The following is a 57671-nucleotide window of genomic DNA, read 5'->3' as shown; positions in this document are numbered from 1 at the left end:
GTAGGGCCGCCAGATGTAGCCGATCGGGGCGGAGAACACGTGCACCAGTCTGGTGAACGGCCAGAGCAGGAACAACGCGGTGGCGGTGAGCACGTGCAGTTGGAAGAAGAACGGCACGTCGCTCATCAGCGACGGGTCGGGCTGCAGGCCCCACAGGCTGCGGATCCACGGCGAGATCGAGCCGCGGTAGTCGTAGCCAGCACCGAGCACCTGGTGCAGCACGGTGGCGACGGTGCCGAACACGATGGTGCCGCCGAGGAAGATGTACATCACCTTGTCCATCACCGTGGTGGCCAGGTGCACCCGGGTGACCAGGCGCCGGCGGATGATCAGGATGATCAGCCCGGCGATGGTCAGCACCGCCGCGACGCTGCCCATCCAGGTGGCCCCGAGGTGGTAGATGTGCTCGGTGACGCCGAAGAACTCCAGCCATGGCTTGGGGATGAACAGGCCCACCACGTGGCCACCGATCACCATGATCATGCCGTAGTGGAACATCGGCGAACCCCAGCGCAGCAGCCGGTTCTCGTAGGTCTGGCTGGAGCGGGAGGTCCAGCCGAACTGGTCGAACCGGTAGCGCAGGATGTGGCCGACCACGAAGGTGGCGGCGGCGATGTAGGGGAACGCCACCCACAACAGGTAATCGAGCGGGGTCATCGGCGTACTTCCTCACTGGACGCGCCATGCGCGGAAAACGGTTTGAGATTGCCGAGGTAGGTCATGCCGACGGTCTCGGTGGGCGGGCCCTCGTTGACGAGGTCCAGGTAACGCTTGCGAGTCTCATCGTCGATGGGCGGCAGCGACAGACAGACCGCTTCGACGAGGTGCGCGTAGGGACTGTTGACTTTCTCGAGCGCCGCACGCAGCACCTCGATACCGTCCCGGTGCGAGGAAAGCAGCTGACCGGCGATCGGCGAATCGGAGAGCGCGGAGAATTCGAGCACCATCGGCAGGTAATCGGGCAGCTCGTCGGCGTCGACCTCCCAGCCGGCGGCCCGGTATGCCTCGACGAACCGCACCAGCGCCATGCCGCGCCGGCGGGTGTCGCCGGCGGCGTAGTAGCTCAGGTATGGGCAACACTTGCGCTTGAGGTCGAAGGTGGCCGTGAAGTGCACCTCGAGCTGCTGCTGGCTCAGCTCGGCGGCGGCGGCGAGGAACGCGGCGAACGCGGCGCGCAACGCATCCGGCAGGTCGCCCAGCGACGCGGCGACGACCGCGAATTTGGCGCGGCGCTCCTCGTCCGGGTAGTCCAGCAACAGGGACGCCGCCATGTGCGCGATGCGCCGGTCCTGATCGTCGAGCGCGAGAGCGGCCACCCGCCGGGGGGCGAGCTTGGGCATTCTCATGCGGTGGCCTCCGGGCTCGGCTTGGGCGGGAACATGCCCGGCGGCACCGTGCCGCCGGTCCAGTTGAGCAGGTTGACCCGGCCCGGGGTGGTGGGCTTGGTCTTCTCGCCGCCCTTGCCGGTCATCTCGTTGTAGTTGGATACGGTGCCGGCCAGCGGCATGCCGGGCTCCTGGCCGAACGGTCCGGCGTTCTGGCCCGGTCCACCCATGCCGGGTCCGCCGTCGGTGTCGAGCGAGCAGGCCAGCTCGTCGAGTTCGCGGGCGGTCTCCACGTGAGCTTTGGGGATCACGTAACGGTCCTCGTACTTGGCGATGGCGAGCAGCCGGTACATGGCCCGCATGGTCTCGCCGGTCATGTTGACGGCGCGGGCGATGCGCTCGTCCGCCGGCCGGCCCAGGTTGATGTCGCGCATGTAGGAGCGCATGGCGGCGAGCTTCTTCAGCGACGCCTCCACGGGCCGCACGTCACCGGCCGAGAACAGGCCGGCCAGGTACTGCACCGGGATGCGCAACCGGTCGATCGCGGCGAACAGGGTGCGGGCATCCTCACTGTCGGCTTGTGTGGTGGAGACCACGTCGACCACCGGGGACAGCGGCGGGATGTACCAGACCATGGGCATGGTGCGGTACTCGGGGTGCAGCGGCAGCGCGATCTTGTACTCGGCGATGAGCTTGTAGATCGGGCTGTTCTGCGCGGCGAGGATCCAGTCGTCTTCCATGCCCTCGGCCTTGGCCGCGGCGATGACCTCGGGGTCGAACGGGTCGAGGAAGACCCCGCGCTGGGCATCCAGCAGATCCTGGTCGTTCTCGATCGACGCGGCGGCGAGCACAGCGTCGGCGTCGTAGAGCATCAGGCCGAGGTAGCGCAGCCGCCCCACGCAGGTCTCCGAGCAGATGGTGGGCTTGCCCTGTTCGATCAACGGGTAACAGAGCGTGCACTTCTCGGCTTTACCGGTCTTGTGATTGAAGTACACCTTCTTGTAGGGGCAGGCGGAGACGCACATGCGCCAACCACGGCAGCCGTCCTCGTCGACAAGCACGATGCCGTCTTCCTCGCGCTTGTACATGGCGCCGGAGGGGCACGCCGCGACGCAGGCGGGGTTGAGGCAGTGCTCGCAGATACGCGGCAGGTAGAACATGAAGGTGTTCTCGAACTCCATCTTCACGTGCTCGCTCATGGTGGCGAGGATGGGATCGTCGGCGGCGGTCTCCTGCGAGCCGCCGAGGTTGTCGTCCCAGTTGCCCGACCACTTGATGTCCATGTTCTTACCGGTCAGCAGCGACTTCGGCCGCGCGACCGGGCTCTGGGTGCCGGCCGGCGCGGTGGTAAGCATGTCGTAGTCGTAGGTCCACGGCTCGTAATAGTCGTCGATCACGGGCAGGTCGGGGTTGTCGAAGATGTGCAGCAGCTTGCTCAGCCGACCGCCGGCGCGGAGCTTCAGCCGGCCGCGCTTGGTGCGCACCCAGCCGCCCTTCCACTTCTCCTGGTCTTCGTACTGGCGCGGGTAGCCCACGCCGGGTTTGGTCTCCACGTTGTTGAACCAGGCGTACTCCACGCCGGTGCGGTTGGTCCAGACCTGCTTGCAGGTCACCGAGCAGGTGTGACAGCCGATGCATTTGTCGAGATTCATGATCATCGACATTTGAGCCATAACGCGCATTTAGTACTCAACCTCCTGGCTGCGTCGACGGATCACGGTGACCTCGTCGCGTTGGTTCCCGGTCGGGCCGAGGTAGTTGAAAGCGAATGAAAGTTGGGCGTAGCCGCCGATCAGGTGCGAGGGCTTGAGCAGGATGCGGGTGAGCGAGTTGTTGGTGCCACCGCGCAGTCCGCTGGTCTCGGCGACGGGCACGTTGATGGTGCGGTCTTTGGCGTGGTACATGTACACGGTGCCCTCCGGCATCCGGTGCGAGACGATCGCCCGGGCCACGACAACGCCGTTGCGGTTGTACGACTCGATCCACTCGTTGTCGCGCACGCCGATCTTGTCGGCGTCCTGCGGCGACATCCAGATGGTCGGTCCGCCCCGGGAGAGCGAGAGCATCAGCAGGTTGTCCTGGTACTCGGAGTGGATCGACCACTTGGAGTGCGGGGTGAGGTAGCGCACGGCCACCTCGGCGCGACCCTTCGAGCCGGGTGCGCCCGTGGACTTCGTTGAGCCGACGACCGAGTCGTCGAACAGTCTGTGCATGTCCAACGGCGGCCGGTAGATCGGCAGCTGCTCGCCGAGCTCGATCATCCAGTCATGATCGAGGTAGAAATGTTGCCGCCCGGTGAGGGTGTGCCACGGTTTGAGGTGTTCGACATTGATAGTGAAGGCGCTGTAGCGGCGTCCGCCGTGCTCGCTGCCCGACCATTCCGGCGAGGTGAGCACGGGAACCGGAGCGCCCTGCACATCCTTGAAGGTGAACCGGCGCCCCTCGTTGTCGCTGGCCAGGTGGGCGAGCTTCTGCCCGGTGCGCTCCTCGAGCTGCCGGAAACCCTGGGTGCCGAGGCGCCCGTTGGTGGTTCCGGAGAAGGCGAGCACCATCTCGCAGGCGTGGATGTCGGTGGCCAGCTTCGGCCGGCCGGCCGCCGGTCCGGACTCGACGAGACCGTTCTTGGTGCCGAGGTACTCGATTTCCTTGTCGGGGTCGTATTTGACGCCCTTGATGGTCATGCCGAGCTTGGCGGTGAGCGGGCCGAGGGAGCCGAGCTGCGCGGCGAAGGCCGGGTAGTCACGTTCCACCACGACCAGCCGCGGCATGGTGATGCCGGGAATCAGGTCGGGGTTCTCCACCACGATGCCGTGCGGGGTGGCCATGGCGTCGGGGGTGTCGTGCATCAGCGGCGTGGCAACGAGGTCGCGGCGCACACCGAGGTGTTTCTCGGAGAACTCGGACACTTTCTGGGCCAGCAGGTGGAAGATGTCGAAGTCGGTCTTGGACTGGAACGGCGGGTCGATAGCCGGGTTGAACGAGTGGATGAACGGGTGCATGTCGGTGGTGGACAGGTCGTGCTTCTCGTACCAGGTGGCCGGCGGCAACACCACGTCGCTGTAGATGGTTGTGGACGTCATCCGGAAGTCGCTGGTGACCATCAGGTCGAGCTTGCCCTCCGGGGCCGACTCATGCCACTTCATGGTGTGCGGGCGCTTCTCCTCCGGGGATTCCGGGGCGCGCACCGCGCTCTGGGCGCCGAGCAGGTGCTTGAGGAAGTACTCGTTGCCCTTGCCGGAGGAGCCGAGGATGTTGGCCCGCCAGACGACGAGCACCCGGGGGAAGTTCTCCGGCGCATCCGGGTCTTCGCAGGCGTAGCCGAGGCTGCCGTCCTTGAGTGAATCGACCACGTACTGGGCCGGGGCGACCCCGGCCGCATCGGCGTCGTCGACGATGTCGAGCGAGTTGCGGTTGAAGGTGGGGTAGCTGGGCATCCAGCCGCGTTTGGCCGATTCGACCAGGCAGTCCGCCGTGGTGCGTCCGGTGAAGGTGCCGGTGGCCAACGGGCTGGCGAGGGTGTCGGCGCTGAGGCCGTCGTAACGCCACTGGTCGGTGGCGAGATACCAGAATGCGGTGCCGATCATGGCGCGCGGCGGGCGTACCCAGTCCAGGCCGAAGGCGTACTGCGCCTGGCCGGTGACCGGGCGCACCTTCTCCTGACCCACATAGTGCGCCCACCCGCCACCGTTCACGCCCTGGCAGCCGGTCATGGTGGTCAGCGCGAGGAAGGCGCGGTAAATGGTGTCGGAGTGGAACCAGTGGTTGGTGCCTGCGCCCATCAGGATCATCGAGCGGCCGCCGGAGTCTTCGGCGTTCTGCGCGAACTCCCGGCCGATCCGGGCCGCGGCCTGCGCCGGCACGGAGGTGATCTCCTCCTGCCAGGCGGGGGTGCCGGGCGAGGAGGCGTCGTCGTAGCCGGTGGGCCAGACGCCGGGCAGGTTCAGTTCGTCGCGGCTGACGCCGTACTGGGCCAGCAGCAGGTCGAAGACCGTGGTGACCAGCTGGCCGGCCACCATTCGCACGGGCACGCCGCGGCGGATGACGCCGGCGCCGCCGGTGTGCTCCTCGCCCTCTTCGCCGGTGAGGGCGGAGACGTCGAAGCGGGGCATGTCGATGGCGGCGCTCCGGCCGTCGTGGTCGGGGCTGTCGGCGATGGAGAGCAGCGGGTCGACGCCCTCCAGGTCGAGGTTCCACTTGCCGGCGTCGGTTTCGCTGAACCGGTGGCCGAGTGAGCCGTTGGGCACGACCGCGTGGCCGACCTGGTCGAGCAGCACGGGCTTGAAGGTGGCGCTGGCGACGGTGGAGGCCGTGTCGGGCAGGGCATCCGCGGTGAGGAACTTACCGGGCACGTAGGCGTCGCCGCGCGGAGTGAGGGTGATCAGGTAGGCGGAGTCGCTGAACTTCTTCATGTAGTCCACGAACTGCGGGGTGCGCCGGTCGACGAGGAATTCCTTGAGCACGACGTGGCCCATGGCCAGGGCCAGGGCGCCGTCGGTGCCGGGGTGCACGGCCAGCCACTCGTCGGCGAACTTGGAGTTGTCGGCGTAGTCAGGCGAGACGGTGATAACTTTCTGACCGCGGTAGCGGGCTTCGACCATGAAGTGCGCGTCGGGGGTGCGGGTCACCGGGACGTTCGAGCCCCACATGATCAGATAGCTGGAGTTCCACCAGTCGGCGGATTCGGGCACATCCGTCTGGTCGCCGAACACCTGCGGGGAGGCGACGGGCAGGTCGGCGTACCAGTCGTAGAACGAGAGCATGGTGCCGCCGAGCAGGGTGATGAACCGGTTGCCCACTCCATGGGAGACGATCGACATGGCGGGGATCGGCGAGAAGCCGGCGATCCGGTCGGGTCCGTAGTTCTTGATGGTGTGCACCTGGGCGGCGGCGACGATCTCGGCGGCCTCGTCCCAGCTGGCGCGCACCAGGCCACCCTGCCCGCGGGCACTCTTGTACGCCGTGGCGCTCTCCGGGTTGCCGGTGACCTCGGCCCAGGCGAGCACCGGGTCGCCGGTGCGGGCCTTGGCCGCGCGGTACAGCTCGAGCAGTACACCGCGCACGTAGGGGTAGCGCACCCGGTTGGGCGAGTAGGTGTACCAGCTGAACGCGGCGCCGCGGGGGCAGCCGCGGGGTTCGTACTCTGGCGAGTCCGGACCCACGGAGGGGTAGTCGGTCTGCTGGGTCTCCCAGGTGATGATGCCGTCTTTGACGTACACCTTCCAGGAACAGGAGCCTGTGCAGTTCACGCCGTGGGTGGACCGCACCTCCTTGTCGTGGGTCCAGCGGTCACGGTAGAACGAGTCGGCGTCGCGGCCGCCCTCGAGGAACAACGAACGCAGGTCTGGGGAGGTTTCACCGCGGCGCAGGAACCGGCCGAGGTTGAGGATTGAGTCGGTGATGGGGCCGTCGCTGCCGGGTTTGGCGGATGTGGCCCCGGCTCGGCCATTTCGTGAAAAGACAGAATTCTTGACTGATTTCACGGGGATCTCCTAGCGCTGCCGGCGTCGCCACGGTCAGCGATGCCCTCTGCGCAAGTCTCCCGAGTGCGGAAGACCGCTACAACCGGGAAACGCCGTTAATAATCAGCGGGAGCGTAAATGACCACAGGCGGCACCGCCGCGGCCGGCTCCAGGACCCGCTCGAGCAGGTCGAGGGTGCAGATGTCCGGCCCGACCAACGGATGCAGCCGGTCGGCCCGCAGCGGGCCATCCGTCTGTTCGAGCAGCGTCTTGATCAGGCCGAAGTGCACAGTGCACACCTCGGGGTGCAGCTTCACCATCTCGCTGTACGGACAATCGTGCAGGTGCACGTGGGTGCCGTCAGAGTCGTGGTCGGAATCGAAGCCGCTGGCGTCGAGGTGGTCGTCGAGCGCGTCCATCTGGCACTGGCGCGGGGAGGTGTCGACGGTTTCGAGGGGCAGGAGCCTCCGCACGAGGTCACCGCGGCGCTGTGCGGCTTCGGCCTTGGCCGCGCGCACCGAACCGGGCTCGGCGGAACCGGCCGCCGCGCTGTAGAGCATGCGGGGGCGACCCTTGGTCTCGCGGGTCTCCGGCTGGCAGGTGATGAAACCATCGTCGACCAGGCGCTGCAGATGTTCTCTGGCGGTGTTGGGATGCAGCCCGGCCGCCTCGGCGAGGTCGCCGACGGTCATGGTTCCGCGACGCTGCAGGTGCAGGAGCAAAGTGATCCTGCTGATCGAGGCGAGCGTGCGATAACTCGGGGCGGAGCGGGGAACCATGGAGCCCAGTATGGGCCACCGTCCAATCTGGCGGTACCCCCTGCCCCTGATCGGGCGCCAGCTTCTGCTCGCCAGATGCCGTGAGTCGCCATCAGGAGAGGCGAGCCTGGTCCCGCCGGCAGGGTGGTCGCGGCGACGGAGGAGCGCTAGGGTCTGCGCGTGACGACGGATGAGCACGGGTGCTGCGCGCCCGCACACGAGGTGATACGCCAGGCCCGGCTGGCCGTGGGCGTAGACGATGCGGAGGCACCCCCGGGCACAGCCATGTCCCAGCTCCCCCCGGCACCGGCCGCTCCCGGCTCACTCGTCCGGCATCACCTCGACCAGGCGCTGGTGCCGGCGCAGGTCTTCGCCATGGGCGACGCCGACGGCGCGGGCAATCCCGGCGACGGCGAGACCCCCGTGCACGAAGTGCGGCTGGATGCCTTCTCCATTGACACGACGACGGTCACCAACGCCGCCTTCGCCCGGTTCGTGGCCGATACCGGGTATCGCACCGAGTCGGAGTTGTTCGGCTACTCCGCGGTGTTCCACCTCGCGTTGCAGGCCGACATCGATGACGTGGTCGGCCAACCCCCGCAGACACCCTGGTGGCTGGGGGTGCGCGGCGCGGACTGGGCGCATCCGGCCGGCCCCCGTTCGTCGCTCGACGGGCTGGCCGAGCATTCGGTGGTGCAGGTGAGCTGGAACGACGCGCTGGCCTACTGCGCCTGGGCGGGGCGACGGCTGCCGACCGAGGCCGAGTGGGAGTGCGCGTCGCGCGGCGGGCTGGCCGGCCGGCGCTACCCGTGGGGCGACGAGTGGGAGGAAGGGCAGCGCTGCAACATCTGGCAGGGCCGGTTTCCCGCGGTGAACACCCTGGCCGATGGCTGGCTCAGCACCGCCCCGGTGCGGGAGTTCGCGCCGAACGGCTACGGCCTCTGGCAGAGCGTGGGCAACGTCTGGGAGTGGTGCGCCGACTGGTGGGCGGAGGGCTATTACGCGCACTCCCCCGCCGAGAATCCGGCCGGCCCGGCGACGGGCGAGCAGCGTTCGATGCGCGGCGGCTCGTACCTCTGCCACGACTCCTATTGCAACCGGTATCGCAACTCCGCTCGGGCCTCCAACACCGCGGATTCCGCGGCCGGCAACGTGGGCTTCCGCACCGTGGCGCTGACCTGATCCGGCGCCGCCGAGGCACAACTCGTGCTCGATTCCGCCGGCGTGGCCGACCGCCTCGTCATTCCGGGGCGATCGCCGGTCGGCGGCTGGGAATCGCAGGAGTCATGCATCCGCGGGTGCGGATGGTTGTGGTCTGCTACCCCGGCGCGTGCAGCTGGGGCGCGTCGAAGAAGAGCAACTCGAGGGCCGCCGACCGCGCGAACACGGCGCGCATGAGCGCCCGGTCGACGGCCGTCGCGGTGGCCGCCGCGGTGTCGGTGAGCAGGATTGCCTGCCGGGTCGCGGCCGCGAACCCCTCGTCGGCGTAGGTCTCCAGCCAGTCGGCGTACGGATGCGCCGCATCGCGCCGGCTCGCCGTGAAGCCGGCGTGCAGGCGCTCGCCGACATCCGCGTAGAGCCAGTAGCAGGGCAGGACCGCGGCCAGCAGCACCGCATAGTTGCCTGCCGCGCTGACCGCGACCAGGTGGTCGACGTAGGACCGGGTCACCGGGCCGGGCGCCGGGCGCGTGTCATGGCCGGTCAGCCAGGTGCGGTGCAGCTCGAGTTCCACCTCGATGCAGTTGGCGGCGCCGGTAGCCCAGAATTCCCGTTCGGCGGGGGTGGGCGCCAGGACGCTCGCCTGCGCCAGCACCCGGGAGTACGCGGCGAGGTAGAGGGCATCCTGGGCCAGGTAGTAGGCGAAGTGGCCGGCGGACAGGCTGCCGTCGCCGAGTTCCGCGATGAAGGGCAACGCATCGATGGCGGTGCGGGTTTCGGCGATGTCGGCCCAGAGCAGCCTGCTGAACGGTTCGGTGCGGCCCGGCTCCGGCCGCAGATCCGGGTCGGCATCCCCGCGTGATTCGGCGGCGTGAACGTTCATGGCGACATCCCTTCGCTAGTGCTAACTAGTCAGGTTCGACGGGTTTGGATCTCAGCGTCCGCATCCGGCGGAGGCACCCCGTGTCGCGTCCCACCCTAGCGGCCGGCAGGGCCGAAAGACTCTCGAATGCACCGGGCGCCGAACTGTACGCTGGACAGGCTGCTGCATTCTTCACCGGGTGAGCACGCGCTCCATGGCCGACGGGCCACCGGTCGTCGGCGTCGTCCTGGAAGGACACCGCACCATGCCTGACACCCCGACCGACACCACCATCGCGCCGCCCACGGTGTTGATCCTGGCGATCACGGCCTGCCCAACGGGCATCGCCCACACCTACATGGCTGCCGAGAAACTCGACGCGGCCGCCACCGAACTCGGCTACGAGATCCGGGTCGAGACGCACGGGTCCGTCGGAGTCGAAGGCACCTTCAGTCAGGCCGACATCGACCGCGCCGACGCTGTCGTCGTCGCCGCCGACACCCAGATCGACCTGTCCCGCTTCGGGGGCAAGCGCATCGTCTCCACCCGCGTCTCCGACGGCATCCACCGCCCGGCCGCGCTGATCGCCGAGGCGCTGGCCGCCGCCCCCACCGGCCGCGCCGCCGTGACCACGGATGCCCCGGCGAGCGCCGGGAAACGCGACATCGGCGGTTTCATCTACCGCGCGCTGATGAACGGCGTGTCGTACATGATCCCGTTCGTCGTCGTCGGCGGGCTTCTCATCGCGATCTCGCTGTCGATCGGCGGCGAGGCCACCCCGCAGGGACTCGTGATCCCCGAGGACAGCTTCTGGTTCACCATCAACCAGATCGGCGTGCTCGGCTTCACCCTGATGGTGCCGATCCTCTCCGGCTTCATCGCCTACGCGATCGCCGACCGGCCCGGGCTCGCACCCGGCATGATCTGCGGTTGGATCGCCACGACCGGCTCCTTCTACAACTCCGAATCGGGTGCCGGTTTCATCGGCGGCATCGTCACCGGTTTCCTGGTGGGCTTCGTGGCGCTGGGCATCAAGAAGATCCCCGTGCACCGCTTCATCAAGCCGATCATGCCGATCCTGGTCATCCCCGTGATCACCACCCTCGTCGTCGGCGGACTGTTCGTGCTCGCCCTCGGCCAGCCGATCGCCTGGGTGTTCTCCTCGATGACCGACTTCCTCTCCAGCCTCGACGGCGGCAGCGTCGTCGTGCTCGGCCTGATCCTGGGCGCGATGGTCGCGTTCGACATGGGCGGCCCGATCAACAAGACAGCGTTCCTGTTCGGTTCCGCGCTGATCGCCTCCGGCAACCCGGGCCCGATGGGCATGGTCGCCGCGGCCATCGCCGTGCCGCCGCTGGGCATGGGGCTGGCCACGGTCATCCGTCGCCGGTTCTTCACCCCGGTGGAACGCGAGGCCGGCATCGCCGCGCTGTTCATGGGCTTCTTCGGCATCACCGAGGGCGCCATCCCGCTCGCGGCGGCCCGCCCGCTGCAGGTCATCCCCGCGAACGTGCTCGGTGGCGCCGTCGCCGGTGCCATCGCCGCGATCGCCGGGGTCACCAACGCCGTGCCGCACGGCGGCCCGATCGTGGCCGTCTTCGGTGCCGTGAGCGGCGTGCCGATGTACTTCGTCGCGATTCTCTCCGGTGTGGCCGTCACCGCTCTGGTGTCGGTGCTGCTGATCGGCATCTCGGTGCGCAAGGTCGTGCCGGCGGATGCTGCCGCGGTTGCGGTCGCCGGTGCCGCTGCGGATGCCGCTGTGCCGGTTGCCGCGCCGGGTGCGGTGCCGCCCGTGGCTGCGGCGCCGGTTCGTGCCGCGCCTGCTACCGCCGAGCCGGTGGCCCCCGCCCCGAAGACCGTGCTCGACTACATCGACGAACGCACCATCGTGCTCGACATCGACGAGACCGACCGGGACGCGGTCATCCGTCGTCTGGCCGGTCTGATGCAGACCACCGGGCGGGTGCTCGACGTCGACGCCGTCGTGCAGGCGGCCAGGGACCGTGAGCTGATCAGCACGACCGGCATCGGCGAGGGCATCGCGATTCCGCACGCCAAGTCCGACGGCGCCACCTCCCCGGTGCTCGCGTTCGCGCGCAGCCGGGACGGCGTTGACTGGAACTCGCTGGACGAGGCCCCCGCGCACCTGATCTTCATGATCGCCGTGCCCGAGGCCGCCGCCGGCACCGAGCACCTCAAGGTGCTCGCCCAGCTGTCCCGCAGCCTGATGAAGCCCTCGTTCCGCTCCTCGATCGAGATGGCGGCCACCCCGGCCGACGTGCTCGCGGCACTGGCGTCCTCGGTGCGGCCGGCGACTCCCGCCGCGCACTGACCCCCCTCCTGGACCGCAGGTCGGGGCGGACTTTTTCGGGAAACGCCGCCGCGCGAGCCTGCGCAACCCGGCGTTTCTCGAATTTCTCCGCCCTTACGTACCGAGTTCGGCCGAGGTCGGCTCGGCCGGCGCATCCGTCTGACCCGCCCGGGTTGTTCGCAGGGCGATGCCCGCCGCGGCGAGCCCGAGCGAAGCCAGGACGAGCACCGTGTGACTCCAGCCCGAGGTGGCGAGGACCGTGCCTCCGCCGGCCGCGGCCCAGGTGCAGCTCCGGCCGAGCGGCCACCAGGAGAAGCTGCCGGTGACGACGCCGGCGCGCTCCGACAGCTCGGCGAGGGGAGAGAACGGCCCCTCCACGGCGCAGGCATAGTCCAGGCCGCCGTGCACCGCAACGAGGTACGCGCCGGAGGTGGCGATAGCGGCCAGACAGAGGCCGGCCGCGATGAGGACGGCACCGAATCGTGAACGCTCCGAAGCGGACAGTCGCTGCGTCCCGATGCCCCGAGGGAGGAGCGCCGTACGCCCGAGGAGCACCGCGATGAGGCCGATCCAGAGCGGGCCACCGGCCAGGGTGAAGCCGAGGATCGCGGCGGCGAGGACCGCGGGACCGCCGGCAGCGCCCGGTTCACCGGGAATCCACTCGGCCACGAGCAGCAGTGACAGCGCCGCTGAGGCCACTCCTGCGTATCCGGCGAGCACGCTGCGCCCGCCCAGGCCCCAGCGACCGGTCGTCGGCGAGAACACCAGAAGCAGGGTGAGTGTGACGGTGCCGGCGAGAACGGCGATCGCTGCCTGGCTGGGATAGGCACCGGCGACCGCCGCCCAGGCCTCCCCCATCGCCGCGTCCCTGCTGAGGGCGATCATCAGGACGGCCGTCGCGGCGACCGCGACCGCCGCGAGCATAACCGTCAGGGCAAACCGCGCGGCGATTAGCGGGCTGATCAGGTGCGCGGTGGTCCCCATGTCTGCACGTTAGCGCAACGGCGACGACCTCCGGGCTGCGGCTGCCCCGGCGTTCAGCCCACAGCCGGCGCCGCGTTCCGGTGCGCCGTGCTGCTAGCCGGACTCCTGCTGCGAGCGGGCGATGAGGGCGCTGGTGTGCGCACCGACACCGCGGCGCAGCACCTCGGCAAGGTTGTCGACGGTGTCGACGTCGCGGCGGATCGACGCCGTGGCGGGCAGCTCGAGCGGCACGTGGCCGGCCGCCTCGTGCGCGGCACGGGAGCCGGGCCCGAACCGGGGCGTGAGCGTGATGCCGGCGCGGGCGAGCAACGTGGTGGTGCCGGTGCCCTCCTCGTCGGCGACCATGGCCAGGTCATGGGCGGCTGCGGCGGTGAGGGTCGACTCGACGTCAGCGACGGTGAGCGCGGGCAGGTCTCCGGTGAGCACCGCGACGCTGCAGAGCGGGTATTGCTCGTGCGCCACCCGGATGCCCTCGCCGATGGCCGCGTTGAGCGGGTCGCGAGGTGCCGCACAGTTCCCCTTCGCGGGTCCCGAGGGGCTGTTCTGCGGCAACTCGGCAGCGCCGGTCTTGCGAGTTGCCGCACAAGCGCCCGTCCCGGCATCCGAGGCGGATGGGTGCGGCAGCTCGGGAACGATCTGGGCGCCCAGCGCCTCGAGCGGCGCGGCGGCAGCGGGGTCGGCGGTCACCACGAGAACCTTCTGCACCATCTCGGCGGCCAACAGTGCGGCCACGGTGTCCAGCGCGAATGCTTCGGCGAGCTCCCCGCGGGCCGGGAAGGTCTCCGGTAGCGCGCTCAGGCGGCTCTTGGCGCTCGCATTGCCCTTGACGGGCACCACGCACACCCACCTCACGCGGATGCGGTTCCGCGAGCAGCCACGTGAGGCCCACTGCTGCGCTCCGAGGGGGCCTCAACCGGCAACTCACCAGAGCGGTCGTCGGCGGCAGCATCCGGCACCTCATGATCGCTCGCGAGCTCACCATCCCCACCCGGGTCGGTCGGCGTAACGGATACACCGACCCCAACGGACGCACCGGCCCCAGCAGCAGCAGCCAGCCCGGCCGTATAACCCTCCGCGTACGCCTCGGCGCTGCCGACGCGGAACATGTCGCTCGCCCCGTCGCGCACCAGCCGGCGCGCGCCGCGATCCCCCGCGTCGATCGCGCCCACCAGGTGGCCGAGGCCGCGGAGCACGGCGACGGGGTTGCCGCTGGTCTTGCCCTTGATCAGGTCGGCGGCGCCGGCGATCTCGTCCGCGACCGCGGCGACGGTGACGTCGAGGCGGCGACCGTGCGCATCCATGCTGCCACGTAGGTCGTCGAGCACGGCCACGCCGGCAGCGCCGATGGCGATGTCGGTCTGGCCGTCCCGCCACGGGCGGCCAACGGTGTCGGTGATCAGCACCCCGAGATGCAGCCCGGTGGCGGCGCGGAGGGCTGCGCAGAGGCCGCGCGCGGAGGCATCCGGGTCGACGGGCAGTAGCAATACAGTGCCGTGCTCGACGTTGCTGGCGTCGACACCGGCGGCGGCCATCACCAGGCCCTGCCGGTTTTCGACGATGCGGGTGACCCCGCCCGGATGCGCACGGGTCGCGACGACCCGTACGGTCTCGTCGGCGATGGCCTGCTCCCGGTCGGTCGCGGCCACCTGCCTGCCCTCGGCCTTGGACACGATCTTGCTGGTCACGGCCAGGATGTCACCGTCGGCCAGACGGGACGCGGCGGGACCGGCGACGGCCAGGATGGTCGCGGCCAGGTCGTCGCCGGCCCGGACCTCGCCGATTCCGGGCAGCACGAACACCTCGAGCCGGTGGCGCGCACCGTCGGCCGCGGAATGCATGGCTACCGGGCGAGCTTCGGCAGCACGTCGCGGCCGAAGACGTCGATCCACTGGCGCTGGTTGCGCCCCACGTTGTGCAGGTAGATCTTGTCGAAGCCGAGGTCGACGAACTTCTGGATGTAGGCACGGTGGTCGTCGGGGTCGGCGGAGATGATCATCCGGCCCTCGAAGTCCTCCGGACGCACCAGTTTTGCCATCTGCTCGAATTCGAACGGCGAACGGATGTCGCCCTTGGGGAACTTCATGCCGCCGTTGGGCCACTCGTGCAACGCGTTGGCCATGGCCTCCTCGTCGGTCTCGGCCCAGCTCATGTGCAGCTGCAGCACCTTGGGCATGGTCGACGGGTCCTTGCCGGCCTCGCGGGCGCCGTCGTCGAACTTGCCGAACAGCATCGAGATCTTCTCGAGCGGGGCGCCGACGGTGATGAGGCCGTCGGCGTGCCGGCCGGCGCGCTTGGCGGTGACCGGGCCGGCGGTGGCGACGAGGATCTCGGGCGCGACCTCAGGCATGGTCCATAGCCGGGTGGACTCGAGCTTGAAGAACTGGCCGGAGTGCTTGACGTCCTTGCCGGCGATGCTGGCGGTGAACAGCTTCGAGATGATCTCGATGGCCTCGAACATACGGTTGATGCGCTCGGGCGCCTCGGGCCAGTAGCCGCCGACGATGTGCTCGTTGAGCGCCTCACCGGAGCCCAGGCCCAGCCAGTGCCGGCCGGGGTACATCGAGGCGAGTGTGGCGGAGGCCTGCGCCACCATGGCCGGGTGCCAGCGGAAGGTTGGCGCGGTGACGCCGGGACCCATGTCGCCCTTGGTGCGCTCACCGATCGCGGCGAGAACGCTCCACACGAAGGAGGATTCGCCCTGGGCTGGCACCCACGGTTGGAAGTGATCGGCCGCCATAACCCCGGAGAAGCCGTGCTCCTCCGCATAGGCCGAGAGCGCCACCGCCTCGGCGGGGGCGAACTGCTCCAACATGGCCGCGTAACCGATCTGCAATTCCGACATACTGCCATCCTGCCACTCGCGTGTGTCGGCGAGGTTTCTGGAGCGCCCGCGCCAAATAGGCTTAGAGCCATGCGCATCGCCACCTGGAACGTCAACTCCATCCGTGCCCGCGTCGACCGAGTGGTCGACTGGATGGTGCGAGAGGACATCGACGTGCTCGCCATGCAGGAGATCAAGTGCAAGCCCGAGCAGTTCCCCGCGCAGGCCTTCGAGGACGCCGGCTACGAACTGGCCATCCACGGCCTCAGCCAGTGGAACGGCGTCGCGTTCGCCAGCCGCCACGAGATGACGGATGTGGTCACCGCCTTCCCCGAGATGCCCGGCTTCCTCAAGGGTGAAGAGGGTCCCGGCCTGCCGCTGGAAGCCCGCGCGCTGGGCGTGACCGTGAACGAGATGCGCCTGTGGAGCCTGTACGTGCCCAACGGCCGCTCGCTGGATGACCCTCACTACGTCTACAAGCTGGACTGGCTGACCCGGCTGAAGACCCACGCCGCCGACGAGCTGGCCAAGAACCCCCGGCTGGCGATGGCACTGATGGGCGACTGGAACGTGGCCCCGCTGGACTCCGACGTGGGTGACCCCACCCTGGTACCCGGCGTGTCCACCCACATCTCGCCGGCAGAGCGCAGCGCGTTCGAAGCGTTCGAGGCGGCCGGTTTCACCGACGTGGTGCGCCCGATCGTGCCGGAGGGCTTCACCTACTGGGACTACAAGCAGCTGCGCTTCCCGCGCAACGAGGGCCTGCGCATCGACTTCATCCTCGGCTCACCGGCCTTCGGTGAGCTCGTGACGGATGCGAGCATCCACCGCAACGAGCGCAAGGGCGACGCCCCGAGCGACCACGTTCCGGTGCTGGTGGACATCGAGACCGAGGGCGAGGACGACGACCGCCCGATGATCTTCTAGGCCCCGCTGGTTGAGCTCACCGTCTCCATCCGCCGTAAGGTCGACCCCGCCCGGTTCGACGAGGCCACCCACTGGGTGCAGACCGGGATGGACCTCGCCAACGAATACCCGGGCTTCCTCGGCTCCGGCTGGGTGCGTGCGCACGCCGGTTCCGCGCACTGGCACATGCTCTACAAATTCAAGGATGCGGCCTCGCTGGGGGCCTGGGAGCACTCGATCGCCCGCACCAGCTGGCTGCTTGAGGGTGAGGGCCTGGTGCTCGAGTCCCACGTGGTGCGGCGCACCGGCATCGAGGGCTGGTTCGACGACTCCCAGGTCAACGCCGGTCCGTCCGCGCCGGTCCAGCCGCCGCGCTGGAAGCAGGCCGTGGCCATCGGGCTGGGCTTCTTTCCGCTGAACGTGATCTTCACCTACCTCGTCACCGGGGTGGACCCGCACTGGAACGACATCCCGACCGTGCTCCGGATCCTGCTGACCACCTTCGTGATGGCGCCCATGATGACCTACGTGGTGATGCCGTTCATCACCCGCCGGCTGCGGCCATGGCTGCAGAAAGCGCCCAAAAAGAAGGCCTGATCGGCCCGACGCTCAGGCGAGCAGCGCCGCGACGATCACCAGCGCCGGGATCGCGCCGATCGTGGTGACCAGCACGGTGTCCCGGGCCACGACCACGCCCCGGTCGTAGCGGGACGCGAAGTTGAAGATGTTCTGCGCGGTCGGCAACGCGCTCACGGTCACCACGGCGAACAGCTCGGGGCCCTCGAGAGCGAACACGAACCTGCCGAACAGGTATGCGATCACGGGCATCAGCGCCACCTTGATCACCGACGCCGCGACCACCTGCTTGCGTCCGGTGCCGGCCTGCAGCAGTCGCTGGCCGTGCAGCGACATGCCGAACGACATCAACACCAGCGGGATCGCGGCACCGCCGATGATGTCCAGGGGCGCGATCACGGCGTCGGGTACCGGGACGCCGAAGGCGGCGACGAGCACGCCGAGAACCGAGGCGATGATCATCGGGTTCCGCAGCGGCTGGGTGAGGATGCTGCGCACCGACACCCGTCCGCGGGTGGACGCGTCGAGGATGCTCAGGGTGATCGGCGCGAGCACGAGCAGCTGCAGCAGCAACACCGGCGCCACATACTGGGCGCTGCCGAGCACGTAGATGGCCACCGGCAAACCGATGTTGTTGGCGTTGACGTAGGTGGCGCTGGTGGCGCCGAGCACCGTCTCCGGCAGCGGGTTTCGAAAGAAAATCCTGGCCAGCACGACATACAGCAGCATGCCGACGATCACGCTGCACAGCACCGTGGCAAGGAACGCGGAGAACAGCACCCGCACGTCCGCCTGCGCGAGCACGGTGAACAGCAGCGCCGGGGTGGCCACGAAGAACGCGACGCGGTTGAGCACCCGGCCGGCGTCCTCGCCGGCCACGCCGGTGCGCTCGACGACGTAGCCCACCAGGATCACAAACCCGATGATCGAGAACCCGACCAGTACACCGCCCACTCTTCGACCCTAGGGCCACCGCCGGTGCCGGGTTCGCACGCGGCTGCGGCGGTGGCCCTGACCGGAACCGGGCCGGTTAGCGCAGCAGCGCGTCCGCCGAGGATCCCGAGGTTCCGGACTCGGTCTCAAGCAAGACCTCTTCCACAGTGTGGTGCGCCTTCGGGTTCCGCACGAAGACCGCAGCGGCAATGGCGATCACTATGGCCACACATCCGGCCACGACGAACGCGCTCGACAGGCCGCCGGTGAAGGCGTCCCTGGCCAGTATCGTTGTCGCGGCGTCCAGACCGGTGGGGATGATTCCCTGGGCCACGGCCTCCGCACCGGCGAAGGTGGTGGAGCCGAGTCCCGCGGCCGTTCCGGCTGAGACCACGGCGGCGAGCACCGCGGTGCCCAGCGCGCCGCCGAGCTGCAGGGAGGTGGCCTGCAGTCCCCCGGCGACTCCGGCGAGCTGCACGGGTGCGCCGCCGACGATGGCCTCGGCACCCGAGGTCATCACCAGGCCCACCCCGAGCGCGAGAACGACGAACGGCACCGCCATGGCCACGTACGGCGAGTCGATACTGATCGGGGTGAGCCCGAACAATGCGCCGCCCACAAGGACCAGACCCAGCGACATGGTGAGACGGATGCCGAATTTGCTCACCAGGGCGGCGCCGATGGGCGAGGCGATGATCGACACTGCGCTCAGCGGCAGCAACATCAGGCCGGCCGCGATGCCCTCCTCACCGCGGAAGTTGAGCAGGAACAGCGCCAGAAAGAAGGTCACCCCGAAGAGGGCGAAAAAGTTCGCGGCTACGGCCAGGGCGCCCACGGTGATGGTGGGGTTCCTGAACAGGCCCATCGGCAGCAGCGGCGCCGCCACGCGGTTTTCCACGACCACGAAGACCGCGACGAGCACCAGTCCGCCGGCCAGAACGCCGAGGGTGAGCGGGCTGGTCCAGCCCCAGGACTCGGATTGGACGACGGCCAGCACAATGCCGAACAGCCCCAGGGCAAGCAGAACGACGCCCGCGATGTCGAACCGTGCGCGGCTGGTCGCGGAACTTTCCTTGAGCACCAGGCCACCCAGGATCAAGCCGATCACGGCGATGGGGGCGTTGATGTAAAACACCGATTCCCAGCCGAGGGTGCCCACCAGCGCGCCGCCCACGATGGGCCCGGCGGCGATGGCAACGGATGACGCGCCACCCCAGATGCCGATGGCCATGCCGAACTTTTCCCGCGGGAAGGTGGCTCGCAGCAGGGCAAGGGTTTGCGGCATCAGCAGTGCGGCACTCAGCCCCTGCAGTGCCCGGAAGGCGATGACGCCCTCGGTCGTGCCGGCCAGGCCGATCGCCACCGAGGTGACCGCGAAGGCCGCGACGCCGATGAGGTACATCTTCTTGCGCCCGAACCTGTCGCCGAGCTTGCCGCCGAGGATGAGGAAGACCGCCAGGGCCAGCAGGTAGGAGTTGGTGATCCACTGCAGTTCGGTGAACGAGGTGCCGAGGGCGTCGGAGATGGCGGGGTTCGCGACCGAGACGACGGTGCCGTCCAGCCCGACCATGAACAGGCCGAAGCAGACCGCGGCCAGGGACAGGCCCGGGTTGCCCCGGAGTGATCGGCGGCCGGTGGCCGGCCGAGTGGGGGTGGATGTGGACATGGTGGTACTCCAAACGGTGGTGCGGGAGGTGGGATGGTGTGCGTGCGCGCACGACGGACAACGCTCCGACGCGGGATGCCGAAGCGTGCGGGGTGGGACCGGCGGCGGCTAGCCGGGACCGGCGGTCGGGCCGGGGGTGCGAGTGCCGCGGCGCTGCGGAGACAGCACCGGAAGCAGCCACTCACGGACGATGCTCGCCAGTTCGTCTGCCGAGACCACATCATTGCGGGCGAGTGCTCGATCCACGATCGCGGAGAGGATCATGCGGGCGGCGAGAAAGGTGTCAGCCTGGTCGTCGATCCGGCCGGTCTGCTTGAGCAGGTCGAGGGCTGCGCTGACGGCCAGGTGCAGCGGTTCCGCGAGGTGCTCGGCCACCGCCGTCATGACAGCGGGGTCGGACCGGCCGGCGGCATCCAGAGCGAGCACGAGCTGACCGAAGCGCCCCACGGTGATGCTCCGCACAGCGGCGGTGATCGCCGTCAGCGCTTCGGCAAGGGTGTGTGAGGCGTCGAGGACCGGAATGTCGATGGGGCCGAGTTTGGCCGCGACGGCCACGACCAGGGCGGTCTTGGTGGGCCAGCGCTTGTAGATGGTGGCCTTGGAGGAGTGCGCCCGCGCCGCGACGGCATCGATCGTCATCGCCGAGAACCCGACCTCGGCGAGGAGGTCGGTCGTGGCCTGCAGAACGGCATCCGCCCGCTCGGCACTGCGCCTACTCATCTCCCCGACCACATGTGTACTCTAACGTACACTTGTGCCGGTTCGTAAGCCCGGCTCTTTCGCCGGCGGATGCGCTCCCCTACGCTCGACTCATGCCTAACCTCGATGTTCCGGGCGCACGCCTCTACTACGAAAGCGACGGACACGCCTCCAAACCGGCGCTGCTGCTGATCCACGCGGGGATCGCGAACCTGCGCATGTGGGACCCGCAGATCGACGCGCTGGCCGCAGAGCACTTCGTCATCCGCTTCGACACCCGCGGCTTCGGCCAGACCAGTACCGAGGACGTCGAGTTCTCCAACCGGGCGGATGCCCTGGCCGTGCTCGACCACCTCGGCGTGGCCCGCGCGACGCTGATCGGGTGCTCCCGCGGCGGCACCATCGCCATCGATCTTGCGGTGGAGAGCCCTGACCGGGTGGCCGGGCTGATCGTGATCGGGGCGGGCCCGAGCGGGTTCCCCGACACCGAGCTGACCGAGGTGGAGGATGCCCGGTTCGACGAGATCGACCAGGCCTTCGCCGCCCAGGATTGGCACCGGCTGGCCCGCCTCGAGGCCGCGATCTGGGATTTCGGCCCGTTGCGCCGCGAGGAGGACCTCGACCCCGAATTCGTCTCCACCGCCTACGCGCTCAACCGGGTGAACGTCATCCACGCGGAGGAGCGCCCGGTGTCGCTGCCGCTCGAACCTCCCGCGTTCGACAGGGTCGTCGACATCGAGGTGCCCGCCCTGGTGACGGTGGGCGAGTACGACATGTCCGAGGTGCTCGCGGCGTACGAGTACCTGGTGACGACGCTGCCCCAGGCCAGTGGATGCGTGTTCCGCGACACCGCGCACCTGCCGAACGTGGAACAAGCGGCCGATGTGCAGCGGGTGCTGCTCGACTGGCTCACCGAAAACGCCCTTTAACGGCCGCGAAAGCGGCCACGTGGTTGCTTCGAGAGGCTCGAGGCAACCACACGACCGCTTTCGCGGGATGGTGCGGTGCGGAACTAGACGCTCGCGGCGGCTCGGGGCGAGCCAGTGACGGCGGGGGCGGCATCCAGCGGCCGGTTGTCGGCCAGCACCTTCTGGTAGGCGGGCAGCTCCACGAACAGCTCGTCCTTCAGCGGGTTGCGCTTGGTGCGCACGATGACGCGTACCTGGTAGACGACCACGGCGATGTTGGCGGCCAGCGAGATCGCACTGACGATGAACAGGGCGGTGGGGTTGTGCGAGGACTCGACGGCGAACTTCGAACTGGTCACGAAGGTGGGCACGGCCATCGTGAACATCATCCAGAACGCCAGGGTCTGCGCCCGGTGCTGCAGCCAGGCGCCGCGCTTGATGAAGAACGCGGGGATGGTGCAGGAGATCAGTAGGGCGGCGCCGGCGTAGAAGGAGTGGTCACCGACGGCGTTGTAGACATAGGCGAAGTTCCACAGGTCGTACGCGATGATCCAGAACCAGAGCATGTCGGGCCAGATCATGTCCTTCTTCTTGCCGCGGCTGATGATGATGCCCGCCCAACCGCAGATGGTGACGAGGTTGAGCAGCCCGGCGATGCCGTTCATGATGTTCCACGGGCCGCCGACCATGAAGACGCCGTCGACCTTGCCCTGCATGCCGTAGACCTGGAAGTCACGGATGACCGCTTCGAAGATGTTCAGCGCGAGGATCGCCGCCGGGAACATCAGCCAGTACTTGTTCTTCGCCAGCTTCGGGATGAAGCGGATGGCCATGAAGCCCAGGCAGCCGGCCAGCGCGGAATAGACCTTGACCCAGTGGAACCAGGTGCCGGTGCTGGAGTCGGCGCCCGCGGTGTGGGGCCAGACGAAGATGGTGAGCACCACCGGTAGCCCGATGAACAACACGAGGGCGGCCCACTTGCTGGCCCGGGCGATCTCGTTGGCAAGCATGAGGCCCGCCACCACCGCAACCCACATCAGCGTGGAGTACCAGGGGATTGACTCGTACAGGAACATCTTCGTTTCTCCTTATTCGGTTTTCTTTGTGGGGTGGTGCGTCTTACGGGTGGTGCGTCTTCACGGGGTGGTGTTCGTGGTGCCCATGTCCAGGTGCAGTGTCTGTCGCACGATGGCGACGAGCACCGGGTCGTCGACGTCGGGCGACGAGCGCACGAGGCCGATCAGTCCGTAGACCAGGACGTAGAAGACCTCGCCGACGTGTTCGATGTCAATGTGGTGCGCCCGCGCGTAGGCCTCGACGGTGGTCACCCGCAGGCGCTCGACGATGGCGCGCACGGCGCGGTCCACAAACCGGTTGTACAGTCCGGCGTTCTCGGGGTGGCCGAGGTCTTCACGGAACATGTCCTTGGCGTGCAGGTGGTGGCGGAACAAGACCACGCAGTCCAGCAGCGCCTTGGCCACATTGCCGGGCTCCCGGTCGGCGTCCCAGCGGGAGACGGCGTCGACGAACTCAGTGATGTGGTCCTCGAAGATCAGGTCGATCAGAGCGTCCCGGTCGGGAAAGTAGTGGTAGATCAGGCCCCGCGTGACGCCGACGCGCTTGGCGATCTCGGTGACGGAGACCTTGGCAACGCCCCGTTCGGCGAAGAGCTGCCGGGTCGCGGCGACGATCTCGTCATGGCGCTCGTCGGGCTGCTTGCTCTGGCGAGGGGAGGCCGTCGGGGTGCTCATGCTTGAACGCTACTCCCGCCGTTGACACGGCGTCAATGACACCGCGTCAATCGCCCCGAACTGGGGAGTGCGCCGCTAGGGGACTCTCCGTCCCGCCGTCGAACCACTAGCCTGTGGAAGCCGCACCATTCATCAGGGGGATTGATGTCATCGAGCAGCGCCATTCGCGACTTCGCGCAGTACGTCGGGCGATTCCGCTGGCCGCTCAGCGCGGCCGAACTCACCGACACCACCCGCTGCCCGGCCTGCGCGGCCACGCTGCCGGCGCCGGTCTGCCCGTCCTGCGGGCTCGACCTGCGTCATCCGGCCGCCCGTGAGCTGCTCACTGCGTCGACGGATGCCGCCACCGCCCTCGACAGACGGGTGCAGCTGATCGGTCAGATCCGCTTCGAAGTGGCCGAGGCGGAGGCGGCCAGGGCCGTTGCGGCAGAGCAGCTGTTGGCGGTGCAGCTGGTGGCCGCACACGCCGACGAGGCCGAGCGCCAGGCCCAAGCACAGGCACAGGCACAGGCACAGGCACAGGCACAGGCACAGGCACAGGCACAAGCACAGCGCGCCGCCGAGGCTGCGCGTGCCGCACAGGCCGCCGCGCGGGCCCTCGCACAGGCATCCGCCGCCACCCAGGCCGGCGCGCAGACCCCGGTCAGCGTCGCCGCCGCGGCCCCGGCCTCGCCCACCGTCGCCGCGCCCGCCGAACCCGCCCCGTCCGCCCAGCCCGTTCCCCCGTTCGCTCTGCCCGGTGTTTCTCCGGCGGCTCGCCCGGCCGCCCACACGCCGCCGACCCCGCCGAGCACCCCCGCACCGGCGACGCCGACGGGGCCGACCCCGCACAAGCGCTCGAGCGTGCAGGTCGTGCTGCTGCTCGTGGGTGTCACCCTCGTGTCGGTCGCGGCGATCGTCTTCCTCACCGTGGCCTTCGTCGTCGCCGGCCTGGCCGTACGCTCGGCCATCGTGGGGCTCTTCACCGTGGCCATGCTGATCACGGCGGGGCTGCTGCGGCGCAAGGGTCTGGTCAGCACGGCAGAGGGCATCGGCGCTCTCGCCGTGGTGCTGGTGCTCCTGGACGCCTGGGCGTTGCGGGAGAACGACCTGTTCGGCTTCGGCACCGTCGACGGCCTCCTCTATTGGGGCGTGACGCTGACGGTGTGCACCGCGCTGTTCCTGCTCTGGCACGCGGTGTCGTCGTTGCGGGTGGCCAGCGTGGCCGGTTTCGCCGCGGCCGCACCGGCTGTGGGTCTTCTCGCGGCCGGGTTGGCCGCGGATGCCGAGCCGGTCACCCGGGTGTTCCTGGCCGCGCTGGGCGTCGCAGCCGGCGCGCTCCTGCACAGGTTCACCCGGCCGGGAACGGCCTCGTTCTGGCCCGCCGTGGACCGCACGGCCGAGAGGATCGCCCTGCTCGCGCTGGCCGCCCTCGCCCTGGCCACCGCCACGCTGACCGCCGGATTCGTGGCTCCCGCCGAGACGGTGATTCCCCTGCTCACATTCGGCGCCGTCGCCGCGGGCGCTCTCGCTCACGCCGTCGTCGCGTTGACCGGGCGCACACCGGGTGCCCTCTACCGGTCTTTCGCCTACGCATCCGCCAGCCTGGCCACGCTGGCGGTGGTGTTCGGCATCGAGGTGTTCGTCTGGCGCACCGACGACAACACCCTGCTCGTGACCCTGCCGTTGCCGGCCATCGCCACTCTCGCTCTGGGCCTCGAACTCGCCTGGCGGCGCCGGGCGACCGGCCCCGCCCGCATCGCCCTGCTCACCGCCGCGCTCACCGCCGCGTCGTTCGTGGCCGCGATCGGTGCGGTTGCGTTGGCCACAGCCGCCGCGCCGCTGGCCTCCGCCCTGCTCTCGACGTTCACGACGTCGGGCGATCCGCTCGTCTCGGTGAACGAGATGAGCGTCTGGGCACTGGCCACGCTGACCGGCGTCGCCGTGCTGGTGGCCGGGTTCTGGCGGGCCGGTGCGGTGCTCGCCCCACGCCTGCGGATACTCGCCTGGTTCGGTTTGGTCATGGTACTGCTGGCCGTGCCGTTCACCGAGGCGCTCTGGCTGGTGCTTCCGCTGTATCTGCTGCTGGGCGCCGCCGCCCTCACCGTGCTCCTGCTCGCCCGCGCCGGGCGTCTGACACTGGGCGGCTACCGACCGATTGTCGTGACACTCTTCATCGCCAGCGAAGCGCTCGGTTACACCGTGAGCTGGGCCAGTAGCGCCAGTTGGTGGCTCGGCACGCTGTCGGCGGTGCTGACAGTGTTCGTCGCCCGGCTGCTGTTGAACCGCGAGTCTCAGGCCGGCGGCCGCGGTGCTCTGCTGTCCGGAGCGATCGTGCTCACCCTCGTCGGCGCCGCCGCCGCTCCGGAAGCGCTCACCCTGGCCGCGCCGCCCACTCCGGCCATGCTCTGGCTGCTGGTGGCCCTCGCCGTGGCGTCGGCCACCGGTCTGCTCCAGCTGTTCCTGGCCCAGGGCCGGATCGGCGGATTCACCGCCGTAGAACGCCGAGCAGGATTCTGGACCCTGTTCGCCCCGACTCTGTTGGGCGTCCTACTGCCCACCGGGCGCATCATCGACGGCCTGAGCGGTGCCGACCGGGCGACGATGCCGCCTGCCGTCCCTGTCGCCGGCATCCTGGCCGCCGCGCTGATCGCGGCCGCGATGCTGCTCTGGACCCTGACCCGCGGCGGCGGCCTGCGCTGGGAGCGGTTCACCGGCGCGCTGCTCGTGGCCCCCGCCGTGCTCGCACTCACGGTGAACCTCATCTCCCTCACCGAGGCGCCCGGCACGGTGTCGGTGCTCGCCGCGCCGATCGCCGCTCTGCTCACGGTGGCACTGGCCCTGGTCCTCCGCACTCTCGCACGCACCATCGGCGGCACCACCGGCAGCCGGGCGCGTTCGTCGGCCGGCCTGGAGATCGGCGCCGCCGTGGTGCTCGCCTCCGTCTTCCTGCGGCCCGGACTCGCCGAGCTGGGCTGGCTGGTGCTGCTGCTCACCGCGGTGGTCCTGCTGCTCACCGCGATCGACGCCGACGGTCTCTTCGCCTCTGCCTCCTGGCGCCGCCATGTCGGCTGGCTCTCGCTCGTCGCGGCCACCGCCGGGCTCTGGTGGGGCCTGGCCCGCGCCGGCACCACCCCGGTGGAGGCCTACGTGCTCCCCCTGGCCGGACTGCTGTTGCTGCTGGCCGCGTTGCTCTGGCGTTACGGTCGCATCGACCGCGCCGTCACCGCCAGCCGGGGCGCCGCGCTGCTCACCCTGGCCGGGCTCTCGGTGGCCTTGCTGCCCCTGGCCCTCAGCATGCAGACCGGGTCGCCGGTGCGTCCGGTCATCGTCGGCGCGGCATCCGCGGTGCTGCTCATCGGCGCCACGCTCGTGCGCTGGGCGCCGCCGCGCTCGGCCTACCTGGCCGCGACCGCGCTGGCCGGCGCTCTCGGGCTGATCAGCACCGGCATCGCCCGCTCGTTGCGCCTGCTCGACACCGCGGGCGCCACGGGACCGCTGCTCGAGGCGTGGCTGCTGCCCACCGTGGTCATCACGTCCGTCGCGGCGTTCCTGCTGGTGCGCCACCCGGATGCCCGCACCCGCCTGGCCAGGGACCGCGCTGCCGTCGTGCTCCTGGTCGTGGCCCTCGGCACCCTCACCGTGCTGGAAACGGCCTCGTTCGACACCTCGGCTCTGGCGGCCGGCCGCGCAATCGCCCTCGTGGGCGTTCTGTCCGTCGGGCATGTGCTGGCGCTGTGGTGGCCGCAGGTGCCACTGGGCACCATCGCGGCGTGGACCTGTGCCGCCCTGGCCGGCTTCGCTGCCGGCGCCGCCGTCGTCGGCGGCACTGTCGAGCCATTCGAGCTCGTAACGGTGCCCGTCGGACTCGCTCTGGTGGCCGCTCAGCTCGTCACGGCCCGCCTCCGGGCCACGGATGGCGCCCGGCCCGCCGGAGCGTGGGCCTGGACCGGCGCCGGACTCGCGCTGGCGCTGCTGCCCAGCGCCGTCGTGGCGGCCGCACCCGGCGCCACGACCCTCGGTGCCGCCGGCCTCAGCGACGACGCCGTGCGCCAACTGGTCACTCTGACCCTCGGCGGCCTGCTCGCCGTCGCGGGCGCCGTACTACTGGGCCGCCCCCGGTGGAGCCTGCTCGCCTGGCCCGGCCTGCTCGTGGGAACCGCGGCCGTCGTGGTCACGGCGACCGGGCGCATCCTGGCGCTGGTGACGGTGCCGGCGGCCGGCGCCGACTGGCGCCTCGAGGCGTGGCTGCTGCCCGCGGCGCTGCTGCTGGTGGTCACCGGCGGCATCATCATCCGGCACACGCCGTTCATCGTCTCCGTTGCGACGGCTCCGACGGCGACCCGCACCCGCACCGTGCGCCGGAGCTTCGGCTACGGCCTCGTCGGCCTGGCACTGCTCGGCATCCTCGGCGCGGAAACTGCGGCACTGCCGTTCGGTCCGTGCGCCGAGGGACGCGTGATCGCCTTGGTCGCTCTGTTCGCCGTGCTGCACGTGGCCCTTCACTGGTTCGATCGCAGCCCCGCGGGCACCGTGCTCGCCTGGTTCAGCTGGGCCGCAGGCCTGGTCGCGCTCCTGGCCGGCCTCGGGTTCGGCCTGCCCGCCCCGCTCGAACTCACCACCGGTCCGCTGGGGCTCTCCCTGATTCTCGGGCAGCTCCTGGCCGCCGGGCTTCTCGGTCCGGCGCGGAACCCGGCGTCCCTGCGGGAGTCTGCCGCCGGCCCGGTTCTGCAGGCCTGGCTGGCCGTGGGGCTGGGTCTGGTACTGCTGCCCAGTGCGGTCGAGGGTGCCCAGGGCGCCCTGCTGCGACCGGTACTGGTGCTCACCGTCGGCGGCATCCTCACGGTCGGCGGAGCCTTGCTGATCAGCCGGCCGCGCTGGCGGGTTGTGGCCTGGCCCGGCGTCCTGGTCGGTGCCGTGGCCGTCGCCGTCGCCGCGTCGGGACGCATCCGGCCGCTGCTCGGCTCGCCGGCCGGCCCGGACGGGCGGCTCGAGGCCTGGCTCCTGCCGGCCGCCCTGCTGCTGATCGGCGCGGGCTACGTCATCATCGCCAGATCCCCGGCGCTGGTACGGCCGGTTCACGCGGATGCTGCCGCGATGGATGCCGCTGTCACGGTGACCGTGGACCCGGCCGGTCCGCGCCGTCTGCTCGGCTACGGCCTCGTCATCGTCGCCCTCACCGGCATCCTCGGGACCGAAACCGCCGCGTTGCCCTATACGGCCTTCGCCGCGGGCCGGGTGATCGCCCTGATCGCGCTGTTCGCCGTGCTGCAGGTCGCCGTGCGCTGGTTCGACCGCAGCCGCGCGGGCGTCCTGCTGGCCTGGCTGCTCGTGGCCGCCGGCTTCCTGGTGCTGGTCGCCGGTCTCGGCCGGGACCTGCTCGACCCCGTCGAGGTGGGCACCGTGCCGCTGGGGATCGCCCTGGTCGTCGGTCAGCTGATCTCGGCGCGGGTCATCGGCCGGGCGCGGGGTACCGCGTTCCCGGTCCCCTCGGCCCGTCTGGTGCAGTCCGGTCTCGTCGTGGGCCTGGCGGCGCTAGTGCTGCCCAGCGCTCTCCTCGGCGCTGAAGGCACCCCGGTGCGTGCGGTGCTCAGCCTGGCGATCGGCGGTGCCCTGGCCGTCCTGGGCGCCCTGCAGACAACCCATCCACGCTGGACCCTGCTCGCCTGGCCGGCCTGCCTGGTGGGCACCCTCACCGTCCTGACCGCCGCGGGCCTGCGGATCCTCACCCTGCCCGGAGCCCCGGCCGGACCGAGCGGCGAGCTGGAGGCCTGGCTGCTGCCGGCCGCCGCCCTCCTGGTGGCCACCGGAACCTGCCTGGTCTGGGTTGCCCGCAGCACCGATTCCGCCGACGCCACCAGCCTGCCGCTTCGCAGTGGGTATGGCCTCGTCGTCGCGGCCATGCTCGGCACCGTGCTCGCCGAAGTGGTCGCCCTGGGCTACCCACCGCTGGCAACGGTGCGGGTGGCGTTGGTGGTCTGGGTCTTCGCGGCGGTGTTCCTGGCCGCGTTCTGGGGCGACCGTAGCCCGCTGGGCCGGCTCATCGCCGGGGCGGCCCTCGCGGGTGCCGCCGGGATGCTCGTGGCCGGCCTGTTCCACGACGTGCCGGACCCCGTCGAGATCGTCACCGTGCCGCTGGCGCTGGCGCTCGTGGCGGCCGGGCTGGTGCACCTGCGGCGGGTGCCCGCTGCGGGCAGTTGGCCCGCGCTCGCCCCCGGCCTGCTCCTCCTGCTGGTGCCGTCGCTGCTGCTCGACCTGAGCGTCAGCCCGGTCTGGCGCGTGGTGGGCCTCGGCGTGGTCGCCATCGCGGTGCTGCTGCTCGGCACCGCGCGGCGGTTGCAGGCTCCGTTCGTGCTCGGCGCCACGGTGCTGTTGCTGCACGCGCTCGCCCAGCTCTGGCCGTGGATCGCCCTGCTCTACGTCTCGGTGCAGTGGTGGCTCTGGCTCGGTATCGGCGGCGTGCTGCTGATCGTGCTCGCCGCGCGGTACGAGCAGCGCATCCAGAACTTCAAGACGGCGGCGCTGAAGATCTCCGCGCTGCGCTAACCGCTCCCCACAGCGCCCCGCGCTCAGCCCGTCACAACCGGTGCGGGGCGCGGGGTGCACAACTCCTGCGGATGACCGGCGCCGCGCATCGTGGAAGCATGGGGAGGTGCCCGAATCCAGCGCCCCCGAGTTCCTCAGCACGACCCGCCTGCGACTGGCACCTCTCGCCGCGGCCGATGTGGCCGAGGTGCACGCCATCTACGCCGACCCGGGAACCTGGCTGCACCTGCCGACCGGCCGCCACACGGCCCTCGCACAGGCCGAGCGGATGGTCGACGAGAGCGAGCAGAGCTGGGCCGCATCCGGTTTGGGGCGCTGGGCGATTCGGTTGCGGCACGACCTGCCCAGCACTGCACTGCCCGGCACCACCCTGGCGGCGGGAATGCTCATCGGGGTGGCCTCGGCGACGCTGATGGACTGCGGGGCGCACAACTTCGGCTACCGGCTGACCCCGGCCAGCTGGGGAATCGGACTGGCCACCGAGGCCGCCACGGTGGCCCTCGCCGCGGCGCAGGCCTCGGCGTATCCGGTGACCGCCCGCGTTCTGGCCGGCAACCCCGCCTCGGTGCGGGTGCTCGAGCGCATCGGGCTCACCCTGGTGTGGCGCGGGCAGGGGGTGGCCGGCACGGCGTCCGACCAGCCCGCCACCGCGGCGCTCGAACGGCTCATCTTCGCGGACCGGCCCCTCAAGCCCGATCTGCTGGCCGCGATCATCAATCTCGGCTGACCTGCCGTCCGCGCCTGCGGTACAGGCGGAGATCTTCCGGCCGTGTCGGCGTGTCGTGGTCGCCGGCCCGGCGAGTCCCGAAATTCTCCGCCTTTAGGTAGCCGCTCGGCCGCGCCGGAACCCGCTCAGGGCTGTTCGCCGAGCTCGGTGACCTGTTGGCGGTACTGCTCGGCCGTGAGCTCGCCGCGTGCGTAGCGCTCGTCGAGGATCCGTCGGGCATTGCTCCTGCGCGGGCCCACCGGGCCGGGCGAGTCGTCGCGGAACACCCGCACGGTCCACACAATGAGCAGCACGACCGCGCCCAGCGATAGCAACCCGTAGAGCCAGAGCCAGGCCGGGTTCATTCCGTATCCCCACATCATCCAGGTTCCTTTCCTGACGAGCACAAGTGATCGTGACCCCCACGGTAGTCTCATTGCCCTTGCCTGGTACCCCTAGGGGGTATAGCGTAAGGGTATGCCTTCCCACCCGGATCACCACATCGACCAGCCCACCGACGGCGCCTCTCCGGCGGATCAGGCCGCGATGAATCACGCCGACACGGACCACGAATCGATGGACCACACCTCGATGGACCATGGGGCCATGGGACATGCCGGGCACGGCGATCACGTCGCCCGATTCCGCCAACTGTTCTGGCTGATGCTGGTGCTTGCCGTTCCCGTCGTGGTCTTCAGCGGCATGTTTTCCATGCTCCTGGGCTATGAGTTGCCCCACGCCGCCTGGGTCGTCTGGGTCTCGCCGCTGCTGGGCACGGTGATGTACGTCTGGGGCGGCCGCCCGTTCCTCACCGGCGCGGTGGCCGAGCTCAGGCAGCGCTCTCCCGGCATGATGCTGCTGATCGCACTGGCGATCACCGTGGCGTTCCTCTCCTCCTGGGGCGCGAGCCTGGGCATCCTGGCCATGGAGCTCGATTTCTGGTGGGAGCTCGCGCTGCTGATCGTGATCATGCTGCTCGGCCACTGGATCGAGATGCGCTCGCTGGCGCAGTCCTCGTCCGCGCTCGAATCGCTGGCGGCGCTGCTGCCCGACGAGGCCGAGCGGGTGGATGACGGCACCGTCACTCTTGTCGCTCCCGCCGACCTCGAGGTGGGCGACCTGGTCATCGTGCGACCGGGCGCCCGGATCCCCGCCGACGGACAGGTCACCGAGGGCACCGCCGATGTGGACGAGTCGATGATCACGGGCGAATCCCGTCCGGTGCGCCGCGGCCCCGGCGCCGCGGTCGTGGCCGGCACCGTCGCCACCGACACGGCCCTGCGGCTGCGGGTGACCGCGGTCGGCGACGACACCGCGCTCGCGGGCATCCGCCGGCTCGTAGCCGAGGCGCAAGCCTCGTCCTCGCGGGCGCAGCGCCTGGCCGATCGGGCGGCCGGCTGGCTGTTCTGGTTCGCGCTCGGTGTCGGTCTGCTCACCGCGATCGCGTGGACCCTGCTCGGCAGCCCGGAGGATGCCGTGATGCGCACCATCACCGTTCTGGTGATCGCCTGCCCGCACGCGTTGGGCCTGGCGATTCCGCTGGTGGTGTCGATCGCGACCGAGCGGGCCGCCCGCGGCGGGGTGCTCGTGACCGACCGGCTCGCCCTGGAGAGCATGCGTACCGTCGACACCGTGCTGTTCGACAAAACCGGCACTCTCACCCGGGGCGAACCCGTGGTCAGTCACGTGCACGCCGCCGCCGGTCACACCGAGGAGGACGTGCTCGCCCTGGCGGCCGCCGTGGAGGCCGACAGCGAGCATCCGCTGGCCACGGCCATCGTCGCCGCGGCCCGCGGCCGATCCGTTCCAGCGGCCACCGGGTTCCGGGCGGCCACCGCCGTGGGCGTGAGCGCCACGGTCGCCGGCCACGAGGTGGCGGTGGGCGGGCCGAGCCTGCTCAGCCGCCATCACGCCGAGCCGCTCGAGCACACCGACGCCTGGGCCGCCGAGGGCGCCATCGTGCTGCACGTGCTACAAGACGGCCGCGTGATCGGCGCCATCGGCCTCGCCGACGAGGTGCGGCCGGAATCGACGGAGGCCGTCGCCGCCCTGCACGCCCTGGGCATCGCGGTGGTGATGATCACCGGCGATGCCGAGGCCGTGGCGCACAATGTGGCCGCCCAGCTCGGCATCGACAGGGTCTTCGCCGGCGTGCACCCCGACCGAAAGGCCGCCGCCGTGGTGCAGCTGCAACAGGAAGGTCACCGGGTGGCCATGGTGGGCGACGGGGTCAACGACGCTCCGGCTCTGGCCCAGGCCGACGTGGGCATCGCCATCGGCGCCGGTACGGATGTCGCGATCGCCTCCGCCGGCGTCATCCTGGCCAGCGACGACCCCCGATCGGTGCTCTCGGTGATCGAGCTCTCCCGCGCCAGCTACCGCAAGATGACGCAGAACCTGTGGTGGGCCGCCGGCTATAACCTGCTCGCGGTGCCGCTGGCCGCCGGAGTCCTCGCCCCGATCGGCTTTGTGCTGCCGATGGAAGTGGGTGCGCTGCTGATGTCGGCCTCGACGGTGGTGGTGGCCGTGAACGCGCAGCTGCTTCGGCGCCTCGACCTGCGGCCCCAGGTGAGCACAGCCCGGGTGCTCGGCGCCCGCCACCCCGACGCCACGCCGAGACCGGTGTCCTGATGCGGGCGCCTCCGGCAGCACCCCGGAATCAGGAACCGCCAGCCCTGGCCCGCCCCGTCAGCCGGCGCACCGTTCTGGCCCTGGGCGGGCTGGGCGTCATCGCCGTGGCGGGCGGAGCGGCCGCGCTCTGGGCGACCTGGCCGTCGGGCACAGCCGGGTTCGTCGGCGGTGACGACCTGCACCAGCCCGACGAGCTGACGAGCAGCGGCGGGCTGCTCGATGTCACCCTCTCCGCCACACCGGCCACGACCGTGATCGGCGGGCGCAGCGCGAGGGTGCTCGGTTACAACGGCGGCCTGCCCGGCCCCACGCTGCGGCTCGTTCCCGGCGACCGGCTGCGGGTCACGCTGGTCAACGGCCTGGCCGGCCCGACCAACCTGCACGTGCACGGCCTGCACGTGTCGCCGGAGGGGAACGGCGACAACATGGCCGTCATGGTGAAGACCGGTGAGTCCTTCCACTACGAGTACCGGCTGCCGGCCGACCACCCGCCCGGCGTGTACTGGTACCACCCGCACCACCACGGCACCGTCGCCGACCAGGTCTTCGGCGGCCTGTACGGCACCATCGTCATCGACGACCCGGTGCCCATCGAGAGCAGCCGGGAACGGGTCCTGGTGATCTCGGACGTCACGCTCGACGGCGTCGGTGCGGTCGCGGACGCATCCGCCGCGGACCGGATGCAGGGCCGGGAGGGCGAGCTTGTGCTGGTCAACGGTCAATTGGCGCCTGTCCTGGCGCTACGACCCGGCGAGCGCGAGAGGTGGCGGATCGTGAACGCGTGCGTCTCCAGATACCTCCGACTGCGCCTCGACGGTCAACGGTTGCAGCTGCTCGGCATCGACTCCGGTCGCCTCGGAAGACCGGCGGAGGTGGACGAGATCCTGCTCGCGCCGGGCAATCGGGCCGATGTCCTCGTCACCGCGGTGGAGGGCGGAACCGAGTTGCGCACCCTGGCCTACGACCGGGGCACCGCGACCTCCGGCGGCATGATGGGCGGCTCCGGTCAGGCCGCGACGGGCACCGAGGTCGCCCTCGCGACTGTCACGGTGACCGGGGACCCGGTGGCGGCGCCGGGGGCCGTGCCACGCCAGCCGGCACCGCTCGACCTGCGCGGTGCGACCGTGACGGCTCGGCGCGAACTCAGCTTCGACATGGGAATGGGTATGGGCGGCGGCTCGATGATGACTTTCACCATCAACGGGCAGGAGTTCGACCCGGAGCGCCTCGACACGACGGTGCTGGCCGGCAGCGTGGAGGAGTGGACGCTGCGCAACACGAGCGAGATGGACCATCCGGTGCACCTGCACGTGTGGCCGATGCAGATCGTCGATCGGGGCGGCACCGCCGAGGCTGCAGTCGTGTGGCGCGATGTGGTGAACGTGCCGGCCCGCGGGCAGACCACAGTGCGCATCAGTTTCGCCGACTTCGCCGGACGCACCGTCTACCACTGCCACATCCTCGACCACGAGGACGCCGGGATGATGGGGACGATCCTGGTGCGGTAAGCGGGTCCATCAGGCACGAACCCTCGCCGACGATTCGGGCGCCGTCGGAACGATTGACCCGTTGGTCAGAGAACACGACTAGCCTCCATGGATGGCCGAAACACGAACACCCGCCGCGCCCCGCGCTATGGAGCTCTACTGCCCCACCGCTGACGACTGGGCAGGCCTGCGCGATATCCGTCTCCGGTCCATCGCGAACTTCCCGTTGGGCTTCTTCGAATCATTCGCCGCCGTCCTCGCGCTCACCGAAACTGACTGGCGTCAGCGCGGCGCCCGGAACACCGAACCCACCAGCTTCCAGGTTGTCGCACGCACCCCCGGCGAACAGTGGGTCGGCACGATGGCCGCCTTTGTGTCCTCCGGTCCGCCGAGCTACCGGCCGGGCGAGCCGCCGATCGGCGGCCCGGTTCGCGCCAACCTGGTGGGCGTCTGGGTCGACCCCTCCTATCGCGGCCGCACCGGAGTGGCCACGCGACTGCTCGGCGCCGTCCGCACCTGGGTCGCCGACGAGCAGCACCTCGACCGGATCTACCTGCACGTTCACGAGAGCAATCACCGCGCCATCCGCTTCTACGAGAAGAACGGCGCCCGCCCCACCGGCGACTACATCACGGACCCGCACCGCACCTCGGAGCGGCACCTGGAAATGGTCCTGGCCGCGCAGGGCTGAGATGGACCTGCTCCTCGAATTCTGGACCCGCGTCTCGGCCACGAACGCTCCCCTGCCGGCTTTGACGGTGTGGGTGACCATCGCCGCGGCCGCCCTGCTCGTGCTGGTGCCGCCGGCCTGGAAACTGACCCGGCACGGCATCACGATCGTGCACGAGGGCGGCCACGGGCTCGTCGCGGCTCTCGGCGGCCGCCGGCTGCAGGGCATCCGGCTGCACTCCGACACCTCCGGCCTCACCGTGAGCCGCGGCAAGCCGCGCGGGCCCGGCATGGTCTTCACCCTGCTCGCCGGGTACACGGCGCCGGCCCTGCTCGGGCTCGGGGCGGCATGGATGCTCAGCCGCGGCCACGACATCGGCCTGCTCTGGGCGCTGCTTGCGGCGCTGGCGCTGCTGCTGGTGCAGATCCGCAACTGGTTCGGGCTGTGGTCGGTGGCGGTCACCGCGGCGGTGGTCTTCGCGGTCACCTGGTTCGGCTCGCCCACCGTACAGAGCATCTTCGCCGTGCTGGTCACCGCGTTCCTGCTGCTCGGCGCCCTGCGCACCGTCGTCGAGCTGCAGGTCACCCGGTCGCGCCGCGGCGGCACCGCCTCGGACGCCGACCAGCTGGCCCGGCTCAGCCACCTGCCCGGCCTGTTCTGGGTGCTGGTGTTCTTCGCCGTGGCCGGCGCCTGCCTCGTCGGCGCGGCGAGACTGCTCGGCCTGGTCTAGCCGCAACGTCTCAACTTGCCGCAAAACGCCCCCTCAGACGCCCGGTGGGGGCACTGTGCGGCAACTCACGAACGGGCACTCCCGGCCGCGCGCGTGCGCCCCTAGAAGACGCTGGTGCCGAGCAGGGTGCCGACCAGCCAGGTGACGAAGAGTGCCGCGGCACCGCCGGTGACCACGCGCACGGTGGCGCGGGCGAGGCGACTGCCGCCGAGTCGGGCGCCGAGCGCGCCGGTGAGGGCCAGGGCCACCAGCACGGCGAGGAACGTCACCGGGACCCGGACGTTCTCCGGCGGTAGCAGGATCGCCAGCAACGGCAGGATCGCTCCGAGCGTGAAGGCCAGGGCCGAGGCGGCGGCGGCGTGCCAGGCGCTGGCCACATCCTCTTCGACGATGTTGAGTTCGAGCGAGAGGTGCGCCTTGAGGGCATCCTTCTCGGTGAGCTCGAGCGCCACCTGGCGGGCGGTGGCCGGGGCCAGCCCGCGCTCCTCGTAAAGGGTGGTGAGCACGTCGAGTTCGCCGGCCGGGTCGTCGCGCAGCTCGCGCTTCTGCTTCTCGATCATGGCGCGCTGGCTGTCACTCTGGCTGCTCACCGAGACGTATTCGCCCAGCGCCATCGAGATGGCCCCGCCGACGAGCCCTGCCGCGCCGGCCGCCACGATGGCCGGCGTGGAGGCGCCGGCACCGGCGACGCCGACCACGATCGCGGCCACGGACACGATGCCGTCGTTGGCGCCGAGCACGCCGGCGCGCAGCCAGTTGAGCCGGGTGGCCAGGCTGCCGCCCAGCGAAGCGCCCTCTGTTTGGGCGCGCGGTGCGGCATCCGGGGCGGCGTGAAAGGGCCTGAACAGCGGGGGCGAGAGGATGGCCATAGAGTCACCATAGGCACCCCCCGCCGACTCCGCCAGCCTGGAAAGCCTTGCCTAATCCCCCTGATCAGAGGATGGAAAGGCTAACCTAATCGGCGGCAGTGTCCAGCCGTGGTCTGCGGCTGCCGCCTAGAACGGCACCCCGCACACGAGCGCGGCATTGGCGAACGCGGTGGCTTCCCCGGTGCGCACGAACACCCGCGCAGACGCCGAGAGCACCTTGAGGTCACCGTGTCCGATGTACTCGATGTCGGTGAAGCGCCCGCTCAGCCAGTCCCCGGCCTCCGTGCCCTGTGCCTCCGACGCGGCCACGCAACGCTCGACGACGAGTTCGCCCAGCAGCGCGTCGAGAACCTGCTCGAAGCGCGGCACGCCGTGCACCAGGGCAAGGTCGATCACCGGCACGCCGGCGGGTGCGGGCATGCCGCAGTCCGCGACGAGGACGATGTCACCGTGACCCAGGCGGCTGAGGGCCGCGTTCAGGTCGGCGTTCAGGATGCCGGCGCGTTTCACGGGTGTGCCTCGTTCTTCTCGGTGGCGGAGTCGATCGCCGAATCGGCGGCTGCATCGGGACGGACCTCGGGAAGGCTGTCGCCCTCGTGCGGATAGGACGGCTGCGTTCCCCGGGACTGCACTGCGAACGCCCCCACCCGCACGGCCAGCCGGGCCGCCTCGCGCAGGGTGTCCCCGGCGGCGAGCCGGGCGCTCACAGCGCCCACGAAGGCGTCGCCAGCGCCGGAGCTGTCGACCGCCTCCACGACGGGGGACGCCACCGTTTCGGTGCCCTCGGCGTCGGAGACGATCGCGCCGAGCGCACCGCGGGTGAGCACAACAGAGGCCACCCCCCACTCGCGCAGCCGGGCCACCGCCTCGGCGTCCGTCGCGGGTGGCGCTGTGCCGGGCGTGAGCTGCGCCAGGAGCAGCGCGGCCTCATGTTCGTTCACGATCAGGGGGTCGGCGGCCGCGACCGTGGCGGGGTCGAGCTCGATCACCGGGGCCAGGTTGAGCACCAGGCGCCCGCGGGTCAGCCGGGCGGCGGCGGCGCTTCCTGCTGCGGGGATCTCGCCCTGCAGCACCACCACGGCGGCCCCGGCGATGAGGCCGGCGCTCTGGCCGACGACACCGGCATCCACCGCGGCGTTGGCCCCGGGGATGACGACGATGGTGTTCTCACCGTCGGCGGCCACCGTGATCAGGGCCAGGCCGGTGGGCCCGTCCACGGCCCGCACGCTGGACAGGTCGACCTGCGCGGATTCGAGGATGGCCGTGGCCGAGGAGGCCAGGGCGTCCAGGCCGACCGCGCCGACCATGCTCACCCGGGCGCCGAGCTGGGCCGCGGCGACGGCCTGGTTGGCGCCCTTACCGCCGGGCAGAACGGTGATCGAGGTGCCGATCAGAGTCTCGCCCGGCAGCGGATGACGCGCGACGGTGGTGACCTGGTCGGCGTTGATCGAGCCGACCACGACAACCCCGGTCAGGGTCGCCGCGGAGTCTGGGTGCGGGGTTGGCGGGGTCACTTGGAGAAGTCGCCCACGTTCGTCTTCGTGACGGCAACGACGTCGACGGGGACTGTCGCTTCGACATCCTCACCGTTGATGGCCTTGACGGCCAGTTCGATGGCGAGCTTGCCGAGTTCGGCGGGCTGCTGGGCGACGGTGGCGTAGAGCGAGCCGTCCGAGATGGCGGCCAGGCCATCCGCGGTGCCGTCGAAGCCCACAACGGACACCTCGGAGCCGGCGCGGGCGCCGAGAGCCTGGATGGCGCCGAGGGCCATCTCGTCGTTTTCGGCGAAGATGCCGGTGACACCGGGGTTGGCCTGCAGCAGGTTGGTGGTGACGTCGAGTGCGGAGGCCCGGTCGAAGTTCGCGGTCTGCTCGGCGACGACGGTGATGTCGGGGTAGGCGGCGATGCCCTCGTCGAAGCCGGCGCCGCGGTCGCGGCTGGCGGAGGTGCCCGATACGCCCTGCAGGGAGATGACGGTGCCCTTCTCCCCCATGGCTGCGGCGAGCTCATCGGCGGCCTGCTTGCCGCCGGCGACGTTGTCACTGGCGACGAGGGAAGTCAGGTCGGCGTCGTTGACCGTGCGGTCGACGCCGATGACCGGGATGTCGGCGGCGATCAGCGCGTTCACCGAGGCGCTGGCGGCGTCGGAGTCGACCGGGTTGACGATGACGGCCTTGGTGCTTCCGGCGGTGGCCGTGGCCAGCTGGTTGGCCTGGGTGGCGGAGTCGTTCTGGGCGTCGACGATGTAGAGGTCGACGCCGGCCTCGTCGGCGGCGGCCTGGGCGCCGTCGCGCAGCTCGACGAAGAACGGGTTGTTCAGGGTGGAGATCGCGAGCACGATCTTCGGCCCGCTGGCCTCGTCGCCGCCGCCGCGGCCGCAGGCGGTGGTGCCGGCGAGGATCAGTGCTGCCGTGGCGGTGACGGCGGCGATACGGCGAAAGGAGGATGACTTCATTGTGTTTCCTTTGTTGTGGTGGGTCGGTGTGAGGTAAGTAGGGAAAAGGCTCAGCTGTTACGGGTCTTGCGGCGCAGCACGTCGGCGCCCACCGCGAGGGCGATGACCAGCCCGATGACCACCTGCTGCCAGAACGACGACACGTTGAGCAGGTTGAGTCCGTTGCGGATGACGACGAGCACCAGGGCGCCGATGAAGGTGCCGGAGATCTTGCCGAGCCCGCCGGAGAGGGAGGCTCCGCCGATGACGACGGCGGCGATGGCATCCAGTTCGTAGCCGGCGGCGGCCTGCGGCTGGGCGGAGTCGAGCCGGCCGGCCAGGAGCAGTCCGGCCAGCGCGGCGAAGAGGCCGGCGAGGGCGAAGACCGTGACGATGATGCGCTTCACCGGCAGGCCGGAGAGCCGGGCGGCCTCGGCGTTGCCGCCGACGGCGTACATGGAGCGCCCGAGCACGGTGCGGTTGAGGATGAAGGAGGCCACCAGCGCGGCCAGGACCAGGATCACGATGGGCATCGGCACCGGGCCGATGTTGCCGCCGAGGAACGACACCTCAGGGGCGGTCTTGATCGGCCGGCCGTCGGAGATCACCAGGGTGAGGCCGCGGGCCACGCTGAGCATGGCCAGGGTGGCGATGAAGGAGGGCAGCTTGCCGTAGGCGTTCGCGGCGCCGTTGATGACGCCGGCGAGCAGGCCCACGACGAGGCCGCCGACGAGCGCCATCCAGCCGGGCAGGCCGGCGCTGACGAAGAACCAGCCGGAGGCCATGGCCGAGAGGGCCGCGACGGCGCCGACAGACAGGTCGATGCCGCCGGCGACGATGACGAAGGTCATGCCGAAGGCGAGCACCGCCACTGTCGACACCTGGATGCCGATGTTGAGCAGGTTCTGGCCGGTCAGGAAGTCCGGCGTGGCGATGACCAGGGCGATGCAGAGCACCACCAGGCCGACCAGGGCGCCGTTGTTGGCCAGGAAGGTCTTGTAGTCGAAGGAGCGTCGGGTGGGCGCGAGCGTGGTCGTGGACATGGTTTCAGTTCCTTCGGTTTCAGCGCTGCGCGGCGACGTCGCGGGCAGCAAGAGTCATGACGGTGTCTTGGGTGGCATCCACTGCGCTGAGTTCGCCGGCCAGTCGGCCGTCGCGCATGACGAGGATGCGGTCGCTCATGCCCAGGATCTCGGGCAGTTCGCTGGAAACCATGACGATGGCTCCGCCGGCTGCGGTGATCGAGTTCATCAGTTCGTAGATTTCGACCTTGGCGCCCACGTCCACGCCGCGGGTCGGTTCGTCCAGCAGCAGCACTGTCGAGGCGGCGATGATCCATCGGCCGAAGACGGCCTTCTGCTGGTTGCCGCCGGAGAGTGAGCGGATCGGCTGGTCGATGGTGTGCATCCGGATGCGCAGCTTCTCGGCCACGGCCTCGGCGCGGCGGCGCTGGCCGGTGAAGTCGGCCAGGCCGAGCTTGGCGCTGGAGGCCAGCGTGGCATAGCCGAGGTTGTCGTTGACCGACGCGTCCAGCACCAGGCCCTGACCCTTGCGGTCCTCGGGCACATGGCCGATGCCGGCCCGGATGGCCGCCTGGATGTCACCCTTGGGCAGCTGCGCACCGCGCACGGTGACGGAGCCGGTGTCGTATTTGTCGGCGCCGGCGATGGCGCGGATCAGTTCGGTACGGCCGGCCCCGACGAGCCCCGCGATGCCGAGCACCTCGCCGGCGCGCACGGAGAAGCTGATGTCGTCGAACTGACCGGCGCTGGTGAGGTTGGTCACCGTGAGCACCTCGGTGAGCGCGGGAGTCTCGTCGGCGCGGCGCGGGAATTGGTCCTCGATGCTGCGGCCGACCATGAGCTTCACCAGCTCGTCTTCGGGAGTGGAGGCGGGAACCTCGGCGATGAAGTGGCCGTCGCGGATGACGGTGACGGTGTCGCCGACCTCGGCGATCTCGTCGAGGTGGTGGCTGATGAAGAGCATGCCGACACCGCGCTTGCGGAGGTCGGCCATCACGGCGAACAGGGCCTGGGTCTCGTGCCGGGTGAGCGCGGCGGTGGGTTCGTCGAGGATCAGCACCCGGGCGTTGATGCTCAGGGCCTTGGCGATCTCCACCAGCTGCTGGCGGGCGATGCCGAGCTGGCCGACCGGGGTGTCCACGTCGATCTCGAGGCCGATCAGGGCCAGTGCCGCGCGGGCCTGCCGGCGGAGTTCCTTGCGGTCGACCATGCCGAGCTTGGTGGGCATCCGGCCGAGCATCACGTTCTCGGCCACGCTCATGGTGGCCACGAGGTTGAGTTCCTGGTGGATGGTGGCGATGCCGTGTTCTTCGGCGGCGCGGGTGCTGGGCAGGCTGGTCACGGCGCCGTCGACGAGGATCTGGCCGCCGTCGGGCTGGTAGACGCCGGCGACCATTTTGATCAGGGTGGACTTGCCGGCGCCGTTCTCGCCGAGCAGCACCTGCACCTGGCCGGGGTAGACGCTCACGGTGACGTCCTGGATGACGGTGACCTGGCCGAAGGTCTTTGTCACGTTCTGCAAGGTGATCAGGGGGTTCACGGTCATTGCTGGCTCCTTTGCTCAGGCTGTGTCGTGGGGCGGATGGGCGTGGCCGAGGAGGCCCGCACTATCAGTTCGCTGGGGAGCACCACCGACTCCGGGGTGTGCCCGGCGATGACCTGCAACAGAAGGTCCACGGCGATCCGGCCCATGTCTTCGACGCTGTGCGCGATGACGCTCAGCGCCGGGTTGAGCAGCGCGAACCACTCGATGTCGTCGAAGGCGACGAGGGCGATGTCGGTGCCGATGCGCAGACCGAGCCTGTGCAGGATGCTGATGGCGCCGACGGCCATCAGGCTGTCGGCGGCGAGCAGAGCGGTGGGCGAGCTGGCCAGCTGCATCAGGGCGTGCACGCCGGCCGAGCCGCTGGCGGCCTGGTAGTCACCGAAGTAGACCAGCTCGGGGTCCTGGCTGAGGCCGGCCTCGGCGACGGCGCGGGTGAAGGCCGCGAAGCGGTCCCGGCCGGTGGAGGTGGCCTGTGGGCCGGAGATGTAGCCGATCCGGGTGTGGCCCTGTTCGGCGAGGTGCTGCACGGCCTGGCGGATGCCGGTCTCGCTGTCGGTGGTGACACTGGGCAGGTCGAGGCCGGGAACGGTACGGTCCACGAGCACCGTGGGAATCTCGCGCTCGATCAGGGCCCGCAGCCGGCCACCGTCGTCGCCGACGGGGGCGACGATCACTCCGTCGACCCGACGGGAGATGAGGGTGTCGAGGTAGCGGTCCTGCTGGTCGTTACGCTCGTTGGCGTTGCCGAGCAGGGTGACGTAGCCGGCCGAGAGGGCCGCCTGTTCGGCGGCGTGCGCGAGGTCGGCGAAGAAGGGGTTGCGCACATCCGGTACCAGCAGGCCGAGGGAGTTGGACCGGGTGGACCGCAGGGCCTGGGCCTGGGCGTTGGGCTGGTAGTCCAGCTCGGCGGCCGCGGCGGCGACGCGTTCGCGGGTGTCGGCCGAGGTGGCCGGGTTGCCCGACAGAACCCTGGAGGCCGTGCCCACCGAGACGCCAGCGCGGGCGGCGACGTCCTTGATCGTTACGGCTTCCACAGCCACTCCCTTGTGTGTGCGTGCGTGGTATTTCTGATGACTCCGGCGACCCGTGGAATCGTTTCCATGGAATCGTTTCCATCGTACGTCGCGGAACAAACGAATGTCAACCGAGCCCGGCCATCCCGCAGGCTCAATCACCGAGTTGCCCACCTGCGGACGACTTGCCCCGGCACACCGGGGCAACTGGTCCGCAACGAGGCAACTCGGCGCGGCGGGTGGACTGCGCAGATCCGGTCAGCGGCGCCCGACGAAGGTGTCCATCGAGCTGTACACGCCGAAGACCCGGCCGGCCACGGCATCCCAGGCCGCCAGGGGCAGCACGCCGCGCAGTTTCTTGGAGAAGCCGACGGTCCACGGCATCAGCAGCTGGGGCGAGCCTGCGAGCATCGCCCGCCAGACCCGGTTGACCACGTACTCCGGGGTCATCACGGGGGTCAACAACGGGCCGCGGGCGCCGTCGAACATGCCCGTGGAGATGTAGCTGGGCGCGATGGTGCTGACCCGCACGTGGTCGAAGCCCTGCTGGGCGAGCTCGAGGCGCAGCGAATCGCTCCAGGTGATCACGGCGGCCTTGGAGGCCGCGTAGACGCTCATTCGCGGGTTGGAGAGCATCCCGGCGGCGGAGGCGATGTTGACGATGCGCGATTCGCGGTACGGGTTGCGCATCATGGCGGGCAGGAACTCCCGGGTTATGTACATCGGGGCCAGGGCGTTCACCTGCATCGTGGCGCGGGTGTCGTCGCCGTTGTCGTGTTCCCAGAAGAACGACCCGCGCACGATGCCTGCGTTGTTGATCACGATGTCGGGGTTGCCCACCTCGGTGCGCACCCGCTGGGCGGTCTGCGCGATCGCGCCGAGGTCGGCGATGTCGACGACGTATGGGGCGATCTGGGTGCTGCCGCCGGCACGTTCGGTGAGGATGGCGGCGGTCGCCGTGAGCGCGGCGGCGTCCCGGTCCCACAGGATCACGGTCCGTGCGCCCTCGGCGACGGCCCGCTCGGCGTAGAGGCGGCCCATGCCCATGGCGGCGCCGGTGATCAGCACGCGGGCTCCGGAAACGGTTCGAGTCATGGGTCAATCATCCCAACTCCTGGGCGTGAAGTCCGGCGTCCTCGCCCGCGCGCCCGACACCCGATTACTACGTTGCGTTGCGGAGGGGCGTGCGCCGGCCCGGCCGGCTGGATAGCGTCGAGAAAACGTCGACCTCCCAACCGATCGGACGCCCATGTCTGCCAGCACCGCCACGAGCACCGCCGCCCGCCGCGCCGCGGGGCTCGGCGGCGTGTCGGAGCGCGACCGGACCGTCCGGCCGGCGACCACCAAGGCGGCCCTCGCCGTGGAGTTCGCCGGGCTGGGGCGCACCTTCGCGCCGAGCAGCGGCACCGTGGCATCCGGTGCCGCCCGCCCGGTGCTGCGCGACGTGTCGCTCACCGTGCGTCCCGGCGAGGTCCTCGCGATCCTCGGCACCAGCGGCTGCGGCAAGTCCACCCTGCTGCGCATCGCGGGCGGGCTGGACTCCCCCAGCACCGGCTCGGTGCAGATCGACGGCACGCCAAGCACCGCCTTCGACACCCGCTGCGCGGTGGGGTTCCAGGAGCCGCGCCTGCTGCCCTGGCGCACGGTGGCGGCCAATGTGTCCCTCGGCCTGCCGCGCGGCACCGCACGCGAGGCCGGCCGCGCCCGCGTCGCCGAGCTGCTCGAACTCGTGGGCCTCACGGTCTTCGCCGGGCACCGGCCCGCCGCGATCTCCGGCGGCATGGCGCAGCGCGCGTCGCTGGCCCGCGCCCTGGCCCGCAACCCCGGCGTACTGCTGCTCGACGAACCCTTCGGCGCACTGGATGCCCTCACCCGGCTCAAGATGCAGGACCTCCTACTCGACGTGCACGCCGCCGCCCCCACCACGGTGCTGCTCGTCACCCACGACGTCGACGAGGCTCTGCAGCTGGCCGACCGGATCATCCTGCTCGGCCAGGAGCCGGCCACGACGGGTGCCGCACAGGCCGTCGGCGGCGCCACGACACCCGGTGCCACGATCGTGCAGGAACTCACCGTGCCCGGCAACCGGCCCCGCGACCGCGGCTCGGCGGAACTCGCCGAGCTGCGCGGGCGCCTCCTCGCGGGCCTCGGCATCGACCGGCACGGCGAGGCCCGAGGTGTCGCCTCGAACACCGGCATCCCGCACTTCCCCTACTGACCAGCCCGACCCCCTCCACGTTCCACCGCACCACATCCACAGCATGGATGCCCGTTCCCCGCCCGCACCCAACGAGAGACTCGCCATGAAGAAACGCTTCACCGCCACCGCCCTGATCGCCTCCGCCGCGGCCGCCGCCCTGCTGCTCACCGGCTGCGTCGCCGGTGAGAACCAGCCCGCCGCCGAGGCAGCCGTCAGCACCGACGACGACGCCGGCATCGTCACCCAGGGCGGCGAGCTCAACATCGACTTCGCCACCTACAACCCGCTCAGCCTGGTGATCAAGGAGAAGGGTTGGCTCGAAGAGGCCCTCGCCGACCAGGAGATCACCGTCAACTGGGTGCAGTCGGCCGGTTCGAACAAGGCCAACGAGGCCCTCCGCGCCAACGCCATCGACGTGGGCTCCACGGCCGGCTCCGCCGCGCTGCTGCACCGCTCGAACGGCTCGCCCATCCAGGTCATCGACATCTACTCGCAGCCCGAATGGGCCGCCCTCGTCGTCCCGGACGGCTCCGAGATCACCTCCGTCGCAGACCTCAAGGGCAAGCAGATCGCCGCCACCCAGGGCACCGACCCGTACTTCTTCCTGCTGCAGGCGCTCGAAGAGGCCGGCCTCGGCCTGGACGACGTCACCGTGCAGAACCTGCAGCACGCCGACGGCTGGGCCGCCCTGCAGAACGGCTCGGTCGACGCCTGGGCCGGACTCGACCCGATCATGGCCGGTGCCGAAGCCGCCGGTGCGGAGCTCATCTACCGCAACGTCGACTTCAACAGCTACGGCTTCCTCAACGCCACCGAGGCCTTCATCACCGAGAAGCCGGATGTGGCCCAGACCGTCGTCGACGTCTACGAGCACGCCCGCGCCTGGGCGCTGGCGAACGAGGAGGAGACCGCACAGATCCTCGCCGACGTCGCCGGACTCGACCTCGCGGTCGCCACGAAGGTCATCACCGAACGCTCCAACCTCGACGTCGACAACGTCCCCGGCGACGCCCAGATCGACGTCCTCACCACGATCGGCCCGATCTTCGTCGAGACCGGCGACGTGCTCGAGCAGAGCCAGGTCGACGACGCCCTCGACAGCATCGTGAACGACACCTTCGCCACGAAGGCCGACCCGACGATCATCGAGTAGCCCGGTGGATGCCGCGCCGGCCGCACGCAGGCCGCCGCGGCATCCGCCTCACCGCCTCGGTTTCACCGCCACACCCATCCCGCACGAAAGGCCCCCGATGACCGAGACCCTCGCCCCGGACACGGCGCCCGTCGTGCGCCGGCCGTTGACGTCGCGGCGGAGCGCACGCATCCTCGGCGGGCTGCTCCTGCCGGTGCTGATCCTGATCCTGTGGCAACTCAGCACCGCCCTCGGCCTGGTCACGGTGTCCCAACTGCCGTCTCCGGCCATGGTCTGGATCGCCACCGTCGACCTCTTCGACCGCGGCGAACTCACCCTCTACGTGGCCATCTCCACCCAGCGAGTGCTCATCGGGTTCGCCATCGGCGCCGCGCTGGGCCTGGCCGCCGGGTCGCTGGTGGGGCTCTCCCGCGCCGCCGACGTGCTCTTCGCGCCCACCCTCGGCGCCATCCGGGCCGTGCCGTCGCTGGCCTGGGTGCCGCTGCTGATCATCTGGCTGAAGTACGGCGAGGAATCCAAGATCGTTCTCGTCGCCATCGGCGCCTTCTTCCCGGTCTACACCACGGTCGCGCAGGCACTGCGGCACGTGGACCGCCAGCTCGTGGAGGCCGGCCGCGCCTTCGGGTTACGCGGGGTGCGGCTGTTCACCGCCGTGCAGCTGCCCGCCGTGATCCCGTCGGTGATCTCCGGGCTGCGGCTCGCGCTGGCCCAGGCCTGGCTGTTCCTGGTGGCCGCCGAGTTGCTCGGCGCGTCGATGGGGCTGGGCTATCTGCTCTCCATCTCGGGCACGAACGGCCGCATCGACCGCATCCTGCTCGCCATCATCCTGCTCGCTCTGCTCGGCAAGCTCACCGACGCCATCCTGGGCGTGTTCGAAAAGTGGGCCATCACCAAGTGGGCCTGACCGGCGCCCGCGGCACGCATCAGGCGCCGCGGCACGCATCAGGCGCCGCGGCACGCGGTAGAGCCTGTGCCGCCGCGACGAAGACCTGCCCCGAGCGGCCACCCGCCCGGCCGCGCAGGTTACGCCGCATTGCGCCGCTGCCTGCAATGGATGCCCGCGCTGCGTAGCGTCGAAAGCGCCCGATAGTCCGCCATCAGAACCAGCCGCCGGAGTGTGCCCATGCCGAACCTCGACACCAGCACCAGCACTCACGCCAACACGGACACCCACCCCCCGGCCACCCGCGCTGCCACCGCGGACTGGACCGACACCAGCGCCACCATCCGCAACCTCTCCACCGAGCACCGCCGCTACCCGGCGCCGGCCGCGTTCGCCGCGCGGGCCAATGTCGACGCCTCCTGGTACGAAAAAGCCGCAGCCAACCCGGTCGCCTTCTGGACCGAGCAGGCCAAGCGCCTGGACTGGGCCGAGCCCTGGCACACCGACCACACCTGGCAGCCGCCCGCCCCGGATGCCGACGGCGTCTTGAGCGTGCCGCGAGCGGAGTGGTTCGCCGGCGGAAAACTGAACGTGGCGGTGAACTGCGTCGACCGGCACGTGGCCGCCGGCCGCGGCGACAAGGTCGCGTTCCACTTCGAGGGCGAACCCGGCGACCGGCGCACCCTCACCTACGCCGACCTCGAAAGAGAGGTCGCCCGCGCCGCGAACGCGCTCACCGCCCTCGGCATCGAAAAGGGTGACAGGGTCGTCATCTACCTTCCGGTGATCCCCGAGACGATCATCATCACCCTCGCGGTCGCCCGCCTCGGCGCCATCCACTCCCTGGTGTTCGGCGGCTTTTCGGCCGAGGCACTGCGCTTCCGGGTGGAGGACACCGGCGCCAAGCTGCTCGTCACCACCGACGGCCAGTTCCGCCGCGGCCAGGCCGTGCCGGTGAAGGAAGCCGCCGACGAAGCCGTGTCGGGCACAAACCAGATCGAGCACGTGCTCGTGGTGCGCCGCACCGGCGACCTGACCCCGGACATCCCCTGGACGACCGGTCGCGACGTGTGGTGGCACGACACCGTCGACACGGCGTCCGCCACCCATGAGCCGGAGTTCTTCGACGCCGAGACGCCGCTGTTCATCATCTACACCTCGGGCACCACCGGCAAGCCGAAGGGCCTGGTGCACACCAGCGGCGGTTACCTCACCCACGCGTCCTGGAGCCACTGGGCCGTCTTCGACGCCAAGGACGACGACGTGCACTGGTGCACCGCCGACCTCGCCTGGGTCACCGCGCACAGCTACGTGCACTACGGCCCGCTCTCCAACGGCACCACCTCGGTGATCTACGAGGGCACCCCGAACACTCCGCACCCCGGCCGGCACTTCGAGATCATCCAGCGTTACGGCGTCACCACCTATTACACGGCGCCCACGCTGATCCGCACGTTCATGACCTGGTTCCCCACTGGATTGCCGAGCGAACACGATCTGTCCAGCATCCGTCTGCTCGGTTCGGTCGGCGAGGCGATCAACCCCGAGGCCTGGGTGTGGTTCCGGGAGAACATCGGCGCCGGCCACGCCCCGATCGTGGACACCTGGTGGCAGTCAGAGACCGGCGCCGCCGTGATGGCGCCGCTGCCCGGGGTGAGCACGCTCAAGCCCGGTTCGGCCCTGCGCGCCCTGCCGGGCCTGAGCGCCCTGGTGGTGGATGACGCGGGTCAGCCGGTTCCGCACGGCACCGGCGGCTATCTGGTGCTGGCCGGCACCTGGCCGGGCATGGCCCGCACGGTGTGGGGCAACCCGGAGCGCTACCGCGACTCCTACTGGGCACGGTTCGCCGAGCAGGGCTACTTCTTCTCCGGCGACGGCGCGAAGTACGACGATGACGGCGACATCTGGCTGCTCGGCCGGGTCGACGACGTGATCAACGTGTCAGGGCACCGGCTGTCCACCATCGAGATCGAGTCGGCACTGGTGTCGCACCCGGCGGTCGGCGAGTCCGGCGTGGTGGGCGTGACCGATGCCACCACGGGCGAGGGCATCGCCGCGTTCGTGATTCCCGCGGTGGCCCCGGCAACGGATGACCCGGCCGCCTGGCTGGCGCTGGCGGCCGAGCTGGCCCCGCAGTTGCGGGCGCACATCACCCACGAGATCGGCGCGGTGGCCAAGCCCCGGGACGTGTTCCTGGTGCCCGACCTGCCCAAGACCCGCTCCGGCAAGATCATGCGCCGGCTGCTCGGCGACATCGTCGACGGCCGCCCGCTCGGCGACGTCACCTCGCTGCAGGACGACACCGTGCCCGGCCGCATCCAGTCGATCGTGGCCGCCGCCCGCGCCGAGCCATCATCCCGCGAAAGCGGTCGTGTGGCTGCCACCCCACGCTGAGGCAGCACCACGGCCGCTCTCGCGGGCAGCACCGCTCGCGCGGGTCAGGGGCGGGCGGCCGCCGCGAGCACCTGGCGAACGGTGTCGGGGTGGCTGAGGATGCGGAAGTGCCCACCGGTGTCGATTCGCACGTTCTCGGCGCCCGTCAGGATGCTGCCATCCGGGATGTGCGGATCGAACCGCCCGAACACCGACACGATCCGGTCGTTCAGCCGGGCATCGGCGCCGAGGGCGGCGAGCTGCGGGTCGGTGCCGGCGAACGCGCGCAGGCTGGGAGTGGGCATGTACCTGGCGTATCGCGAGCCGGAGAACGGGGTGCTCACCGCCACCATCCGATCGACACGATCGTCGGGGTCAAGCTGCGTCATCAGGTACTTGCCGATCAGGCCGCCCTTGCTGTGCGCCACGATGACCAGGCGGTTCAGCTCGCGATCACGCAGGTACTCGGCCACGATCTCGGCCGACGGCACCACCGGCCGCCGGTTGGTGTGCAGCGGCGTCACCACGTGCACCGGATGCCCGGCGTCATGCAGCGCCTGGATCAGCGGCCGCATGAAGTGCCAGCTCTCGTAGATCCCCGGGATGATCAGCACCGGCGCCGCCTCGCCCGAGGCGTAGTCGTCGGGGTGCGTGCGGGCGAGGGCACCACGCACCTGGGCGAGAACGGCGTACCGGTAGTCCAGCAGCCAGGAGCCGGCGTTCCGCAGGCCGACGCAGAGCAGGCCCCGCGCCGACCGACCAGGCTTGCGGGTCATGGCGTGACAGGCTCACCATCAGGAGCGGCCGTGCGGGCGTACTCCCGGATGCCGGCCGCCGTGTCGACCGCGGCGCTGAAGTGCACGAGGTGGCGGCCGGGCAGCTCGAGCAGCTTCCCGCGTGTAGCCTGCGCGGCGAGGTGCACGCCCCAGTCGTGGCGTGACACCGGGTCGTCCTCTCCCCGGATCACCAGGGTCGGCGCGTACACCTCCCGCAGCCGCAGGTCGGTGCGGTAGGCGAGCATCGGCCGCAGGGTGGCGAGGTACCAGCGCGGACCGCACAGAAGGTAGTCGCGCACCACGATCATGGTGCCGTTGACAGGTTCCTTCAGGGTGTCCCGGCCGAGGGCAAGAGCCTGGCGCAGCGCCGAAGATCGGGTGGGGTCGGTGACACCGCCGATCAAGACGAGGTGGGCGACCACTGTCGGGTGGCGCACGGCCGTCTCGGTCACGAACTGGGCGCCCATCGAATGCCCGACCAGTACGACGGGCCGCCCGCTCAGCATCGGCAGCAACTCGCCGAGGTAGTCGGCGTACTGCTCGATCGACACCCCGTCCGCGGGCTTGGGCGAGCGGCCGAAGCCCGGCAGGTCCACCGAGTGCACCGCGCCCGTGGCGGCAAGCTCGGCGTGCATCCGGTCGAAGTAACGGTGCGACATGCCGATGCCGTGCACCAGGACGAACACCGGCGCGTCCGGCGCTTCCGGACCCGGTGTCGAGCGCACAGTGACGGATGCGCCGCTCTCCGGCAGCAGCAGCTCACGCACGCGACCGTCTCCGCTTGCTCGACGTGGTCGTCGTGGGGACCTGCGGGTCATCGGGAGCATCGGTCACTCCTGCGGAACGCGCACGCGCAGGCCGCCGGGCAGCACCCGCGCCTTGAACGCCGTGGCGGTGCCGAAACCGTCGCCGTCGAGTTCGATCTCCTCGGGGTGGCTGAGCTTCACGGTGATCTGGCGGCCCTTGACGTAGTTGAGGGCCTCGACCTCCTTGGTCATCATGCGCCGGCCGAGCGGCGTGCGGCGCAGCACGCCGTTCTCCCACAAGACCTTGACGACGATCTGCACCCAGTGCACGAAGCCCTCCGGGCGCAGCATCAGCATCTCGAACTGCCCGTCGTCGATGACGGCCTCCGGCAGCAGCAGCACGTTGGCGGTGAGGGTACCGGTGTTGCCCACGATCACGGTGTGCGCGCGCACCGACTTGGTGGGGCCGCCGTCGAGGCTGTAGCGCAGGCGCAACTGGTTGCGGTCACGCAGGGCCGTGATGATCGCGCCCACATAGGCGAGCCAGCCGATCTTGGCCTTGAGCTCGTCGTTGGTGCTGGCGAGCATCTTGGCGTCCAGGCCCAGGCCGGCCATCACGAGGAACGCGTGCTTGCTGACGCTGTCGTCCTCGTGCCGGATCTCGATCCGGGCGATGTCGACCTTGCGGTCCTTGCCGCTGAAGGCCGTGCCGATCGAGTGTTCGAGGTTGTCGAGCGTGAGGTTGAGGTTGCGGGCCAGGAGGTTACCGGTGCCGGACGGCAGCAGGGCCAACGCCGCGTCACTGCCGTGCACGACCTCGGCCACCGCACGCACGGTGCCGTCGCCGCCGGCGGCGATCACCATGGTGGCGCCGGCATCGATCGCGGCCTGGGCTGCGCCCTGCCCCGGGTCTTCCTTGGAGGTTTCGAACCAGAGGGTCTCCCCCCAGCCGGCCTTGGCCTCTTCGGCGGCGACGGCGCGTTTGATGTCGTCGAGGTTCACCTTGATGGGGTTGTAAACCACGGCGGCCAGTCCGGCTGCGCTCTCCCGGGCGGGCGCGGCATCCGCGGTCGCGGTCTTGTCGTCGATCGGGTCGTCGGTCGGAATGTCGGTCGGGATGTCGGACGGTGTCGACATGCGCGCTCTCCTCAGGCAGATGAGCGGATGATTCCGCTCGGGTGAATCCCGCGGCAGCCGGCAGGCTCAGCGTGCGGGTGCACCAACGCTACACGCCTCGCTTGGGAAGGGTTCTGTGAGCCGCGCCGCGCCTGGCACCCGATCGCTGGGATGATGGAGGGGTGACTGCTGCCTCCCAGACTCCGCTGCCGGCCTCTACCCGCTCGCGGCGGGCCGCCCGGTTGGCCTGGCCCGCCTTCGGCATCGCCCTGCTCGTGATCCTCATCGACCAGGCCTCCAAGTGGTGGGCCGAAGCCGAACTCGCCGATGGCAGGGTCATTCCGGTGATCGGGGACATCATCCGTTTTGTGCTCGTCTACAACCCCGGCGCTGCATTCTCGATCGGCTCCGACTTCACCTGGGTGTTCGCGGTGCTCGCCGCCGGCGCCGTGGTGTGGATCACCATGCTCACCTGGCGGGTCGAGTCCCGCGGCTGGATGGTCGCCCTCGGCCTGCTGCTCGGCGGTGCCACCACCCACCTCGGTGACCGGCTCTTCCGCGAGCCCGGCTTCGCCCGCGGCCACGTGGTGGACTTCATCGGCTACGGCAACCTGTTCATCGGCAACGTCGCCGACATCGCGATCTTCGCCGGCGCAACCATGCTGGCGATCCTCACCGTGATGGGCGTGCACCTGCGCCGCCCGGATGCGGAGCCCGCCGAGGCCGGCGCCGCTGCCTCCACCAGTTCCTCCACACCGGAGGACCCCGACACCAGGCTGTAAGTCGACCCGGGCGATGCTACCGTCTGAGGCATGGACACGATGATGCTCGAAGGGGTGACCTTGCTGGCCGACGACGTGGCCGGCATGGCCGACTTCTACGAGCATGCGCTCGGGTTCGAGGTGACCGTGCGAGAGCCGGACTACGTGGCGCTCGGCGGCCCCATCGGGGTGCGGCTCGCCATCTTCCGGCGCGCCGGCATGGGAGCGCACACCCACGACCATCCGTCGTTCGTGGCGCCGCGAAGCGGCCAGGCCGTGGAGCTGAACTTCCAGTGCGGCACCCCGAACCAGGTGCGCACCCGGTTCGCCGAGCTCGTCGAGCGTGGAGCGGTGGCCATCGCCGCACCAGCGGAGCGCGACTGGGGGCACCTGACCGGCTTCTTCGCCGACCCCGAGGGCAACATCCATTCACTGTTCGCGGTGCTGCCAGCCTGACGCCGTTTCCGCGGCCGCGCCGCCGCCACCCCTAGGCTGGGCCCATGCGCTTCGGACTCTTCATTCCCCAAGGCTGGCGTCACGACCTCGTCGGCATCGACCCCGCCCAGCAGTGGGCCACCATGAGCGGCCTCGCCGCGCACGCGGATGCCGGCGCCTGGGAATCGATCTGGGTGTACGACCACTTCCACACGGTTCCGGTGCCCAGCGAGGAGGCCACCCACGAGGCGTGGACCCTGATGAGCGCCTTCGCCGCCACCACCAGTCGGGTGCGGCTCGGCCAGATGTGCACCTGCATGAGCTACCGCAACCCCGCGTACCTGGCCAAGGTGGCCTCCACGATCGACATCATCTCCGGCGGCCGCGTCGAGATGGGCATCGGCGCCGGCTGGTACGAGCACGAGTGGCGTGCGTACGGTTACGGCTTCCCGCGTGCCGGCGAACGCCTCTCCCGTCTCGATGAGGGTGTGCAGATCATGCAGCAGGCCTGGACCACCGGCACCGCCACCCTCGACGGCGAGCACTACCAGGTGGACGGCGCCATCGTGCGGCCGTTGCCGCTGCAGGAGGGCGGCATCCCGATCTGGATCGCCGGCGGCGGCGAGAAGGTCACCCTGCGCATCGCGGCGCAGTACGCGAACTACACCAACTTCGACGGCACCCCAGAGGGCTTCACGCACAAGAGCGACCTGCTGCGCGAGCACTGCGCCACCCTCGGCACCGACTTCGACGCCATCGTGCGCTCGGCGAACTACAACACCGTGATCGGCCGCGACGAGGCCGAGGTCGCCGAACGGCTGGACGCCATCCAGGCCCGGGTCACCCCGTATCTCGGCGTCGAGGGCGCGGCGAGCTTCATGGCCGAGTACCGCAGCGGCGAGGCGCAGGGCGTGGGCACGCCCGAGCAGATCGTGGAGCGCCTCAACGGCATGAAGCAGCGCGGCCTCGGCTACGCGATCCACTACTTCCCCGAGGCGGCCTACGACAGGTCGGGCCTGGAGCTGTTCGAGCGCGAGGTCATGCCGGCCCTGCTGTAGCGCCAGCCCGTCCGTCGCCGCGGCGCCGGCCGCCCGACTGTTCCCCGTCCGGACATCTGTGCCCGGCGTACCGGGCGCAGATGTCCGCTTCGGCAACAGTTGCCTACGGATGCGATAATCGAACCGGTCACGAGAGCCCTCTGCCCCGCAGTTCCCGGCCGACCTTCCCGCGTGCACGACTCGGGCGGATACGACACCCAGCGGCACAAGATCGGACACCATGTCCAGCACGAACACTCCCGACGGCACCCAGAGCACCGGATCGGGGAGCATCAACACCCCCGCCGACATCCACTGGCGTGACGGCGACACCGAGCACACCGCCCGTTGGCACTCCGAGGGCGGCTGGCCGGCCCCCAAACGTGTGGTCGTCGTCGACGACACCCTCACCGCGGATGCCGCGTACAGGCTGGCGAAGTCCGGCACCGGCCTGCTCTGGCGGGGCGACTTCCAGAACGCCCGGCAGTTGCTCACCGCGATGGCCCGTCGCGTTGACCGGCACCGACGCACTCCCAGCGACACGCTCAAGGCCGCGTTCGAGGTGGGCCGCACCGAGGCCATGCGCCGCGCCCGGCTGTTGGGCCTGGTGCTCGTGTCCCTCGACGCCGACCACACCCTGAGCCTCCGCCGCGCCCCCGACCTGCGTCAGGCCTGCGACGAGGCATACGGCCCCAGCAGCACCGCGTCGGTCACCTCGCTCCGCGAACTGCTCGGCGTGATCGGCGCGCACGAGTGGCGCGTCAAGGGTGTGCCGGTCGCGGCGCTCGGCGCGCGCATCCACCCGCACTACGGCGTCTTCTCGCCGGTCCGCGGCGAATACCTCGACCTCGTCGCCACCGCTCCGCTGCCCGCGACAGGGTCGGCGTTCGACATCGGCACCGGCTCCGGCGTCATCGCCGCGATCCTGGCCCGCCGCGGTATCGACAGGGTGGTGGCCACCGACACGTCGCCGCGCGCGCTGGCCTGCGCCAGAGAGAACCTGGAACGCCTGGGCCTGACCGACCGGGTCGACGTTCTCGACGCCGATCTGTTCCCGGCGGGTCGCGCCGACCTTGTGGTCTGCAACCCGCCCTGGCTGCCGGCCTCGGCCGCGACGAGCACCGACGCCGCCGTCTACGACCCCGACAGCAGCATGCTTCGCGGTTTCCTGGCCGGGCTCGCCGGGCACCTCACCGACGGCGGCGAGGGCTGGCTGATCCTCTCCAACCTGGCCGAGCTGCTCGGGCTGCGCTCCCGCGGCACGCTGCTCGACCTCATCGACGACGCCGGCCTCACGGTGATCGCGCGCCTGGACACCCGCCCCACCCATCACAAGGTCGCCGACACGACCGACCCCCTGCATGCGGCCAGGGCCGCCGAGGTCACCTCGCTCTGGCGGTTGCGCCGGGCCTGATCCGCCCGACCCGCCGGCAGGCCCGACCACGTCCTAGCCTGGCGGGCTCGACGTGTCAGTTTTTCCCGTCATCCGCCACCTGGCCCACGGCCAGACGCCGTCCATCTCCACCTCGAGCGAGAAGCTCAGCAGCACCCGGATGATCACGATCGCCCCGAGCACCAGCACGCTCTCCACCGTGGGTTCCACCACGATGGTGCGGATGATGTCGGCCACGATCAACACCTCCAGGCCCAGCAGAATGGCCCGGCCCAGCTCCCGGCGCATGGTCTGGTACGCCGTCGCCCGGGTGTCCGCGCGCAGCATCCGCGGGATGCCGGCCACCAGCGCCGCCAGCCCGCCGAACACCATGATGGCCGCACCCACCACCTCGACCACTCGCACGGCCGCCTCGACCACTGCCTCGAACGTCATCCGCGCATCTCCCGCCGTCACCGTTGGCGCGAAGATACTCCCCCCACACGTTCGACCGGCAGCACGACAGGCGGAGAAATTCCCGAAACGCCGTCTGCGCCGGATGCCCGGCCGGCGTTTCGGCGAAAAACTCCGCCTTCACGTCACCGGCCGTAGGCTGATCGACACCGCAGCGCACCACCCAGACAACCAGCAGGGATCCCGATGACCACACCCCGCCGTCCCGCTTCCGGCACGGATGCGAGCGCGCACCCGCGCCTGCAGCGGAAGGTCGTGCGAGTGCTCATCCTCGGCCAGATCCTCGGTGGCATCGGCATGGGTGCCACGCTCTCGCTCGGCGCCCTGCTCGCCGCCCAACTCTCCGGCTCGAACGCCTGGTCGGGCATGGCCGCCACGATGAGCACGCTGGGCGCGGCCCTGGTGGCCGTGCCGCTTGCCCGCCTGGCACAGGCCAGCGGCCGGCGACGGTCCCTCGCCACCGGCGCCGGGATCGCCGGGGTCGGTGCCATCCTGGCCATCACCTCGGTCGCGCTGGACACCTTCCCGCTGCTGCTGCTCGCCCTGATGCTGCTGGGCGCGGGCTCGGCCACCAACCTGCAGGCCCGGTTCGCCGCCACCGACCTGGCCGGCGCCACCACTCGCGCCCGTGACCTCTCGATCGTGGTGTGGTCGACCACCATCGGCGCGGTCCTCGGCCCCAACCTGTTCGGTCCCGGCGAGGTCGTCGGCGCGCAACTCGGCCTCCCGCCGCTGACCGGGGCCTTCGCCTTCTCCCTCGCCGCTCAGGTCGGTGCCGCCCTGGTCTACACGATCGGGCTCCGCCCCGACCCGCTGCTCACCGCCCTCTCGGTGCGCGAGGCGCGGCCAACGAGCACCCGGCAGCACGGCGGCCTGGCCATCGTGCGCTCCAACCCGCTGGCCCGCTACGCCGTGGCGGTCATCGCCCTCAGCCACGCCACCATGGTGGCGCTGATGTCGATGGCCCCGGTGCATCTCTCCGAGCACGGCGCCTCGCTCACCATCGTGGGTCTCACCATCAGCCTGCACGTGGCCGGCATGTACGCGCTGTCGCCTTTGTTCGGCGCCCTGGCCGACCGGCTGGGCCGGATGCCGGTGATCCTGGCCGGCCAGGCCCTGCTGTTGGCCGCGCTGGTGCTGTTCTGGCTCGCCGGCGAGAATGCCACCGCCATGACGGTCGGGCTGATCCTGCTCGGGCTCGGCTGGTCGGCATCCGTCGTGGCCGGCTCGGCGCTGATCACGGAGGCGGTGGGGGTGCACGACAGGTCGGCTCTCCAGGGCTTCTCCGACCTCTCGATGAACGCCGCCGGCGCCCTCGGCGGGGCCCTCGCCGGCCCGGTCCTGCTGCTGGTGGGCTACTCGGGCCTCGGCGTCGCCGCGATGGTCCTTGTCGCGGTGGTGGTGGCCTGGTCGCTGCTGCGGCGCCCGGCGCCCGCGCTCGGTTGAGGCACTCAACGGTCGCTTATGAGGACGAAGTTCGGTTAAGAGGATGCTCTGCCCTGGGGTGACCCGGTGCTTCCGGACAGTGTTCCTATTTGATTGGATGAAATCATGGGAGCAGTCAGGAAGTCCGGTCCCCGTCGGAGGTTCACGGA

At 70.3% G+C, this 57671-nt stretch carries 48 protein-coding genes and 1 riboswitch (1 of these 49 running past the window's edge); of the genes, 20 read left to right on the top strand and 28 right to left on the bottom strand.

The features are described 5' to 3' along the window. The 5 genes from narI to RCH12_RS04200 all read right to left on the bottom strand — a co-directional run. On the bottom strand, window positions 1-657 hold the 5' portion of the coding sequence (gene narI, locus RCH12_RS04220) for a respiratory nitrate reductase subunit gamma (RefSeq protein ID WP_134480768.1). Its footprint begins 153 nt before the window's first position; only the first 657 of its 810 coding nucleotides appear in the window; it begins with the start codon at window positions 655-657; its stop codon lies off the left edge, out of view. Further along, window positions 654-1346, bottom strand: coding sequence for a nitrate reductase molybdenum cofactor assembly chaperone (gene narJ / locus RCH12_RS04215; protein WP_327016132.1), 693 nt, complete (start codon window positions 1344-1346; stop codon window positions 654-656). The genes narI and narJ overlap by 4 nt, the downstream gene beginning before the upstream one ends. Further along, window positions 1343-3007: a nitrate reductase subunit beta gene (gene narH / locus RCH12_RS04210; protein ID WP_327016131.1), complete on the bottom strand. Its 1665-nt coding sequence runs from the start codon at window positions 3005-3007 to the stop codon at window positions 1343-1345. The genes narJ and narH overlap by 4 nt, the downstream gene beginning before the upstream one ends. After that, window positions 3008-6724, bottom strand: a complete 3717-nt coding sequence (locus RCH12_RS04205; protein WP_327016196.1) for a nitrate reductase subunit alpha — start codon at window positions 6722-6724, stop codon at window positions 3008-3010. Between the two features lie 176 nt (window positions 6725-6900). Then, on the bottom strand, window positions 6901-7563 hold the full coding sequence (locus tag RCH12_RS04200) for a helix-turn-helix transcriptional regulator (protein WP_088457469.1): 663 nt from the start codon (window positions 7561-7563) through the stop codon (window positions 6901-6903). A gap of 264 nt (window positions 7564-7827) precedes the next feature. On the opposite strand from RCH12_RS04200, the gene RCH12_RS04195 reads away from it, so the two are divergent. After that, the gene (locus RCH12_RS04195; protein WP_327016130.1) at window positions 7828-8724 is read left to right on the top strand and encodes a formylglycine-generating enzyme family protein; all 897 of its coding nucleotides are present in this window, start codon (window positions 7828-7830) and stop codon (window positions 8722-8724) included. A 136-nt stretch (window positions 8725-8860) separates the two neighbouring features. On the opposite strand, the gene RCH12_RS04190 is transcribed toward RCH12_RS04195, so the two are convergent. Further along, entirely contained in the window at window positions 8861-9583 is a 723-nt protein-coding gene (locus RCH12_RS04190) for a hypothetical protein (RefSeq protein WP_327016129.1), read from the bottom strand. Continuing rightward, a riboswitch (TPP riboswitch) is annotated at window positions 9574-9674 on the bottom strand. (Overlaps the previous gene by 10 nt.) A gap of 87 nt (window positions 9675-9761) precedes the next feature. Here RCH12_RS04190 and RCH12_RS04185 point away from each other — a divergent pair. Continuing rightward, entirely contained in the window at window positions 9762-11894 is a 2133-nt protein-coding gene (locus tag RCH12_RS04185) for a fructose-specific PTS transporter subunit EIIC (protein WP_327016128.1), read from the top strand. Window positions 11895-11987: 93 nt separating this feature from the next. Here the strand turns inward: RCH12_RS04185 and RCH12_RS04180 are convergent, their stop codons facing one another. The 4 genes from RCH12_RS04180 to RCH12_RS04165 form a co-directional block, all read right to left on the bottom strand. Then, on the bottom strand, window positions 11988-12857 hold the full coding sequence (locus RCH12_RS04180) for a hypothetical protein (RefSeq protein ID WP_327016127.1): 870 nt from the start codon (window positions 12855-12857) through the stop codon (window positions 11988-11990). Between the two features lie 93 nt (window positions 12858-12950). Beyond that, the gene (locus RCH12_RS04175; protein WP_207795461.1) at window positions 12951-13694 is read right to left on the bottom strand and encodes a 2-phospho-L-lactate guanylyltransferase; all 744 of its coding nucleotides are present in this window, start codon (window positions 13692-13694) and stop codon (window positions 12951-12953) included. Between the two features lie 11 nt (window positions 13695-13705). Further along, a complete protein-coding gene (cofE, locus tag RCH12_RS04170) occupies window positions 13706-14695 on the bottom strand; it encodes a coenzyme F420-0:L-glutamate ligase (protein ID WP_327016126.1) in 990 nt (329 codons plus the stop codon). 2 nt (window positions 14696-14697) lie between these two features. Next, window positions 14698-15699 (bottom strand): TIGR03557 family F420-dependent LLM class oxidoreductase, encoded by a 1002-nt coding sequence (locus RCH12_RS04165; RefSeq protein ID WP_088457473.1) that lies wholly within the window; start codon window positions 15697-15699, stop codon window positions 14698-14700. 69 nt (window positions 15700-15768) lie between these two features. Here RCH12_RS04165 and RCH12_RS04160 point away from each other — a divergent pair, with 69 nt between their 5' ends. Together RCH12_RS04160 and RCH12_RS04155 are read left to right on the top strand one after the other, a co-directional pair. Further along, entirely contained in the window at window positions 15769-16605 is an 837-nt protein-coding gene (locus RCH12_RS04160) for an exodeoxyribonuclease III (protein ID WP_327016125.1), read from the top strand. Between the two features lie 87 nt (window positions 16606-16692). Next, window positions 16693-17181 carry an antibiotic biosynthesis monooxygenase gene (locus tag RCH12_RS04155; RefSeq protein WP_327016124.1) on the top strand — a complete coding sequence of 163 codons (489 nt, stop codon included), beginning with the start codon at window positions 16693-16695 and terminating at the stop codon, window positions 17179-17181. Between the two features lie 12 nt (window positions 17182-17193). Here the strand turns inward: RCH12_RS04155 and RCH12_RS04150 are convergent, their stop codons facing one another. The 3 genes from RCH12_RS04150 to RCH12_RS04140 all read right to left on the bottom strand — a co-directional run bounded on the left by RCH12_RS04150 (window position 17194) and on the right by RCH12_RS04140 (window position 20479). Further along, on the bottom strand, window positions 17194-18114 hold the full coding sequence (locus RCH12_RS04150; RefSeq protein WP_327016123.1) for an AEC family transporter: 921 nt from the start codon (window positions 18112-18114) through the stop codon (window positions 17194-17196). 76 nt (window positions 18115-18190) lie between these two features. Continuing rightward, window positions 18191-19759 carry an MFS transporter gene (locus RCH12_RS04145; RefSeq protein ID WP_327016122.1) on the bottom strand — a complete coding sequence of 523 codons (1569 nt, stop codon included), beginning with the start codon at window positions 19757-19759 and terminating at the stop codon, window positions 18191-18193. A 108-nt stretch (window positions 19760-19867) separates the two neighbouring features. Beyond that, window positions 19868-20479 carry a TetR/AcrR family transcriptional regulator gene (locus RCH12_RS04140; RefSeq protein ID WP_088458150.1) on the bottom strand — a complete coding sequence of 204 codons (612 nt, stop codon included), beginning with the start codon at window positions 20477-20479 and terminating at the stop codon, window positions 19868-19870. Window positions 20480-20571: 92 nt separating this feature from the next. Here RCH12_RS04140 and RCH12_RS04135 point away from each other — a divergent pair, with 92 nt between their 5' ends. Then, complete coding sequence (locus RCH12_RS04135; protein ID WP_088457478.1) at window positions 20572-21387, top strand: alpha/beta fold hydrolase; 816 nt, start codon at window positions 20572-20574, stop codon at window positions 21385-21387. Between the two features lie 83 nt (window positions 21388-21470). Here RCH12_RS04135 and RCH12_RS04130 read toward each other — a convergent pair whose 3' ends face one another. Both RCH12_RS04130 and RCH12_RS04125 read right to left on the bottom strand, forming a co-directional pair. Continuing rightward, on the bottom strand, window positions 21471-22442 hold the full coding sequence (locus tag RCH12_RS04130) for a DUF5692 family protein (RefSeq protein WP_327016121.1): 972 nt from the start codon (window positions 22440-22442) through the stop codon (window positions 21471-21473). Between the two features lie 60 nt (window positions 22443-22502). Further along, entirely contained in the window at window positions 22503-23117 is a 615-nt protein-coding gene (locus tag RCH12_RS04125) for a TetR/AcrR family transcriptional regulator (protein WP_327016120.1), read from the bottom strand. Between the two features lie 144 nt (window positions 23118-23261). Between RCH12_RS04125 and RCH12_RS04120 the strand changes: the two genes are divergently transcribed. Next, window positions 23262-29642, top strand: a complete 6381-nt coding sequence (locus RCH12_RS04120) for an SCO7613 C-terminal domain-containing membrane protein (protein WP_327016119.1) — start codon at window positions 23262-23264, stop codon at window positions 29640-29642. Window positions 29643-29748: 106 nt separating this feature from the next. Continuing rightward, the gene (locus tag RCH12_RS04115; RefSeq protein ID WP_327016118.1) at window positions 29749-30369 is read left to right on the top strand and encodes a GNAT family N-acetyltransferase; all 621 of its coding nucleotides are present in this window, start codon (window positions 29749-29751) and stop codon (window positions 30367-30369) included. A 125-nt stretch (window positions 30370-30494) separates the two neighbouring features. On the opposite strand, the gene RCH12_RS04110 is transcribed toward RCH12_RS04115, so the two are convergent. Then, window positions 30495-30731 carry an SHOCT domain-containing protein gene (locus RCH12_RS04110; protein WP_088457484.1) on the bottom strand — a complete coding sequence of 79 codons (237 nt, stop codon included), beginning with the start codon at window positions 30729-30731 and terminating at the stop codon, window positions 30495-30497. Window positions 30732-30825: 94 nt separating this feature from the next. Here RCH12_RS04110 and RCH12_RS04105 point away from each other — a divergent pair, with 94 nt between their 5' ends. The 4 genes from RCH12_RS04105 to RCH12_RS04090 all read left to right on the top strand — a co-directional run bounded on the left by RCH12_RS04105 (window position 30826) and on the right by RCH12_RS04090 (window position 35866). Further along, window positions 30826-32979: a copper-translocating P-type ATPase gene (locus RCH12_RS04105; RefSeq protein WP_327016117.1), complete on the top strand. Its 2154-nt coding sequence runs from the start codon at window positions 30826-30828 to the stop codon at window positions 32977-32979. Continuing rightward, the gene (locus tag RCH12_RS04100; protein WP_327016116.1) at window positions 32979-34487 is read left to right on the top strand and encodes a multicopper oxidase family protein; all 1509 of its coding nucleotides are present in this window, start codon (window positions 32979-32981) and stop codon (window positions 34485-34487) included. The genes RCH12_RS04105 and RCH12_RS04100 overlap by 1 nt, the downstream gene beginning before the upstream one ends. A 91-nt stretch (window positions 34488-34578) precedes the next feature. Continuing rightward, window positions 34579-35157 carry a GNAT family N-acetyltransferase gene (locus tag RCH12_RS04095; RefSeq protein ID WP_327016115.1) on the top strand — a complete coding sequence of 193 codons (579 nt, stop codon included), beginning with the start codon at window positions 34579-34581 and terminating at the stop codon, window positions 35155-35157. Between the two features lies 1 nt (window position 35158). Beyond that, window positions 35159-35866 carry a M50 family metallopeptidase gene (locus RCH12_RS04090; RefSeq protein WP_327016114.1) on the top strand — a complete coding sequence of 236 codons (708 nt, stop codon included), beginning with the start codon at window positions 35159-35161 and terminating at the stop codon, window positions 35864-35866. Between the two features lie 101 nt (window positions 35867-35967). On the opposite strand, the gene RCH12_RS04085 is transcribed toward RCH12_RS04090, so the two are convergent. The 8 genes from RCH12_RS04085 to RCH12_RS04050 all read right to left on the bottom strand — a co-directional run bounded on the left by RCH12_RS04085 (window position 35968) and on the right by RCH12_RS04050 (window position 43845). Next, window positions 35968-36735 carry a VIT1/CCC1 transporter family protein gene (locus tag RCH12_RS04085; protein ID WP_088457489.1) on the bottom strand — a complete coding sequence of 256 codons (768 nt, stop codon included), beginning with the start codon at window positions 36733-36735 and terminating at the stop codon, window positions 35968-35970. A 126-nt stretch (window positions 36736-36861) separates the two neighbouring features. After that, a complete protein-coding gene (gene rbsD / locus RCH12_RS04080) occupies window positions 36862-37245 on the bottom strand; it encodes a D-ribose pyranase (protein ID WP_088457490.1) in 384 nt (127 codons plus the stop codon). Then, window positions 37242-38249 carry a ribokinase gene (locus RCH12_RS04075; protein WP_327016113.1) on the bottom strand — a complete coding sequence of 336 codons (1008 nt, stop codon included), beginning with the start codon at window positions 38247-38249 and terminating at the stop codon, window positions 37242-37244. The genes rbsD and RCH12_RS04075 overlap by 4 nt, the downstream gene beginning before the upstream one ends. Further along, window positions 38246-39190: a substrate-binding domain-containing protein gene (locus tag RCH12_RS04070; protein WP_327016112.1), complete on the bottom strand. Its 945-nt coding sequence runs from the start codon at window positions 39188-39190 to the stop codon at window positions 38246-38248. Before RCH12_RS04070 ends, RCH12_RS04075 begins: the two co-directional genes overlap by 4 nt. A gap of 50 nt (window positions 39191-39240) precedes the next feature. Beyond that, window positions 39241-40212, bottom strand: a complete 972-nt coding sequence (locus tag RCH12_RS04065) for an ABC transporter permease (RefSeq protein WP_088457492.1) — start codon at window positions 40210-40212, stop codon at window positions 39241-39243. A gap of 19 nt (window positions 40213-40231) precedes the next feature. Beyond that, window positions 40232-41737, bottom strand: a complete 1506-nt coding sequence (locus RCH12_RS04060; protein WP_327016111.1) for a sugar ABC transporter ATP-binding protein — start codon at window positions 41735-41737, stop codon at window positions 40232-40234. Continuing rightward, window positions 41734-42771 carry a LacI family DNA-binding transcriptional regulator gene (locus RCH12_RS04055; RefSeq protein ID WP_327016110.1) on the bottom strand — a complete coding sequence of 346 codons (1038 nt, stop codon included), beginning with the start codon at window positions 42769-42771 and terminating at the stop codon, window positions 41734-41736. Before RCH12_RS04055 ends, RCH12_RS04060 begins: the two co-directional genes overlap by 4 nt. A 237-nt stretch (window positions 42772-43008) precedes the next feature. After that, on the bottom strand, window positions 43009-43845 hold the full coding sequence (locus tag RCH12_RS04050) for an SDR family NAD(P)-dependent oxidoreductase (RefSeq protein ID WP_327016109.1): 837 nt from the start codon (window positions 43843-43845) through the stop codon (window positions 43009-43011). 154 nt (window positions 43846-43999) lie between these two features. On the opposite strand from RCH12_RS04050, the gene RCH12_RS04045 reads away from it, so the two are divergent. The 4 genes from RCH12_RS04045 (at window position 44000) to acs (ending at window position 49380) form a co-directional block, all read left to right on the top strand. After that, a complete protein-coding gene (locus RCH12_RS04045) occupies window positions 44000-44968 on the top strand; it encodes an ABC transporter ATP-binding protein (RefSeq protein ID WP_327016108.1) in 969 nt (322 codons plus the stop codon). An 85-nt stretch (window positions 44969-45053) separates the two neighbouring features. Beyond that, on the top strand, window positions 45054-46103 hold the full coding sequence (locus tag RCH12_RS04040) for an aliphatic sulfonate ABC transporter substrate-binding protein (RefSeq protein ID WP_103461232.1): 1050 nt from the start codon (window positions 45054-45056) through the stop codon (window positions 46101-46103). A 97-nt stretch (window positions 46104-46200) separates the two neighbouring features. Continuing rightward, entirely contained in the window at window positions 46201-47007 is an 807-nt protein-coding gene (locus RCH12_RS04035) for an ABC transporter permease (protein WP_088457497.1), read from the top strand. Between the two features lie 219 nt (window positions 47008-47226). Next, a complete protein-coding gene (acs, locus tag RCH12_RS04030; protein WP_327016107.1) occupies window positions 47227-49380 on the top strand; it encodes an acetate--CoA ligase in 2154 nt (717 codons plus the stop codon). A 44-nt stretch (window positions 49381-49424) separates the two neighbouring features. Here the strand turns inward: acs and RCH12_RS04025 are convergent, their stop codons facing one another. From RCH12_RS04025 to RCH12_RS04015, 3 genes are all read right to left on the bottom strand, one after another. After that, a complete protein-coding gene (locus RCH12_RS04025; protein ID WP_327016106.1) occupies window positions 49425-50135 on the bottom strand; it encodes an esterase/lipase family protein in 711 nt (236 codons plus the stop codon). Further along, the gene (locus RCH12_RS04020) at window positions 50132-50902 is read right to left on the bottom strand and encodes an alpha/beta fold hydrolase (protein WP_165787991.1); all 771 of its coding nucleotides are present in this window, start codon (window positions 50900-50902) and stop codon (window positions 50132-50134) included. Before RCH12_RS04020 ends, RCH12_RS04025 begins: the two co-directional genes overlap by 4 nt. A 63-nt stretch (window positions 50903-50965) precedes the next feature. Continuing rightward, on the bottom strand, window positions 50966-52018 hold the full coding sequence (locus tag RCH12_RS04015; RefSeq protein WP_088457501.1) for a diacylglycerol/lipid kinase family protein: 1053 nt from the start codon (window positions 52016-52018) through the stop codon (window positions 50966-50968). 161 nt (window positions 52019-52179) lie between these two features. Between RCH12_RS04015 and RCH12_RS04010 the strand changes: the two genes are divergently transcribed. From RCH12_RS04010 to RCH12_RS03995, 4 genes are all read left to right on the top strand, one after another. Beyond that, entirely contained in the window at window positions 52180-52779 is a 600-nt protein-coding gene (locus RCH12_RS04010; protein WP_327016105.1) for a signal peptidase II, read from the top strand. 30 nt (window positions 52780-52809) lie between these two features. Next, window positions 52810-53214 carry a VOC family protein gene (locus RCH12_RS04005; protein ID WP_088457502.1) on the top strand — a complete coding sequence of 135 codons (405 nt, stop codon included), beginning with the start codon at window positions 52810-52812 and terminating at the stop codon, window positions 53212-53214. Window positions 53215-53258: 44 nt separating this feature from the next. Continuing rightward, window positions 53259-54251, top strand: coding sequence for an LLM class F420-dependent oxidoreductase (locus RCH12_RS04000; RefSeq protein ID WP_327016104.1), 993 nt, complete (start codon window positions 53259-53261; stop codon window positions 54249-54251). Window positions 54252-54471: 220 nt separating this feature from the next. Continuing rightward, window positions 54472-55644, top strand: coding sequence for a class I SAM-dependent methyltransferase (locus tag RCH12_RS03995; RefSeq protein WP_327016103.1), 1173 nt, complete (start codon window positions 54472-54474; stop codon window positions 55642-55644). A 33-nt stretch (window positions 55645-55677) separates the two neighbouring features. Here RCH12_RS03995 and RCH12_RS03990 read toward each other — a convergent pair whose 3' ends face one another. Then, complete coding sequence (locus tag RCH12_RS03990) at window positions 55678-56058, bottom strand: DUF1622 domain-containing protein (RefSeq protein ID WP_327016102.1); 381 nt, start codon at window positions 56056-56058, stop codon at window positions 55678-55680. Between the two features lie 204 nt (window positions 56059-56262). Here RCH12_RS03990 and RCH12_RS03985 point away from each other — a divergent pair, with 204 nt between their 5' ends. Beyond that, window positions 56263-57522, top strand: a complete 1260-nt coding sequence (locus tag RCH12_RS03985) for an MFS transporter (RefSeq protein ID WP_327016101.1) — start codon at window positions 56263-56265, stop codon at window positions 57520-57522. Window positions 57523-57671 lie beyond the last annotated feature (149 nt).

Source organism: Cryobacterium sp. MP_3.1 (genome assembly GCF_035984795.1).
In the GTDB taxonomy this organism is placed as follows: Bacteria; Actinomycetota; Actinomycetes; order Actinomycetales; family Microbacteriaceae; genus Cryobacterium; species Cryobacterium zongtaii.
Note: the sequence above shows the minus strand (reverse complement) of the source record. Positions and strands in the feature narration are given on the sequence as shown.

Excerpts from the sequence above, each read along its gene's own strand:
- narJ (WP_327016132.1), bottom strand. The coding sequence starts at position 1,346 with ATGAGAATGCCCAAGCTCGCCCCCCGGCGGGTGGCCGCTCTCGCGCTC.
- narH (WP_327016131.1), bottom strand. The coding sequence starts at position 3,007 with ATGCGCGTTATGGCTCAAATGTCGATGATCATGAATCTCGACAAATGC.
- RCH12_RS04200 (WP_088457469.1), bottom strand. The coding sequence starts at position 7,563 with ATGGTTCCCCGCTCCGCCCCGAGTTATCGCACGCTCGCCTCGATCAGC.
- RCH12_RS04195 (WP_327016130.1), top strand. The coding sequence starts at position 7,828 with ATGTCCCAGCTCCCCCCGGCACCGGCCGCTCCCGGCTCACTCGTCCGG.
- RCH12_RS04190 (WP_327016129.1), bottom strand. The coding sequence starts at position 9,583 with ATGAACGTTCACGCCGCCGAATCACGCGGGGATGCCGACCCGGATCTG.
- RCH12_RS04180 (WP_327016127.1), bottom strand. The coding sequence starts at position 12,857 with ATGGGGACCACCGCGCACCTGATCAGCCCGCTAATCGCCGCGCGGTTT.
- cofE (WP_327016126.1), bottom strand. The coding sequence starts at position 14,695 with ATGCATTCCGCGGCCGACGGTGCGCGCCACCGGCTCGAGGTGTTCGTG.
- RCH12_RS04165 (WP_088457473.1), bottom strand. The coding sequence starts at position 15,699 with ATGTCGGAATTGCAGATCGGTTACGCGGCCATGTTGGAGCAGTTCGCC.
- RCH12_RS04160 (WP_327016125.1), top strand. The coding sequence starts at position 15,769 with ATGCGCATCGCCACCTGGAACGTCAACTCCATCCGTGCCCGCGTCGAC.
- RCH12_RS04155 (WP_327016124.1), top strand. The coding sequence starts at position 16,693 with ATGGACCTCGCCAACGAATACCCGGGCTTCCTCGGCTCCGGCTGGGTG.
- RCH12_RS04145 (WP_327016122.1), bottom strand. The coding sequence starts at position 19,759 with ATGTCCACATCCACCCCCACTCGGCCGGCCACCGGCCGCCGATCACTC.
- RCH12_RS04140 (WP_088458150.1), bottom strand. The coding sequence starts at position 20,479 with ATGAGTAGGCGCAGTGCCGAGCGGGCGGATGCCGTTCTGCAGGCCACG.
- RCH12_RS04135 (WP_088457478.1), top strand. The coding sequence starts at position 20,572 with ATGCCTAACCTCGATGTTCCGGGCGCACGCCTCTACTACGAAAGCGAC.
- RCH12_RS04130 (WP_327016121.1), bottom strand. The coding sequence starts at position 22,442 with ATGTTCCTGTACGAGTCAATCCCCTGGTACTCCACGCTGATGTGGGTT.
- RCH12_RS04125 (WP_327016120.1), bottom strand. The coding sequence starts at position 23,117 with ATGAGCACCCCGACGGCCTCCCCTCGCCAGAGCAAGCAGCCCGACGAG.
- RCH12_RS04120 (WP_327016119.1), top strand. The coding sequence starts at position 23,262 with ATGTCATCGAGCAGCGCCATTCGCGACTTCGCGCAGTACGTCGGGCGA.
- RCH12_RS04110 (WP_088457484.1), bottom strand. The coding sequence starts at position 30,731 with ATGATGTGGGGATACGGAATGAACCCGGCCTGGCTCTGGCTCTACGGG.
- RCH12_RS04105 (WP_327016117.1), top strand. The coding sequence starts at position 30,826 with ATGCCTTCCCACCCGGATCACCACATCGACCAGCCCACCGACGGCGCC.
- RCH12_RS04100 (WP_327016116.1), top strand. The coding sequence starts at position 32,979 with ATGCGGGCGCCTCCGGCAGCACCCCGGAATCAGGAACCGCCAGCCCTG.
- RCH12_RS04095 (WP_327016115.1), top strand. The coding sequence starts at position 34,579 with ATGGCCGAAACACGAACACCCGCCGCGCCCCGCGCTATGGAGCTCTAC.
- RCH12_RS04090 (WP_327016114.1), top strand. The coding sequence starts at position 35,159 with ATGGACCTGCTCCTCGAATTCTGGACCCGCGTCTCGGCCACGAACGCT.
- RCH12_RS04085 (WP_088457489.1), bottom strand. The coding sequence starts at position 36,735 with ATGGCCATCCTCTCGCCCCCGCTGTTCAGGCCCTTTCACGCCGCCCCG.
- RCH12_RS04070 (WP_327016112.1), bottom strand. The coding sequence starts at position 39,190 with ATGAAGTCATCCTCCTTTCGCCGTATCGCCGCCGTCACCGCCACGGCA.
- RCH12_RS04065 (WP_088457492.1), bottom strand. The coding sequence starts at position 40,212 with ATGTCCACGACCACGCTCGCGCCCACCCGACGCTCCTTCGACTACAAG.
- RCH12_RS04060 (WP_327016111.1), bottom strand. The coding sequence starts at position 41,737 with ATGACCGTGAACCCCCTGATCACCTTGCAGAACGTGACAAAGACCTTC.
- RCH12_RS04050 (WP_327016109.1), bottom strand. The coding sequence starts at position 43,845 with ATGACTCGAACCGTTTCCGGAGCCCGCGTGCTGATCACCGGCGCCGCC.
- RCH12_RS04045 (WP_327016108.1), top strand. The coding sequence starts at position 44,000 with ATGTCTGCCAGCACCGCCACGAGCACCGCCGCCCGCCGCGCCGCGGGG.
- RCH12_RS04040 (WP_103461232.1), top strand. The coding sequence starts at position 45,054 with ATGAAGAAACGCTTCACCGCCACCGCCCTGATCGCCTCCGCCGCGGCC.
- RCH12_RS04035 (WP_088457497.1), top strand. The coding sequence starts at position 46,201 with ATGACCGAGACCCTCGCCCCGGACACGGCGCCCGTCGTGCGCCGGCCG.
- acs (WP_327016107.1), top strand. The coding sequence starts at position 47,227 with ATGCCGAACCTCGACACCAGCACCAGCACTCACGCCAACACGGACACC.
- RCH12_RS04025 (WP_327016106.1), bottom strand. The coding sequence starts at position 50,135 with ATGACCCGCAAGCCTGGTCGGTCGGCGCGGGGCCTGCTCTGCGTCGGC.
- RCH12_RS04015 (WP_088457501.1), bottom strand. The coding sequence starts at position 52,018 with ATGTCGACACCGTCCGACATCCCGACCGACATTCCGACCGACGACCCG.
- RCH12_RS04005 (WP_088457502.1), top strand. The coding sequence starts at position 52,810 with ATGGACACGATGATGCTCGAAGGGGTGACCTTGCTGGCCGACGACGTG.
- RCH12_RS04000 (WP_327016104.1), top strand. The coding sequence starts at position 53,259 with ATGCGCTTCGGACTCTTCATTCCCCAAGGCTGGCGTCACGACCTCGTC.
- RCH12_RS03995 (WP_327016103.1), top strand. The coding sequence starts at position 54,472 with ATGTCCAGCACGAACACTCCCGACGGCACCCAGAGCACCGGATCGGGG.
- RCH12_RS03990 (WP_327016102.1), bottom strand. The coding sequence starts at position 56,058 with ATGACGTTCGAGGCAGTGGTCGAGGCGGCCGTGCGAGTGGTCGAGGTG.
- RCH12_RS03985 (WP_327016101.1), top strand. The coding sequence starts at position 56,263 with ATGACCACACCCCGCCGTCCCGCTTCCGGCACGGATGCGAGCGCGCAC.